A 57,233-nucleotide genomic window follows, 5' to 3' on the forward strand; every position below is an offset into this window, starting at 1 on the left:
TAAGGCGTTGAGCTAACCAGTACTAATGGCTCGTGAGGCTTGACCATATAACGCCCAAGGCGTTTGGATGAATGGTTAAAAACGATTATTGCGATACCGGTTGAACGCTTGTAGCGACAACACAGACAGTCGAAAGAATTTCAGATCCTTTTTGTTACCAGTTTTGCTTGGCGACCATAGAGACGTGGAACCACCTGATCCCATACCGAACTCAGCAGTGAAACGCGTCATCGCCGATGGTAGTGTGGGGCTTCCCCATGTGAGAGTAGGTCATCGCCAAGCACCTAATACTAAAAGAAGGGTCATCCGCAAGGGTGGCCCTTTTTTTACGTCTATCGGTAAGGTCATCGCCATACCCAAGGGGCACATAGAGCACTTAATTAAGTGAAAACCCCGGTCTCGTTGAGGCCGGGGTTTTTGCGTTTTGGGCGGCTAATGTCTAACCGTCAGGGATGGTTTGCGCATGCCACAAACGGTAATATTCGCCTCTATTGTTAAGGCATTGGGATAAACAGATGTATACAGAAGATGATGTACGCCGCCTGACCTGGCAGTGTCGTCGGGGCATGCTCGAGCTGGATGTGCTGCTGGTACCCTTTATGGAAGAGGCATTCAGAGGGCTGGCCGAGGTGGATCAGGAACGCTTTGTTCGCCTGCTTGATTGTGAAGATCAGGACCTGTTTGTCTGGTTCATGCAGCGGGGTGAGCCTGAGGACGCTGACATGAAGCGCATTGTGGACATTATTCTTGAACGCGTTCAGCCCGATCAGGATTGAACTGAACAGCAGCCATGGGCTGCTGTTTTTGTATCTGGTGACCTTTGTGCTGGGAGTGCTGGGGCTGTTCAGGGTTGATCTGAATAGAGAAGCGCTTGCCTTGTCTATCTGTGCCTACACGGTGCTGTTTGCCATCCTTATCTGGCGCGATATTGTCACCCCTTTATCTGAACGTATCAGTATCATCGAGTGGGACGTTGAGCATCGCCAGATGCAGGTGATGACCGGCGAGGGGCGCTGGGTGCAGACAGAGTGCCTCTGTGAGTCTTTTTCGGTGCCCGGGGTCATCCAGATCCTGAGCCTGCAGCGTGAGGATCGTTATGCCAAAACCCGCCTCTTCCTCACGCCGGATCGGTTAAGTCGCGACAGCGCCCGCCGATTACAGGTAGCTCTTAACTGGTCGGCCCCTCTCGAACCGCATCGGGCCAAAGGAAATTGGGAGGCGTCAGAATAGTATCCATACGCTCAGCGGCCTGTGAAGGGTAGTCGAGCGTGTAGTGCAGGCCTCTGCTCTCCTTGCGGTTGATCGCGCTGCGGATGATCAGCGCCGCGACCGTGGCCAGGTTCCTCAGCTCGATCAGGTCAGAGCTGACACGGTAGTTACTGTAGTATTCAGCGATCTCCTGCAGCAGCAACTCGATACGGTGCTGGGCGCGCTGAAGTCGTTTGGTTGTGCGCACGATGCCAACATAGTCCCACATGAAGCGCCGGAGCTCGTCCCAGTTGTGCGAGATGATCACGTCTTCATCCGAGTCGGTCACCAGTGATTCATCCCAGTTTGGTATCTCCGGCAGTTCCAGCTTTTCCTGATCGTGACAGCGGGTAATCGATTGCGCCGCATTGCACCCCAGTACGATACACTCCAGCAGAGAGTTGGACGCCAGCCGGTTGGCACCGTGCAGGCCGGTGAAAGCCGTTTCGCCAATCGCATAGAGACCTTCCAGGTCTGTGCGACCGTTTTCATCGGAAATTACACCGCCACAGGTGTAGTGGGCTGCCGGTACGACAGGAATAGGGTCCCGTGTCATGTCGATACCCAGCTCCAGACAGCGCTGATAAATGGTCGGGAAGTGTGACTGTATAAAGGCTTCGGACCGATGTGATATATCCAGAAATACCGAGTCGCAGCCAAGTCGCTTCATTTCATGGTCGATTGCGCGGGCGACGATATCACGCGGTGCAAGCTCTTCACGTTCATCAAAACGGTGCATGAAACGGCTGCCATCCGGCAACAGCAGCTTTCCACCTTCCCCTCGTACGGCTTCGCTGATCAAGAACGACTTGGCCTGTGGGTGATAGAGGCAGGTTGGATGGAACTGGTTGAACTCCATATTGGCCACACGACAACCGGCACGCCAGGCCATGGCGATACCGTCACCGGTCGAGCCATCACTGTTACTGGTGTACAGGTAGGCCTTGGCAGCACCGCCGGTTGCCAGTACCACTGACTGGGCGCGAAACACTTCCACATGGCCGGTGTAGTTGTTGAGGACGTAGGCACCCACACACCGATTGTGAGACAGCTTCAGCTTGCGCCGTGTGATCAGGTCTATGGCGATGTGCTGGTCGAACAGGTGAATGTTCTCCCTTGACGTTGCCTGCTCCATAAGGGTTTCGTGAACGGCGCGGCCAGTGGCGTCTGCTGCGTGAATGATGCGCCGGTGTGAGTGGCCGCCCTCCTTGGTGAGGTGGTACTCACCGTTTTCCCGGGTAAAGGGTACGCCCATTTCAATCAGCCAGCGGATGCTGTCAGGGCCGGACTGGATGATCTGGCGCACCGCTTCAGGACGGCTGAGCTTGGCGCCTGCCACGAGGGTATCCTGAATATGCTCGTCCGGTGTATCGGTTTCATCAAGCACGGCCGCAATACCGCCTTGTGCCATCCAGGTTGAACCGCTGGCGTATTCAGCCTTGCTGAGAACGGCAATGCTGAGGTGTGTGGGCAGGTTAAGCGCCAGGCTCAGACCTGCTGCGCCACTTCCTATGACCAGTACATCAAAGTCTGAAGGAGTGCCTTGTGTCATCATATTCAGGTTCCGTGCTGTCAGTCGGGGTATTATGCGTGCTGAAACCGGTCAGGAAAACCAAAAAGCCGGGAACTTCATCCACCATTAAGGTTCATACCTTGTGCAAGCCTGCTCAGGACACGAGGTTGAAATGCATTAGGGTGGCAATACATACTGCATCGGGTTTAAGTGCGTCCTACAGATGTGGACGCAGGTCGCAGCGACTTATTAAGGATACCGAGTGTCTAGCGAAAGTCAGGCAGCTATCGACAAACGATTGGTTCAACGCGTTCAGGCAGGTGACAAGCAGGCATTTGATCTGCTGGTGAAGCAGTACCAGCACAAGATCATCGGCCTGATCGGTCGCTATGTATACGATTCGCACGAGGCCATGGACATTGCACAGGAAGCATTTATCAAGGCCTACCGAGCACTGCCGGGGTTTCGTGGCGAAAGTGCCTTCTATACGTGGCTTTACAGGATAGCGATCAATACTGCCAAGAACCACCTTGTCTCACGCGGAAGGCGTCCCCCTGATGTGGACGTGGATGTGAACGATGCGCAGTACATCGGAGCCGATTCCCAGTTGCGGGATCTGGACACGCCCGAGAATGCGCTGTATCGCGAAGAACTTGAGCGGGTCGTGCGTGAGACGCTCGATCGTTTGCCCGAAGAGTTACGTGTTGCACTCACACTGCGTGAGTTCGAAGGCATGAGTTATGAAGATATTGCCAACGTAATGGATTGCCCTGTAGGGACAGTGCGATCCCGGATTTTCCGGGCACGAGAAGCGATTGATAAAGAGATCGCACCCTTGCTGGAAAAGTAGATAAAGACTGCATGAGCAGATACCTGGGGATGAGATATGCATAAGGCCAAAGAATCACTCTCGGCACTGGTTGATGGTGAAGTCAGTGACTTTGAGTTGCGCCGTGCGCTCGAAACGACGTGTGAATCTTCGGAGCTACAGCAGCAGTGGCGGCGGTATCACGTTGCGCGTACATGCCTGAAGAGTGAACACCAGGCAGGGCTGGATGTTGATTTGAGCAGCCGGGTCATGGCGGCACTGGAGTCCGAACCCGCGCATGAAGCAGGTATCGAGCCTGCGCAGGGGGAGACCGGCAAGCCTGCCTCGCGCCGTTCTGCCAGCAAGGCTGGCTGGTGGCGCTCACTGACCAGCATGGCCGTCGCTGCTTCCGTAACCGCTGCGGTTATTCTGGGCGCCGGCAATTTCGAGGAGAGCGGCGGGCAGTCCCCCCAGTTCTATCTGCCGGGGCAGTCTGCGACCTCCGACCTGATGCGCACCCGTCTGGGTGGCAGTGTTACCAACCCGTCTTACGAGCCCCAGGATGTCATTCGACTGTCCGATGGCCTGAAGAAATACATCGATCAGCACCAGCACCTGCTTGATCGCCAGAGTGCCCCCCAGTGGACGACCCGCTGGCTGCCCAAGGGGTATTCGATCATTCGGCATGAACTGCTGCCACATGGTGAAGTCATGGTATTTGCCAATGGTCGTGATGCCTTTTCCGTCAGCGTGGAAGAGCTGGGGCATCAGAGTCTGCCGGAAGGGGTTGCTCAGGCCGATGGCTATATTGCCGTTGGCAAGCGCCGGGGGGACCACTTCGTCACCGTTGTGGGTGATGTGCCCCTGATGATCGCCGACCGTATTGCCAGTGCAGTTCAGCCCGAGCGCAAGCGGTGATTGAAGAGATCGTTACTGTCGTGGGCGTAGAGCCCTCCCGGGTGCGTGTTGCGGCTGCACGCAACAGTGCCTGTGCGCAGTGCTCAAGTCGCTCGAACTGTTCTCAAGGTGTGTTGTCCCAGTGGCAGAAGGACAAGGTGGTGGAAGTGGATGTGCTGAACCCGTCCAATCTGTCTGTTGCCGTGGGCGAGCGAGTTGTTATCGGACTGCCTGAAGGCAGTCTGATGCGCGCATCCTTCCTCCTCTATTGCCTTCCCTTGCTCTGCCTGGTGCTGGTGGCTGTTACCGCCCGCCAGCTGGGTATGGGGGAGATCGAGCAAGTGCTGCTGTCCGTTATGGCGCTGCTGGCCGGCTTTTGGGGGGTCAGACGTTATACCCGTCGCCATGAAGTGCAACCGCACTACCAACCTGTATTGCTGAAAATTCTGGAAACTTGAGGGTTTAAGCCAATGAAAAGCATCAAGTTCAGTCTGGGGTTACTGTTTGTACTTATGCTGTCCCCTTTGGTGAATGCGGCAAATCTGCCGGATTTTACCCGCCTCGTTGAAAGGGCGTCGCCGGGGGTTGTGAACATCAGCACGGTTCAGAAAGTTGATACGGATGAGCGTTCATCGCCTTTCGACCAGTTCCATGGCCCCAATGGGGAACAGATTCCGGAAATCTTTCGACACTTCTTCAGGGAAATGCCCCAGTTCAGGGAGCGCCGACGTGAAGCGCCGCAGTCCCTGGGGTCAGGCTTTATTATCTCCGAGGACGGCTACATTCTGACCAACCACCATGTGGTCAAGGATGCGGATCAGGTGATGGTCCGACTGAATGATCGCCGCGAACTGGAAGCGGATATCATCGGGTCAGACGAGCGCACCGATGTGGCGCTGCTCAAAATTGAGGCCGATGACCTGCCGGTGCTGGATCTGGGGCGTTCTGCCGATCTCAAGGTGGGTGAGTGGGTACTTGCTATTGGCTCGCCCTTTGGCTTTGACCACAGTGTGACGGCCGGTATTGTCAGTGCCACCGAGCGTGCTCTGGCCAATGAGACCTATGTCCCGTTTATTCAGACCGACGTGGCGATCAATCCGGGTAACTCCGGCGGTCCGCTGTTCAATCTCGACGGCGAAGTGGTGGGCATCAACTCTCAGATCTACACCCGCTCCGGCGGCTTCATGGGGCTCTCTTTCGCGATTCCCATCGATGTTGCCATGGATGTGGCCGAGCAGCTTAAAGGGCGCGGTTTTGTGGAACGTGGCTGGCTGGGTGTCGTCATTCAGGAAGTGAACCGGGACCTGGCGGAGTCCTTCGGCCTGTCGAAACCGGCCGGTGCGCTGGTGGCCAAGGTGTTGGCCGACAGCCCCGCGCGTGCTTCCGGCTTGCGTGAAGGCGATGTGATTCTTTCTTTCAATGACCATGACGTGGAACTGTCGTCCGATCTGCCTCCACTGGTGGGGCGCGTGAAGCCGGGTGAAAGCGCCGAAGTGGACATCATGCGTGACGGTCGACGCCAGACGCTGGATGTCACCATTGGTCGCCTGCCGGATGAAGAGGCTCAGGAAGCGGACGTTCAGCGGCAGCCGGCTGACAGCAACCGCCTGGGACTCACGGTTGCGCCGCTGCCACAGGAGTTGAGCGACAAGTGGCAGGTGCGCTCGGGTGTCATTGTCGAGCAGGTGCGTGAAGGTGCCGGTGCACGAGCCGGACTGGTCCGAGGCGATGTGATCACCATGCTCAATGGCAAGCAGGTGGAAACCATCGACCAGTTCAATCGTCTGGTGGATGAGCTGCCCGAGGGCCGTTCCGTCCCCATGCGGATCGTGCGCAGAGGCAGTCCGCTGTTCATTGCCTTGAAGATGAAATAACGATGAATAAAGGGGGCCAAGGCCCCCTTGTTCAATTTCTGAGCGCATGGGTCTAATGACCTGACAGGGGTCTTAGGGTACACTGCGCACTTTTCAGAAACCCTAATTGACTGGAGTCGGGTAACCCTATCGTGAGTAACCTGGATCATATTCGTAACTTCTCGATCATCGCCCACATCGACCACGGCAAGTCCACCCTGTCTGATCGCATCATTCAGATCTGTGGCGGCTTGACCGATCGTGAAATGGCACAGCAGGTGCTGGACTCCATGGACCTTGAGCGTGAGCGTGGCATCACGATCAAGGCTCAGAGCGTTACTCTGGATTATCACGCGCGCGACGGCAAAACCTATCAGCTCAACTTTATCGACACGCCCGGACACGTGGACTTCTCCTATGAAGTCTCGCGCTCGCTCTATGCCTGTGAGGGTGCGCTGCTGGTTGTGGATGCGGCTCAGGGGGTTGAAGCCCAGTCGGTTGCCAACTGCTACACCGCCATCGAGCAGGAGCTGGAAGTCCTGCCGGTCCTGAACAAAATGGACCTGCCTCAGGCTGACCCGGACCGCGTGCGCCAGGAAATCGAAGAAGTGATCGGTATTGATGCCAGTGATGCCATCGCCTGCTCCGCCAAGACCGGCAACGGCGTGGACGACGTGCTGGAAGCTCTGGTACGTGTTATTCCGCCGCCCGAGGGGGATGTGGATGCTCCGCTGCAGGCGCTGATCATCGACTCCTGGTTCGACAACTACCTGGGCGTCGTGTCTCTGGTGCGCGTCAAACAGGGAACTCTGAACAAGAAAGACAAAATCCTGATCAAGTCCACCGGACAGACTCACCAGGTAGACTCGGTAGGGATCTTCACACCCAAGCGCAAGGAAACCGGCGTGCTTCGGGCCGGCGAAGTGGGCTTTGTCGTAGCAGGCATCAAGGATATTCATGGTGCGCCCGTGGGCGATACGCTGGTGCCGGCCAAACACCCGGAAGTCGATAGCCTGCCCGGGTTCCAGAAGGTTCAGCCTCAGGTATACGCAGGCCTTTTCCCGACCAGCGCGGATGACTATGAAGACTTTCGTGATGCACTCGAGAAGCTGACGCTTAACGACGCATCCCTGTTTTACGAGCCGGAAAGCTCTGATGCACTCGGCTTTGGTTTCCGCTGTGGCTTCCTGGGAATGCTGCACATGGAGATCATCCAGGAGCGCCTTGAGCGTGAATACGATCTTGACCTGGTGACCACTGCGCCCACCGTTGTCTACGAGATCGAGCTTAACAACGGCGACGTGGTGTACATCGACAGCCCGTCCAAGCTGCCGGACCCGGGCAGTATCCGCGAAATGCGTGAGCCGATTGTGCTGGCCAATATCCTGGTACCGGAAGAGCATCTGGGTCAGGTTATCGGGCTGTGCGTTGAAAAACGCGGCGTGCAGAAAAACATGCACTTCGTGGGCAAGCAGGTCCAGGTGACCTATGAGTTGCCGATGGCCGAAGTGGTGCTGGATTTCTTTGACCGCCTCAAGTCAGTCAGCCGCGGTTACGCTTCACTGGAGTATAACTTCCAGCGCTTTGAAGCGGCCAGGCTGGTGCGCATGGACATTCTGATCAACGGTGAGCGTGTGGATGCTCTGGCCGTGATTCTGCACCGGGATAATGCCGAGTACCGTGGCCGTCAGCTGTGTGAGAAGATGAAGGAGCTGATTCCGCGCCAGATGTTCGACGTGGCAATTCAGGCGGCGCTGGGGGGCAAGGTGATTGCCCGTACCACCGTCAAGGCACTGCGCAAGAATGTAACCGCCAAGTGTTACGGTGGTGACGTGAGCCGCAAGAAGAAGCTTCTGGCAAAACAGAAGGAAGGTAAAAAGCGCATGAAGCAGGTTGGGCGTGTTGAGATTCCTCAGGATGCTTTCCTGGCCGTGCTCAAGGTGGACAGCTAAGGCGGATAGATGAACTTCGATTTTTCTTTGGTGCTGGTGCTTGTCACCGCACTGGCCGGCGTGCTCTGGCTGCTGGATCGGCTGATGCTGGCGCCGAAGCGTCAACAGGCCGTAAAGGATGCTGAAGCGACTGCAGGTCGCTCACTGGATGAGCGCGAGCGTCATGCGCTGCTGCGTCAGCCCGGATGGGCCGATACCGCGCGTTCCATGTTCCCGGTTCTGCTGGTCGTTCTGGTGGTGCGCTCATTCTTGTATGAGCCGTTCCAGATCCCATCCGGATCCATGCTGCCCACACTGAAGATCGGTGACTTCATCCTGGTCAACAAGTATGACTACGGTCTGAGGCTTCCGGTTACGAACACGCGGATACTGGCAAACAATGATCCAGAGCGTGGCGATGTAATTGTATTCCGCTATCCTGAAGACACCAGCATCAACTACATCAAGCGTGTAGTCGGGGTGCCGGGCGATGTCATCACCTATCAGGACAAGGTACTCTACATCAACGGTCAGCCTCAGCCTCAGACGCTGCTGGCCAAGTTGCCGCCATCTCGACCGGAGCAGTTGCTGCTGGATGAAAAGCTGGATGGCGAGGCGCACAGGATTTTCCGTGATGTGTACCGACCGGTTATCAATGGCACCTGGCGGGTGCCGGAAGGTCAGTATTTTGTTCTGGGTGATAACCGGGACAACAGCAAGGACAGCCGCTACTGGGGATTCGTACCGGAGGAGCTTCTGGTCGGCAAGGCGGCGGCGGTCTGGATGCATTGGAAAGACTTCTTCAGTCTCCCCGATTTCAGTGAAGTGCGACAGATCAACTAGAGGATGATTGCAATGAACACAGGTGTGGTTCCATTTCAGCGCGGAGCGTCTTTACTCTCAACCCTGCTTGTCCTGATCGTTGCCGGTGTTTTCTTCAGCGTTGGGTTCAAGCTGTTCACGCCGTACAAGGATCACGCCACCATCAATTCAATCATGACCAATATGGTGTCTGACCCGGAAGAGTTGACGGTCAGCATCCGGGAAATGCGCAGTAACCTGGACAAGCGTTTCCTCATTAACCAGGTGAAACTGCCCAACCGTGAGGCGCTCGATATCCGTTTGGAAGAGGGCGTGCTCTACTTTGATCTGAAATACGAAGTGCGTGTTCCGATGTTTTACAACGTGGATGCGCTGGTAACCTTTGAAGAACACTACGAAGCTGTAAAACCTTGATTAAACCTGCTGCTGAACTGGCCCGGAAACTGGGCAACCCCTGTACCGACGAAACCCTGTTTGAGCTGGCGCTTACCCACCGCAGTTGTGGCAAGCGCAACAATGAGCGTCTGGAGTTTCTTGGTGATGCCATCCTGAGCTTTGTTGTTGCGGATGCGCTGTATCAGCGCTTCCCCGATGCGCGTGAGGGGCAAATGAGCCGCCTTCGCTCCCGTGTCGTGAAAGGTGAAACCCTGGCCAAGATCGCACGCGAGATGTCACTGGGTGACTACCTGCGCTTGGGCAGTGGTGAACTCAAGAGCGGGGGCTATCGCCGTGACTCCATTCTTGCTGACAGTGTCGAGGCCATCATCGGCGCGGTATACCTCGATCAGGGTGTGGAAGCGGCACGTGCCTTCATACTGCACTGGTTTGGCAAGCACCTGCAGCAGCTTGACCTGAAGGTCTCGCTGAAAGACTCCAAAACGCGCCTGCAGGAGTACCTGCAATCCCGTCGTACTGCGTTGCCGCAATATGAGCTGATCTCGGTGGAAGGTGACCCGCATGACCAGACCTTTCATATACGCTGTCATGTGGCGTTACTGGACGAGGCAACCGAAGGTCGAGGCAGCAGCCGTCGCCAGGCCGAACAACAGGCGGCCTCTTCGGCCTTGACGGCACTGGGGCAGGAGAGTGGAGCATGAGTGAATCAGCAATGCGTTGTGGATATGTGGCCATTGTCGGGCGTCCCAACGTGGGCAAGTCGACACTGCTGAACCGTATTCTGGGTCAGAAGCTCAGTATCACTTCGCGCAAGCCGCAAACAACCCGTCACCAGATACTGGGCATCCATACGGAAGATGACCTCCAGGTGGTGTACGTGGATACTCCGGGGCTGCACAAGGACGACAAGGGCAAGGCGTTGAACCGCTTCATGAACCAGACGGCATCCGAGGCGCTTCGCCATGTGGATCTGGTCGTATTCATCGTTGATCGTACCGCCTGGACCGAAGAGGATCAGATCGTTCTGGACAAGCTGGAACACGTGCGCTGTCCGGTTATTCTGGCGGTTAACAAGGTCGATCAGCTCAAGGACAAGGATGCGCTGTTGCCGCAGCTGGACCTGCTGGCGGGCAAGCGACACTTTGACGCCATCGTGCCCATTTCGGCACAAAAGGGCCACAACGTGGAACGCCTTCAGCGTGAAGTTGAAACGCGTATTCCCGAGGGTGTACATCTGTTTCCGGAAGACCAGATTACCGATCGCAGCTCCCGTTTCGTTGCCGCAGAGCTGGTGCGTGAAAAGCTGATGCGCAACCTGGGGGATGAGGTGCCCTATGGTACCACCGTCGAGATCGAGGAATTCAGTCACGACGGTCGGGTTCTGACCATCAGTGCTTTGATTCTGGTCGAGCGAGAAGGCCAGAAACGTATCGTGATCGGTGACAAGGGCAGTGTTATCAAAACCATCGGTCGCGATGCGCGCCTGGATATGGAGCGCATGTTTGATACCAAGGTGATGCTGAACCTCTGGGTCAAGGTCAAGCGCGGCTGGTCCGACAATGAGCGAGCCCTCCAGAGCCTGGGGTACAGGCACGAGTAATGGAGTCTCGGGTCGATGCGGCGGCGGCCTATGTCCTGCACACGCGCCCTTATCGTGAAACCAGCCTGCTGGTTGATCTCTTTACGCTTGAACATGGCCTGGTCAGTGTGGTCGCACGCGGGGCGCGCAAGCCGGGCTCTCGCCTGAGAGCACTGCTGCAGCCCTTTCAGTCACTGCAAGTAGGCTGGTATGGGCGCTCGGAATTGAAGAACCTGCGGGCTGCCGAAGCCAGTGAAACGGCCTGCATGCTGCAGGGCCGTGCGCTGCTCTGCGGCCTTTACCTGAATGAGCTGCTTCAGCGCCTGCTGCGCCCTCACGACCCCCACCCGCGCCTGTTTGTCTATTTCCGCTATGCGCTGAACGAACTGAGACTGAACCAGGATATTGAAGGTGCCCTGCGTACATTCGAGCATCAACTGCTGGAGCAGCTGGGCTTCGGGCTTAACCTGGACAGTCTTGAGCCTGAGCGGCTGTATGTCTGGTGTCCCGAGGCCGGGCTAAAACCGGCCGCGTCCGGCAAGCCGGGCTGGGCCGGTGCGCATCTTCGGGCAATTGCGCAGGACCATTACGATGATCCAGCCGTAAAACGCTGTGCAAAACAATTCATGCGGGCCCGTCTGGCGCCACTGCTGGGGGAAAAGCCCCTGCGCAGCCGGGACCTGTTTCTAAAACGCAAAGGAGCGAAGGATGACTGATCCTGATCGTCTGCTGTTGGGCATAAACATCGACCACATTGCGACCCTGCGGCAGGCCCGTGGTACCCGCTACCCTGATCCGGTGCAGGCGGCTGCCCTGGCGGAAGAGGCCGGTGCAGATGGCATTACCGTCCACTTGCGTGAAGACCGTCGGCATATTCAGGACCGCGATATTGAAGTGTTGGCACAGACACTCCAGACACGCATGAACCTGGAAATGGCCGTGACCGAGGAGATGCTTGCACTGGCCGAACGTATTCAGCCGGCCCACGTGTGCCTCGTACCGGAAAAGCGTGAGGAGCTGACCACTGAAGGTGGGCTGGACGTGGTGGGTCAGGAAGCGGCTATCCGCACGGCCTGCGAGCGTCTGGCCAATGCCGGTTGTGAAGTGTCGCTGTTCATTGATCCGGAACCGGCTCAGATCGATGCGGCGGTGCGCTGCGGTGCGCCGGTGATCGAGCTGCACACGGGCAACTTTGCCGACGCCGAGACGCCGGTCGCGCGCAGTGAGGAACTGAACCGCCTCAAGCTGGCCTCGCGGCATGCCTGGCAGCAGGGGCTGGTCGTGAATGCCGGCCATGGTCTGCATTACCACAACGTGGAGCCGGTGGCCGAAATTCCTGAGATCAACGAACTGAACATCGGTCACGGCATCATCGCACGGGCGGTCATGGTGGGGCTGAAGCAGGCTGTCAGTGAAATGCGAGATCTGCTGTTTGCGGTTCAGCAGCGTGTGCAGGCACGCCGGGACGAGATTCGCTCGTGATCATCGGCATCGGTACCGACCTGCTGGAGATCGCACGCGTTGAAGCCGCTCTGACCCGTACTCCCAGGCTCAGTGAGCGCATACTGACGCCGAAGGAGTGGCAGGCGTTCGCGACTGCCACTCAGCCGGCTCGCTTTCTGGCGAAACGCTTTGCGGCCAAGGAAGCGGCCGCCAAAGCGCTGGGGACGGGGATCGGTCGAGGCGTCAGTTGGCAACACATGGAAGTGGGGCATGATGACAGCGGCAGACCCTTGATGACACTGTCTGGCGGGGCGCTGGAGGTTGCAACGGCGCTGGGCGTGCAGCAGCTCCACCTGAGTTACAGTGACGAGCGCGAGTACGTCAGTGCCTTTGTCATTGCCGAGCAGCGTTGAAATTGTCTGGCGGTCGCTGCGCTGGTATTATTCCGACTATATTTATCGGGAATAAATAACCGTTTTTTTATTTCTTGCAGTACAGTGCCATGCCGGAGTTGCCATGCCCATAAATTATCCCACCATTGCTGATTATGTCGGTCACACGCCGTTGGTACGCCTGCAGCGTATTCCTGTGCCCAACGGCAACACGGTTTTGTGCAAGCTCGAGGGAAATAACCCGGCCGGGTCGGTGAAGGACCGTCCGGCACTGAGCATGATCAACCTGGCCGAGTCTCGCGGAGACATTGAGCCGGGGGACTGCCTGATTGAAGCGACCTCGGGCAATACCGGTATCGCGCTGGCGATGGCGGCAGCCATTAAAGGCTACCGGATGAAGCTGATCATGCCTGATAACATGAGTGCCGAGCGCAAGGCGGCCATGACAGCCTACGGCGCCGAGCTGATCACCGTGACTCAGGCTGAAGGCATGGAACGGGCACGCGACCTGGCGCTGGAGATGCAGGCCGCCGGCGAAGGCAAGGTACTGGATCAGTTCTCCAACCTCGATAACCCCGAAGCGCACTATACTGGAACAGGCCCGGAGATCTGGCAGCAAACGCAGGGCACGATCACCCATTTCGTGAGTTCCATGGGCACAACGGGCACGATTATGGGTGTCTCCCGCTACCTCAAGGAGCAAAATCCCGAGATACAGATCGTGGGTCTGCAGCCATGTGAGGGGTCACAGATTCCGGGTATTCGTCGTTGGCCCGAGGCCTATCTGCCCAGGATTTTTGACCGCTCGCGCGTTGATCAGGTGATTGACATTGAGCAATCGGAAGCCGAAGACACCATGCGTGCACTGGCTCGTGAAGAGGGTATTTTCTGCGGTGTTTCGTCGGGGGGCTCTGTCGCAGGTGCGCTGCGGCTGGCCGCAGAGGTCGAGAATGCCACGATTGTGTGCATCATCTGTGACCGCGGAGATCGTTATCTCTCGACAGGTGTGTTCGACAACTGACAGGCCGCAGGCATGGCCAGCCCTCGCACTTGAAGGCTCAAGCGACTAGAATGTGTGCCCATCCCGAAACTGCGGGCCTGCGGTATGCAGTCCAGGTTCGTGGTGACGCCCATCGTCGCCGGAGATTTGACAGGAGTGGCTTGGCGCCATGGTGAAGGTTCGAGAAGACCATCCAATTCGAGAAGATGGCAGTGTGGATCTCGATCTCTGGCTGCTGCGTTTGCAGCAGCAGGTTGAGGTTTCCGATATCAACCAGTTGCGTGAAGCATGTGAGCTGGCCAGGGAGGCCAGGGCGGCTGTTGCCGAATGTGATGACAACTGGGCACAGAATACCATTGGCAGTTTTCGCACCGGGCTGGAAATGGCCCAGATCCTGGCGGAGCTTCAGCAGGATCAGGAAACACTGGTAGCAGCGGTGCTCTACCGGTCTGTGCGCGAAAGCAAGCTTTCTCTGCAACAGGTCCGTGAGCGCTTTGGCACCACAATCGCGGATCTGATTGATGGTGTGCTCCAGATGGCGGCCATCGGCAGCCGTAAAAATCCCCGCAGTGAAGAAAGTGTTCTGGGGACCAACTCTGCGCAGATCGATAACGTGCGCAAGATGCTGGTCGCCATGATCGATGACGTGCGTGTGGCACTGATCAAAATTGCCGAGCGCACCTGTGCCATTCGAGGCGTCAAGAACAGTGACCGCAAGAAGCGTTACCTTGTTTCGCGGGAAGTGTTCGATATCTACGCGCCGCTGGCACACCGTCTCGGTATCGGTCACATCAAGTGGGAGCTGGAGGATCTTTCCTTCCGTTACCTCAAGCCGAATGACTACAAGCATATCGCGCGCCTGCTGGATGAAAAGCGGCTGGACCGTCAGTTGTTCATCAATGAGGTCGTTGAACTGCTGCGCAGTCGCCTGGCCGATGCCCATATCGACGGCGAGGTGATGGGCCGCGCCAAGCATATCTACAGCATCTGGCGCAAAATGCAGCGCAAGAACATCGACTTCAACCAGGTATATGACGTCCGTGCTGTCCGTATTCTGGTGCCGGAGATTCGAGACTGCTATACGGTGCTGGGGATCGTGCATGGGCTCTGGCGCAATATTCCGCACGAGTTTGACGACTACATCGCTTCCCCCAAGCCCAATGGCTACCGCTCCCTGCACACGGCCGTATTCGGTCCTGAAGGCAAGGTGCTGGAGGTCCAGATTCGTACCTTCGACATGCATGAAGAAGCGGAGCTGGGCGTTTGTGCGCACCACCTCTACAAGGGGACTGACACACGCTCCCGTGCCGACGGCTACGAAGAAAAAATTGCCTGGCTGCGGCAGGTACTGGAATGGCATGACGATCTTGGTGATACCGAAGCGCTGGGCGACATGCTGCGCGGTGATGTGGTGCAGGACCGTGTCTATGTCTTTACCCCGGACGGCCATGTGATCGACCTGCCTCAGGGCGCAACGGCGGTGGATTTTGCCTACCGCGTGCATACCGAAGTGGGGCATCGATGCCGTGGCGCCAAGGTTAACGGTCGCATCATCCCGTTGAACCGTCCGCTGCAAACCGGTGATCAGGTCGAGATTCTGACCTCCAGAGAAGAAGCGCCGCGGCGCGACTGGCTGAACACCAACTACGGATTTGTGACCACCTCCCGCGCACGGGCGAAGGTCGCGCACTGGTTCAAGCAGCAGGCCAAGGATCAGAACGCCGAAGCAGGGCGTGACATTATCCTGCGCGAATTCCGGCGCCTGGCACTGGACCCCCAGCTGATTGACCTTGAGCGGATTGCACAGGATATCAACTACCGGACAGCTGAAGATGCCTGCGCTGCGCTGGGGGCCGGCGATGTGCGCCTGTCACAGATCATCCATGCGGCTCAGGCACAGATTGAGCCGGAACGTTCCAAGCCGCAGATGGACCTGGCGCTGCCGACGCAGCCCGCCGCCAGCAAGGAGCCGCGCAGCGGTGGCAGCGGGATCAATATTCAGGGGGTGGGCAACCTGATGACCACTCTGGCAACCTGCTGCAAACCGGTACCCGGCGATCCGATCATGGGGTATATCACCCAGGGACGCGGCATTTCGATTCACCATGAAGACTGCCTCAACCTCATGAACCTGCGGGAAACCGAACCTGACCGGGTGATCAGCGTGGATTGGGGTGATGAAGACGAGCAGACCTATCCGGTGGATATGATCGTCGAGGCGTTCGACCGTCCAGGGCTGCTGCGTGATGTCATGCTGGTGCTGAGTAACGAGAAGCTCAACATCCTGGCAGCCAATACGCTTACGGACCGAAAGAACAATATGGCACGCCTGACACTGACCGTGGAAATACCGCGCCTTGAGCGTCTGGGTCGCCTGATGGACAAGATCAATCAGGTGCCCAACGTACTGGATGTCCACCGCGAACGCAGCTCGGGGGCCTGATGTACACACTCGAAGACCTCATTCGGTTGATGAATGCGTTGCGCGACCCGGAGGGCGGTTGCCCCTGGGATCGCAAACAGACCTTTGCCAGTATCGTGCCTCATACGCTGGAGGAAGCCTATGAAGTGGCTGACTGTATCGAGCGTGAGGATTGGGAGCATCTGAAAGGCGAGCTGGGAGACCTGCTGTTTCAGATCGTCTTCTATGCCCGCCTGGCGGATGAACAGGGCTGGTTTGATCTGAAAGCGGTGATTGATCAACTGGTCGACAAGCTGCTGCGTCGGCATCCCCATGTATTTCCTGACGGCACGCTTGATGGTGCTGGCACCCAGGCAGTAGACGTGGCATCGGTGAGTGCCAGCTGGGAAGCGATAAAGGAACAGGAGCGTCACGAGAAGGCTCAGAAAGGGGTGCTGGATGATGTGCCGCTCAACCTGCCCGGCTTGAGCCGTGCGGCCAAGCTGCAGCGCCGAGCAGCCCGTGTCGGCTTTGACTGGCCGGACGTCAGGGGTGTGCTGGACAAGATTGAAGAAGAGATTGGCGAGCTGCGTGAAGCCCTGGAGCAGGGCAATGAAGCGCATGCGCGGGAAGAGCTGGGTGACCTCCTGTTTGCCCAGGTCAATCTGGCCCGGCACCTGAATGCCGACCCAGAGCAGGCGTTGCGCCAGACCAACGCCAAGTTTGAACGCCGCTTCCGGCATGTGGAAAGCCGCGTGCAGGCCAGCGGTGAAGACTGGGAACAGCTCAGCCTGGATACACTCGACCAGTGGTGGGACGAGGCCAAGCAGCGCGGTCTCTGAACTGTCACGGGTGCAACGCAGAATCATACCAATGACTCTATATGCCGGGTGCCCGAATCGGTTAGCATCAGGGTATGAACTCTAATGGAGGAGATGGCATGAGCGATCTGCACGAAGCACTGCGTGATGATGTTCGCGTTCTCGGGGAAAGCCTGGGGCGCACCATGGAAGCGCATCTGGGCGCGCCCTTTCTGGAGCGTGTCGAGTCTATTCGGCACCGTGCCAAGGCGGCTCGCTTGACCGAAAATGCCAGCCAGGACTCGTTGCGCCAGGCACTGGATGACTTGAGTGAAGATGAAGTCCTCCCGATGGCGCGCGCATTTACACAGTTCCTGAACCTCGCCAATATTGCGGAAGAACATCACCGCGTGCGCCGTTTTCTGGAAGCCGAAGGCGACGAAGATGCGGAGCTGATTGATCAGGTTTTTGCCGAGCTGAGCGAGGGTGAGCACTCTGGTGATGCGATTCTGGCATGCCTGAAGCAGATGCAGATCGACCTGGTGCTGACCGCGCACCCCACGGAAGTCAATCGCCGCACGTTGATCCAGAAATATGATGCCATCGCGGAAACGCTGAAGCAGCGCGACCGGGGTGAGCCGGTGCAGGATCAACTGGACCAGCTGATCAGCCAGATCTGGCACACCAACGAAATTCGCCAGAACCGGCCCACGCCCGTGGAAGAGGCCAAGTGGGGCTTCGCGGTGATCGAAAACTCGCTCTGGACCGCCGTACCCCGTTTCCTCAGGCTCCTGGATAGCCAACTGCATCAGGCGCTGGGCGTCTCCTTGCCCCTCGATGTCAGCCCCATCCGCTTTTCGTCCTGGATGGGCGGGGATCGTGACGGCAACCCCAATGTGACTGCCGGGGTTACCTCGGAAGTCCTCCTGCTGGCGCGCTGGATGGCCGCAGATCTCTATGCTCGAGACGTGGACCAGCTCCGGGCCGAGCTGTCGATGCACGCTGCCAATGCCGAGTTGCGTCACCTGACCGACAACCACCCCGAGCCCTACCGCGAGCTGCTGGGTCGCCTGCGCGCACGGCTGCTGGAAACGCGCCGGGGCATCGAAGCCTATTTGAAGGGAGAGTCGTCCGATCCGGATGCCTGGATCAGTGACTTGAATGAGTTGTTGGAGCCGCTGCAGATCTGTCATCGGTCGCTGACTGAGTGTGGCATGTCCTGCATCGCGTCAGGTGCGCTGGAAGACCTGCTGCGCCGCATTGCCTGCTTCGGCCTGACACTGGTGAAGCTGGATGTACGCCAGAACGCCGAACGCCACAACGAAGTCTTTGATGCCCTGACCGAGTTTTATGAGCTGGGGCGTTACTCCGACTGGAGCGAAGCGGAAAAACAGCAGTTCCTGTTACGCGAACTGCGCTCACGGCGGCCCTTGCTGCCTCGCCGCTGGCAGCCCTCGGATGACGTCAAGGAAGTGCTCAACACCTGTCGAGTAATCGCGGCCAATCCGGAGTACAGCCTGGGATCCTATGTGATCTCCATGGCCGGCCAGCCCTCGGATGTATTGGCCGTGACATTGTTGCTGCAGGAGGTCGGTGTCGAGCACAACATGCGCGTGGTGCCTCTGTTTGAGACCCTGGATGACCTTGATAACGCGCCGGGCTGTATCGCTGACCTGCTGGCCATCGACTGGTATCGGGACTATATCGATGGGCATCAGGAGGTGATGATCGGTTACTCCGACTCTTCCAAGGATGCAGGTCAGCTGGCGGCGGCCTGGGGGCAGTACCGTGCTCAGGAAGCGCTGACTGGACTCTGTCGCCGCGAAGGTATCCGATTGACGCTGTTCCATGGTCGTGGTGGTACGGTGGGCCGAGGCGGTGGTCCGAGCCATACAGCCATTTTGGCACAGCCGCCGGGTTCGGTGGGTGGCAGCCTGCGCGTGACCGAGCAGGGGGAAATGATCCGGTTCAAGTTCGGTATTCCCGAGATCGCCGTGCGCAACCTGACGCTTTACACGGCTGCTGTCCTGAAGGCGACTCTGAGCCCGGGGCCTGCGCCCCGTGCCGAGTGGCGCGAGGTGATGGATGCCATGGCGCACTGTGGCATGAAGATCTATCGCTCGCTGGTGCGTGAGGAGCCACAGTTCGTGCCTTACTTCCGGGCGCTGACCCCCGAACAGGAGCTGGCCAAGCTGCCATTGGGATCTCGGCCGGCCAAGCGCCGTGTGGACGGAGGCGTCGAGAGCCTCAGGGCGATCCCCTGGATTTTTGCCTGGACACAGACGCGCCTGATGCTGCCGGCATGGCTCGGTTCCGGGGCGGCCTTGAAGATGGCACAGGAAGAAGGCCGGCTGTCGGTCCTGCACCAGATGTACAGTGACTGGCCGTTCTTCCAGTCCTGGATCGACATGCTGGAAATGGTACTGGCCAAGAGTGATGTCAACATATCGGCGTATTATGAGCAGCGGCTGGTGTCCCCGGAGTTGCATGCGCTGGGCTCCAGTCTGCGGGCCAGGTTGCAGCAGGCGGTTGAGCAGGTTTGCCTGATCAAGCAGGAACAGAAACTGCTGGTCGGCAACCCGGTGATTCGTCAGTCGATCGATGTCCGAAACCCTTATATTGATCCCTTGCACGTGCTTCAGGCTGAACTGCTGTTCCGTGACCGCAACCACCCTGATCAGCGGCTGGAGCAGGCATTGATGATTACCATGGCGGGTGTTTCGGCCGGGATGCGCAACACCGGTTAAAGGCGGCATCCCGAGGCTGGGGGTTGAATAGGCCTCGGGGTTTGCGTAATCTCGATGACTTTGTCGACAGTCTGACCAATATAGGCGGCTGTTCAAGGACCGAATCAGGCGCTCGAGAGCCTCTTCGACAACCCTGTTAGGGCTAATGTCGAATTGCGGTTCAGGGGGGCGGCCCTATAGCCTGCGGTATCATAGAGAACAGAATTTTGCTGCCCAGCCGTGCGCTGGGCGGCCCACTTTAGCGATTACAACAAACTTCGGGAGATATACATGCGCATTATTCTGCTTGGAGCACCCGGCGCGGGTAAGGGCACTCAGGCCCAGTACATTACGGAAAAATACAGCATTCCCCAGATTTCCACTGGCGACATGCTGCGTGCCGCCGTGAAAGCCGGCACTCCGCTGGGTAAGCAGGCCAAGGAAGTGATGGATGCCGGCGGTCTGGTATCCGACGATATCATCATCGGCCTGGTGAAAGAGCGTATCGCTGAATCAGATTGTGCCAACGGTTTCCTGTTCGATGGCTTCCCGCGCACTATTCCGCAGGCGGATGCCCTCAAGGAAGCAGGCGTTGATATCGATGCCGTTGTTGAGATCGATGTGGCTGATGAAGAGATCATCAAGCGCATGAGCGGTCGTCGTGTACACCCGGCTTCCGGTCGTACCTACCATGTTGTCTTCAACCCGCCGAAGGAAGAGGGCAAGGACGATGTGACCGGAGAAGAACTGGTACAGCGTGAAGACGACCAGGAAGACACCGTACGTCAGCGCCTCAAGGTGTATCACGACCAGACAGCCCCGCTGATCGACTACTACCGTGGCTGGAACGAGCGTGGCGAAGCCAAGGCACCCAAATACGTATATGTTGAAGGTGTGGGCAGCGTGAACGACATCCGCGACAAGGTCTTTGCCGGTCTGGAAGGCTAAGCCTCCCGAATGATGTTTTTTAAAGCCGCCTTCGGGCGGCTTTTTTAATGCGTTTGTCGCATAATAGCCCCCATCGATAATGTTCTATTTGCGGGAGTTTCATGAGCCACACTGACATTTTTGGCTTGCATGCCGTCAACAGTCTGCTCAAGCGTAATCCGGGACGTGTTCGCGCCCTGCTGGTGCAGCAGGGTCGGCAGGATGATCGGTTGCAGGAGGTGTTGTCGCAGGCCGAAGCTCAACAGGTCCGGGTACATGAGGTGCCGCGTGCGCAACTGGATCAGCGTGCCGGAGGTGGTCGCCACCAGGGCGTGATCGCTGAATGCGAGCCGCTCAAGGCCTTGAACGAGAAGGCGCTGGGTGCATTGCTGGATCTGGCAGGCCCCGCTCCACTGGTACTGGTACTGGATGGCGTAACAGATCCGCATAATCTGGGTGCCTGCCTGAGGACGGCCGATGCGGCGGGTGTCACGGTGGTGATTGCGCCCAAGGACAAGTCAGCACCCTTGAATGCGACCGTCGCCAAGGTGGCCTGTGGTGCCGCTGAGGTGGTGCCCTACGTTCAGGTGACCAATCTTGCTCGTACACTGCAGTCACTGCAGTCCCGTGGTATCTGGGTTACCGGTACGGCCGGTGAGGCAGATGGCAGCCTGTACCAGACAGACCTGACCGGTCCTCAGGCGCTGGTGATGGGAGCAGAAGGAAAAGGGATGCGTCGGCTGACACGGGAGAACTGTGACCAGCTGATCAGTATTCCCATGGCCGGCGAAGTGAGCAGCCTGAACGTATCGGTTGCCACTGGCGTGTGCCTGTTCGAAATGGTCCGTCAGCGGCAGCAATCCCGCTAAGCGCTGCTCGAAGGACGAGCTGCTGCGTCAGTGCAGCAGCTCGTCCACATGGGTTGCGATCATCAGCTCTTCATTGGTGGGCATCACGCGCACGGTAACAGCTGAATCCGGGGTGCTGATGATGCCCGCATTGCGCTGATTGGCCTCTTCGTCCAGCTGGATGCCCAGCCATTCGCAACGCGCCAGTGCCCGGGCACGGACATCCGCGTCGTTTTCACCCACACCACCCGAGAATACGATCTGCTGAACCCCCTCCAGCGCGGCAGCCAAACGGCCCATTTCCAGCGCTACGCGGTAGCAGAACATGTCGATCGCTTCTTCGGCTCTGGGGTCGTCGGACTGGTGCAGGGTCTTCATGTCCGAGCTGATGGTGGAGATCCCCAGCCAGCCACTTTCCTTGTAAATCAGCCGCTCGAGCTGATCCACATCCATGTTTTCCTCACGCATCAGATACAGCAGGACACCCGGGTCCAGGTTCCCGGTCCGGCTGCCCATGGGCAGACCTTCAACGGCGGTAAAGCCCATGCTGGACGCAACGGACTGACCCTTCTTGATGGCACACATGCTGGCGCCGGCACCCAGGTGGCAGGCGATGGTATTCAGGCTCCCGGCACCGGCCAGATTGAGCTGGCGCTGGATGAACTCGTAGGACAGGCCATGGAAACCGTAGCGGTGCACGCCCTTTTCAACCAGATGACGGGGCAGGGCATAGAGGCGCTCCAGGCGAGGCTGGTTGGCGTGGAACATGGTATCGAAGCAGGCCACGATCGGCAGCTCGGGCGCCAGTGCCTGGCAGGCACGGATCAGCTTGAGGTTGTAAGGCTGATGCAGTGGCGCCAGAGGAATATAGTGTTCAAGCTGGTGCAGGGTGTTTTGATCCAGCAGCAGGGGGCGGATAAACTGGTCACCGCCATGCACGACACGATGGCCGGTGGCCACCAGCCGGGATTCGGGCAGGTGCTCCTGTACCCAGTCCAGCACCTCTTTCAACGCATATTGGTGGCGCTCATCCTGGGGGACACCGCTGCAGGCCAGCTCGTGCGCATCCAGTACCTGGTTCTGCTCATCTCGCACCTTGAACAGGGTCGTATCGCCCAGCAGGTTTTCCACTTTGAGGTGAAACAGGCAGTGGAGCTCTGACGCTTTCAGTGCGTAGAGACCGCATTTCAGGCTCGATGAGCCGCCGTTGACGGTCAGGATGGTATCCATCAGCTGACTCCCTTGCTGTGTTTGACCATGTGGGACGCCAGTGCGCAGGAGGCCAGGCGGCCCAGAGTGCCTTCGGCACGGCTGGTCAGTATGATCGGCACGCGGGCACCGACCGCAATGCCGGCTGATTTGGCATCTGCCAGATAGATCAGCTGCTTGGCGATCATGTTGGCAGCTTCAAGGTCAGGTGCCAGCAGGATATCGGCATCGCCGGATACCGGTGACTTGATGTGCTTATCGAGGGCTGCCTGCAGCGAAATGGCATTATCGAATGCCAGCGGACCATCCAGAATTCCGCCCTTGATCTGCTCCCGGTCGGCCATCTTGCACAGAGCGGCGGCATCCAGGGTACTTTGCATGGTGGGCTTCACTTTTTCCACTGCTGCCAGGATGGCAACCTTGGGTTGAGCGTTGCCCAGCGACTGACAGAAGTCGATGGCGTTCTGCACGATATCACGCTTCACCATAAGGTCGGGGACCACGTTGATGGCGGCATCCGTGATGACCAGTGGCTTGTGGTAGTTGGGTACGTCAAACACGAACACATGACTGAGGCGTCGCTCCGTCCGGATCCCCTTGGTCTTGTGCACCACGGCGCTGAGCAGCTCGGACGTGCCCAGGCTCCCCTTCATCAATGCATCGGCTTCGGCCTGTCGAATCAGGTCGCAGGCACGCTCGGCAGCCATGTGGCTGTGTTCGGTACTGATGATCTGGTACGGCGTCAGGTCAATGTTTTCGACCTCGGCTGCGGCACGTATCTTGTGCTCGGGGCCGACCAGCAGAGGTTCAATCAAACCCTGTTCGGCGGCTTCAATCGCCCCCATCAGGCTGTTGTGATCGACCGGGTGTACGACCGCGGTACGAATCGGGCCTGCCTTGCGTGCCTGCTCGATAAAAAACTCAAGCTGATCGTGCATGGGCGGTGTTTCGACGTTGACCGTTGAGGTCTGCAAGTCGGTTGTCATGGGCATGAGCGGTCCCTCCACAAGTCTGATTGACAACACTACCCTGACATAATGAACACATTATGACGCAGTGCAACATAAATTCAGCCCGGCGATTGGCATTTTTGACAGGTGACAAGCTTTGCGAACCGGCTCGCGAGGAGCCGGGTGCCGCTTCAGTCGTTGACGGGGGTTTTCAGTGTGTCCTGATAGGGCGGCCAGCCCATCGGCTTGCCACCGAGCAGGTGAAGGTGGATGTGGTAAACCGTCTGTCCACCGTGCGTGTTGCAGTTGAAGACGGTGCGGTAGCCGCTTTCATCAAAGCCTTCAGCCTTGGCAATTTTACCGGCTGTCTGGATCATGTGGCCGACCAGCGCCTGGTCTTCGTCGGCAATATCGTTCAGGGTCGAGATATGTTTGCGCGGAATAATCAGGCAGTGGAAAGGTGCCTGGGGATTGATATCCCGAAAGGCCAGCACCTGATCGTCTTCATACACCACCTCGGCCGGAATTTCCTTGTTGAGAATTTTGCAGAACAGGCAATCCATAATGTGTACTCATCTCCTCGGTTGATTCCGGCCAGTATAGCCACGGCCTTCAGGCGACCTCAACAGCCTGTTTGGGGGGACAGTCATATCGCTTGGTCACCTCGCCATCAGGACGCACGGATTCCAGGTGGACATCAAAGCCCCAGAGTCGGTGCAGGTGCTTGAGCACTTCTTCGCAACTGTCGGCCGCCAGTGGCTGATCGTTGTGCATGAAATGGCGCAACGTCAGTGAGCGGTCACCCCGCACATTGACGTTGTATACCTGAATGTTGGGTTCTCGGTTCCCCAGGTTGTACTGGGCTGACAGTGACTCGCGCAGCTGGCGATAACCCCGCTCATTGTGAATGGCATCCACTTTCAGAGTCGGGCGGCTGCTGTCATCGGTAATGGAAAAGAGTTTCAGCTCGCGCATCATCCGAGGTGACAGGTACTGGAGGATGAAACTTTCGTCCTTGAAGTTGCGCATGGCATGGTCCAGGGTTTCGAGCCAGTTGCTGCCGGCAATATCCGGGAACCACTCCCGGTCTTCATCCGTGGGGTGCTCACAGATCCGGCGAATGTCCTGCATCATGTTGTAGCCCAGCGTATACGGGTTGATCCCGCTGAAATAGGGGCTGTCGAAGGGCGGTTGGTAGATCACGCTGGAGTGGGAGTGCAGAAACTCCATCATGAACCCATCCGTGACCAGTCCTTCGTCATAGAGTTGATGCAGCAGGGTGTAGTGCCAGAAGCAGGCCCAGCCCTCGTTCATGACCTGGGTCTGTTTCTGTGGATAGAAATACTGGGCAACCTTGCGCACAATTCGGATGACTTCGCGTTGCCAGGACTCCAGCAAGGGAGCGTTTTTCTCGATGAAGTAGAGAATGTTTTCTTCCGGATCCTTCGGGAAGCGCTGTGCTCGCTGGTCATCGTTGTCTTCCTTGCGCGGCACGGTGGTGTTCCAGAGGTCATTCAGGTGCCGCTGGATATATTCTTCTCGTGACCGCTGGCGCTCGCGCTCTTCGGCGGCAGTCAGTGGACGAGGGCGCTTGTAGCGGTTGACCCCGTAGTTCATGAGCGCATGGCAGGAATCAAGCAGTTTTTCGACTTCTTCTACGCCGTGCTTCTCTTCACATTCGCGAATGTAGTTTTTGGCGAACAGCAGGTAATCGATGATCGCGCTGGCGTCGGTCCAGGTCCGAAACAGATAGTTGCCCTTGAAGAATGAGTTGTGGCCATAGCAGGCGTGTGCGATCACGAGGGCCTGCATGGTGATGGTGTTTTCCTCCATCAGGTAGGCGATACAGGGGTTGGAGTTGATGACGATCTCGTATGCCAGCCCCATGCGACCGCGCGAATAGTTCTGCTCCGTTTCCACGAACTGCTTGCCGAACGACCAGTGGTTGTAGTTCAGCGGCATGCCCACGGAGGAGTAGGCATCCATCATCTGTTCGGAGGTGATCACCTCGATCTGGTTGGGATAGGTATCAAGGCCGAAGTCAGCCGCGACCCGTCCGATTTCCCGGTCATAGGCTTCGATCAGAGGAAAGGTCCAGTCCGAACCGGTTGAAATGGGTTCACGCTTTTTACGAGGACTCATGGGCACCCTCCGTTCGCTTCTCAAACAGACGTCGGAACACGGGATATATTTCACCGGCGTCCGTTATCTGCTGCATGGCGAAACGCTCGTTGAACGCTTCCTGCACCTGCTCATATTCATGCCACAGGTTTTGATGTGGCCCTGTGGTGATTTCCACATAGGCGTAATACTGAGTCTTGGGCAAAATGCGCTCTGTCAGCAGCTTGCTGCAGGTGCTGGAATCGCCATCCCAGTTGTCACCGTCTGATGCCTGCGCAATATAGATATTCCAGTCCTGAGGTGGATAACGGGCATCGATGATATCGGCCGTCAGAGCCAGAGCACTGGACACGATGGTTCCCCCGGTTTCACGCGAGTAGAAAAACTCCTGCTCGTCGACCTCCTTCGCATGGGTGTGGTGGCGCACAAACACCACTTCAATCTGTTTGTAGTTCCGGTTCAGAAACAGGTACAGCAAAATGAAGAAGCGCTTGGCCATGTCCTTGATGCTTTGTGTCATGGAGCCGGAGACGTCCATGACACAGAACATGACCGCCTTGCTGGACGGCATGGGGACTCGCACCAGATTGGTGTAGCGCAGATCAAAGTCGTCCAGAAAGGGCAGCTTGCGCGAGCTTTTTTCCAGCGCCAGGATCTGCTCCCTCAGCTGGTTAAGCTTGTCATTGCGTTCAGGGGAGGGCGGCATGTCTTCCAGCGCCCAAAGCTCCTTGCGCAGCGCCCGAATCTGGTGGCGTGTCTCCTTGTCGGTGAGGGCGATTCGGCGTGCATGCGCCGCTCTCAATGAGCGCACGATATGCAGTTTTTCCGGCGAGCCACTGCTGGTAAAGCCAGCGCGTCGGGTTTCAAAGGTAGTCGCGTCCTTGAGCTGCTTGCGCACCATCCAGGGCAGCTCCAGATCTTCAAACATGAAATCCAGAAACTCGTCCTGACTGATGGTGAAGGTAAATTCGTCCTCGCCTTCACCCTGATTGCTGGCCTTGCCCTGACCACTGCCTCCGCCACCGCCACTTTCCGGTCGACGAAACTCATCCCCTTCCATGAACTCCTTGTTGCCGGGGAAGATTTTTCGTTTCAGGCCGCCCTCACCGTGATGGAAGACGGGCTCGGAAATATCGCGCTTGGGAATGGTTACCTGGCCACCCTGATCCACGTCCGTGATGGAGCGATCATGTATGGCATCTTCTACCGCGCGCTTGATGTGCTGCTTGTAGCGGCGCAGAAAACGTTGGCGGTTAACCGTGCTTTTTTTCTTCGCGTTTTCCCGGCGGTCGATAATATAACTCATATATCGGCTCCCAGAGCGGCAGCCGGAGTATCAGCGTGGCTGCCGCGATTCAGTTCCCTCGGGTTACAGCTCCCTGCAAGGCGGGTTATTGAGACTTGCGGACGCGGATATACCACTCGGACAACAGGCGAACCTGTTTCTCGGTGTAGCCGCGTTCGATCATCCGCTTAACAAACTCGCCATGTTTCTTCTGGTCATCAGAAGAGGCTTTCGGGTTGAAGGAGATAACCGGAAGCAGATCTTCGGTGTTGGCGAACATCTTCTTCTCGATCACGGAGCGCATTTTCTCGTAGCTGTTCCAGGCCGGATTCTTGCCGTTGTTGCTGGCGCGGGCGCGCAGCACAAAGTTGACGATTTCGTGGCGGAAATCCTTCGGGTTGCTGATGCCCGCCGGTTTCTCGATTTTTTCCAGCTCTTCGCTGATCGCCTGACGGTCCAGAATGTCGCCGGTTTCAGGGTCACGGTATTCCTGATCCTGAATCCAGAAGTCGGCATAGGTGACGTAACGGTCGAAAATGTTCTGACCGTACTCGGAGTAGGATTCCAGGTAAGCGGTCTGAATCTCCTTGCCGAGGAAGTCGATGTATTTGGGAACGATATATTCCTTGAGGTGGCCCAGGTAGCGTTCCTGAATTTCGTTCGGGAATTGCTGCTGGCTGATCTCACGCTCCAGTACATACATCAGGTGAACCGGGTTGGCCGCCACCTCGGTCGGATCGAAGTTGAACACCTTGGACAGGATCTTGAAGGCGAAACGGGTCGACAGACCGTCCATACCCTCGTTTACGCCCGCCGCATCCTTGTACTCCTGCAGTGACTTGGCGCGGGGGTCGGTATCTTTCAGGTTTTCACCGTCGTAGATGCGCATCTTGGAGTAGATACTGGAGTTTTCCGGCTCTTTCAGGCGCGAGAGCACGGTAAACTGGGCCAGCATGTGCAGTGTATCCGGTGCACAGGGCGCTTCGTTGAGTGAGCTGTTCTCCAGCAGCTTCTCATAGATATCCACCTCTTCGGTGATCCGGGTGCAGTAGGGCACCTTGACGATATACACACGGTCGATGAAGGCTTCATTGGTCTTGTTGTTCTTGAAGGTCTGCCACTCCGACTCGTTTGAGTGGGCCAGCAGGATGCCGTCATAGGGGATGGCGCCCATGCCCTCGGTACTGTTGTAGTTACCCTCCTGAGTGGCGGTGAGCAGCGGGTGAAGCACCTTGATCGGCGCCTTGAACATCTCCACGAACTCCATCAGGCCCTGGTTGGCACGGCAGAGTGCGCCGGAGAAGCTGTAGGCATCCGGGTCGTGCTGCGGGTACTCTTCCAGTTTACGGATGTCGACCTTACCCACCAGGCTGGAGATATCCTGGTTGTTTTCATCGCCGGGTTCGGTCTTGGCGATACCGACCTGGTCCAGAATGGACGGATAGAGTTTGACCACCCGGAACTGAGTGATGTCGCCGCCGTATTCGTGCAGGCGTTTTACCGCCCAGGGTGACATGATGCCGCGCAGGTATCGGCGGGGGATGCCATATTCCTGTTCCAGAATTTCGGCGTCTTCTTCCGGTTTGAACAGCCCGAGCGGGGATTCAAACACCGGAGAGCCCTTGATCGCATAGAAGGGGATACGCTCCATCAGGTGCTTGAGGCGTTCGGCCAGTGAGGACTTGCCGCCGCCGACCGGACCCAGCAGATAGAGAATCTGTTTCTTCTCTTCCAGTCCCTGAGCGGCGTGGCGGAAATAGGACACGATGTTTTCAATCGCTTCTTCCATGCCATAGAACTCATCGAAGGCCGGATAGCGCTTGATGACCTTGTTGGAAAAGATGCGACTCAAGCGTGGGTCCAGAGCCGTATCTACTACCTCGGGCTCGCCGATAGCGTCGAGCATGCGTTCTGCCGCATTGGCGTATACTTTGGGGTCCTCCTTGCACAGATTAAGGTACTCCTGCAGGCTCATCTCCTCCTGCTGGATCGCTGAATAACGTGCCTTGTAGTGATCAAAGATACTCATGCTCACCTTCCTGCTCATTGCGCTAGCCACTGAAATTTCAAACGCTTATAAGCCAGTGGCTGGCGTTATCGGGTAATTTCAGTGTAGTCCAGATTGGCGGTAGTCAAGGGTGTGGGGAGCGGGAAAAAGGCTATTTTTTCTCGCCCCCTCTAAAGCTATGACTCTTTTCTCAGGATACGTTCAATGGCCGTGACTGGCTCATTCCGAGAGTGCGTCAATCAGGGCGCGCATGAAACGGGCGGCTTCGCCACCGGTTGCCGCGCGGTGATCAAAGGTGAGGGAGAGTGGCATGACACGATGAACCTCGACCCGGCCTGCCACGGCAACCGGTTGGGGGCGAATCACGCCGGCCCCCACGATGGCGACCTGTGGCGGGACAATGATCGGGCTGGCGTAACGCCCGGCCAGGGTACCGAAATTGCTTAGTGTCAGGGTGGCACCCTGCATTTCAGAGGGCGGGATCGAGCGGGCTTTGACATCGGCACGCAGGTTGTTCAGCCCCTGGCGCAGGTCATCCAGGCTGCGGTTGCCGATATCACGCAGTACCGGTACAAAGAGGCCCTGCTCGGTGTCCACGGCCACGCCCAGATCGATACGGTCGTGAATGCGTCGGGCAAGACGCTGGCCATCAAACCAGGCGTTCAGGTCAGGTACCGCCTTGCAGGCACTGGCCACAGCCTGTACCAGCCGCATGGTGATATCGGTGCCTTCGGGCCAGTGGTCGATATCCGCGTCCTCACAGAGCGTAACGGGCACCACTTCTGCGTGCGACTGCGCCATGGTGCGTGCCATCTGCTTGCGAACCCCTTTCAGGGGTTCCGGAGCGCCAAACGAGCGATCCATACTGGCTGCACGCTCCACGTCTTCGGCGGTGACACGGCCCTGAGGCCCCGAGCCGCCGAGGGTGTCCAGGTTGACGCCCAGCCGACGGGCCAGTGCCTGCACGGCCGGGCTGCCGGAGGCGGCCTGACGGCTGCTGGGGGCGGCTCCGATGATGAACTCTTCACGCTGGCTGCCTGATTCCGACTGCTGCTTGAGTTCTCCCACCACGGTGCCGCTGTCGTCATCTTCAGCGGTCTCAAACTCGACCAGCGGCTCGCCCGTGTGAATGGTATCCCCGGCAGCACCGAACAGATGTGCAATGGTACCCGCCTGTGGCGAGGGCACTTCAACAATGGCCTTGGCAGTCTCGACCGAAACCAGGATCTGATCGGTATCAACCGTATCCCCTTCCTTCACATGCCATTCGACAATTTCAGCTTCAGGCAGGCCTTCGCCCAGGTCGGGCAGTTTGAAATATTTCATCCGGCATACTCCATTAGCTCGTGGACGGCAGCGACAATATCGTCGGTATCAGGCAGGTACAGCAGCTCGTTGCGGTAGTAGGGCATGATGGTGTCATGGCCCGTGACGCGCTTCGGCGGAGCCTTGAGCTCTCCGGCGGCCTGTTCGGCCAGAGAGGCGGCGATTTCGGCGCCCAGCCCGCCATGACGCGGCGCTTCATGAATGATGACGCAGCGGCCGGTCTTTGCGACCGAGGCCAGCAGAGTGGCGTGATCGATCGGGTTCAGGGTTGCCACGTCGATCACTTCACAGCTGATGCCTGCATCGGCCAGCCGGTCTGCTGCGGACAGGGTTTCACTGACCATGGCGCCCCAGCTGACCAGTGTCACGTCATGCCCTTCACGCAGGGTGAAGCAGGTATCCAGCGGCAGAGCTCTGCCATCGTCCTCGACCAGCGTCTTGGTGGCGCGGTAGATCCGCTTGGGCTCCAGAAATACCACCGGGTCATCGCTGCGGATGGCACCGAGCAACAGGCCGTAGGCGCGTGCGGGCGAAGAGGGCACTACCACCTTCAGGCCCGGAATATGGGCCAGCAGCGCTTCGGTGCTCTCCGAGTGGTGCTCGGGGGCATGTATGCCGCCGCCGAAGGGTGCACGCAGGACCAGCGGGCAGGTCAGCCGGCTGCGGGTGCGGTGTCGCATGCGGGCGGCGTGAGCGACCAGATGTTCAAAGGCGGGAAAGATAAACCCCATGAACTGAATTTCGGCCACCGGTCGCAGCCCCTGTGTGGCCATGCCCACACTGAGACCGGCAATCATGGTTTCTGCCAATGGCGTATCAATGACACGGCGCTCCCCAAAGCGCTCCTGCAGCCCGGCCGTGGCGCGAAAGACACCGCCGTTGGTGCCGATATCTTCACCCAGCAGCAAGACATCCGCATCTTCTTCCAGCGCACGGGCAAGTGCGAGGTTCACTGCTTCCAGTAAGGTAATGGCCGTATCACTCATGATCCTGTCCTCCCTGCTGGCGCGCCTGTTTGTGACGCGCCTGCTCGCGCTGCTCGGCCAGTGCCGGCGGGCACTCGGCATAGAGGTGGTCATACAGATCGTCTACCGGTTGCGGTTCTGCCGCCAGATACTGCTCGACAGCCGTGTCGATCATGCGCTTGGCTTCGGCCTGCCAGGCGTTTTCACGTTCTTCGTCCCACCACGAGCACCGGTGCAACCAGTTGCGCAGGCGCGCAACCGGCTCGCGCTGCCAGGCGTCCTTGAGTTCTTCCGAGGGGCGATAGCGGGTGGCATCATCGGCAGTAGTGTGATCCGACAGGCGATAACTCAGTGCTTCGATCAGGGTCGGGCCCTTGCCGGCACGGGCGCGTTCCAGCGCCTGGCCGACCACCTCATGCAGGGCCAGGGCATCATTGCCGTCCACCTGCTCGCCGCGTATGCCGGCGCCCAGTGCTTTCTGCGCCAGTGTCGGTGCGATGCACTGCTTGCTGCGCGGGACCGAAATGGCCCACTGGTTGTTGTTGATGATAAAGACCACGGGCAGTTGCCAGGCACCGGCGACATTGAGTGCTTCCATGAAATCGCCCTTGGAGGTTCCTCCGTCACCGATCATGGTCAGAACGGCCTGTGCCTGCCCCCGGTATTTCAGTGCGGTGGCGACGCCGCAGGCGTGCAGGCACTGGGTCGCAATCGGCACGGCATTGGGCAGATCCTTACCCATCTCGGCTGCGGCGCTGCCACGTTCATCGCCGCCCCAGTAGAGCAGTATCTGATCGATGGGAACGCCACGAATCATCTGCATCGCGTGGTTACGGTAGTAGGGCACCAGCACGTCCTCGGCCTGCATCAGACGCGCGCAGACCACATCAATGGCTTCAGCGCCCAGCAATGAGGCATAGGTGCCCAGTTGTCCGGTCCGCTGCAGGCTGATCGCCTTGGTATCCAGCTGGCGGGCCAGCACCATCTGCTGGTAATAGTCGACCCAGGGCTGTGCTTGATGAGCCCAATCCGGCAGCTCACCCAATGGCGTACCGTCCTTGTCCAGATAGCGCGTGAACCGTATTTCGCCGTGATAGCGTACTTCATGCATGATCGGGTTCCTCTGCGTGGCTGAATGGGTGACCTGCCTGGGCCAACAGGGTTTCGGCGTGTCGATCGGCCACATGATGTACTGACAGCCCGCTGCGATCGGCTTCGGCAAACAGGTGAGCCAGTGTGGCGCCAATGGCGCGAATTTTTTCGTCACGTGCCTCGGCTGTTGCGCCAGCCTGATGCATGGCGACATGGATCAGGCCCCCGGCGTTGATCACATAGTCCGGTGCATACAGGATGTTGTGCGCGATCAGACGGTCGCCATCGGCATCGGTGGCCAGCTGGTTGTTGGCACTGCCGGCCACGATGGCGCAGCGCAACTGTGGAATGGTGGTTTCGTTGAGGGTTGCACCCAGCCCGCAGGGGCTGAATACATCGGCTTCTACGGAGTAGATGGCATCGGGGGCGACCGGTTCGGCATTGAACTCGCGCACGCAGCGCTGAACCCGCTCAGGGTCGATGTCCGCCACCAGCAGGCGCATACCGGCCCGGTGCAGATGCTCGGCCAGCGCATGTCCCACATGGCCCAGCCCCTGTATTGCAACCGTCAGTCCCTGCAGGCTTTCACGCTGCAAACGGTGACGTACGGCGGCATGGATACCGGCAAAAAGACCCAGTGCGGTATGGGGGGCCGGGTCACCACAGGCGGTGGTGCAGCCCACAAATTCGGTGGTGGTGGCAATGCTGTCCATGTCACTCACCTCGGTACCGCTGTCCATGGCCGTGATGTAGCGGCCGCCCAGCTGATTCACGAAGCGTCCAAAGGCCTGCATCAGCGCATGGCGATCAAACTCGCCCTCGGGGCGAATCAGGACGGCCTTGCCACCCCCATGCGGCAGCCCGGCCAGTGCGGCCTTGTAGCTCATGCCGCGCGCCAGTCTCAGCGCGTCGGTAATGGCATCCTGTTCACGGGCATAATGGATGAAGCGACACCCTCCAATGGCGTTGCCACGGGCGGTGGAGTGAATGGCAATAATGGCTCTCATACCGCTGGCCGGGTCCAGACCCAGGTGCAGGTCAGTCATTCCGGCGTTTTCCATCTGCTTCAACATGACGGGGTCCTCCGTGCTTGAGCAATGGGAAACTGCTTGTCAGGGAGCATCCTTGTGGTCTTGTGAACCGGATGCCGATATTAATTGGAATAGCACAGGGCTGGGCAAAGTACAGCTTGAGGATCAAAGATTTAGCGGAGTTCAGCAAAGGGTGTGCAGCTGCAAAAGATGGGGCAACTGCAGATAATCAGGTGTGTGTGGCGAGGGGTGCTAATCCATGCTGCGCTGCAGTGATGGACGGGAAATGCTGTTCATGACGCGAGGCCAGAGAGGGGCGTTCAAGCGGGGCAGGAGTGCGGGTTCTTCGGAACGGGGCTGGAGCTCGGGTGGAATGGGTTTGCCTTCAAGTATCAGGCGCCGGCGAGCCAGCCAGCGCTTGATGTCAGCCAGCAGCGTCATGAGCTCCTCATCGGAAATACGCTCGCCGGGCGCCAGAGGGTCGCGTACTTGCTGGATACTCAAAGGCGGGGCACTGCAGTCAAATGCCTGTGATTCACCGCTGCGCAGGCAGAAAGCGCCGGCAGAAGGCTGTTCCGGTTCAGGCTCGGTCGGCTGCATGCTGCAGCCTGCAAGCAGAGCGCCCAGGCTGAGCAGCATGATCCGGTGTTGAACGGTCCGTGTCTTCATTCACAGTGCCTAGAGGGTGGCGGCAGACAGCACCATGGCTGCTGCAATGAGCGCCGTGCCGGCCAGACGCTGCTGCCACAGCATGGCGACCGGATCGGCAAAGCGGTGCCTCAGTGTTGCCGCGAGACCACTGTAGCCGGTCATGACAAACGCTTCGGCTGCCAGGAGTGTAGCACCGATCACCACCAGCTGAGGCAGCTGGGGCTTGCTGGGGTCCATGAACTGGGGAATCAGGGCCAGCAGAAACACCAGACCCTTGGGGTTGGTGATATTGACCAGCAGAGCCTGCAGGAAGCGGGTGTGGCGGGGGGCAAAAGCCAGTGATTCGACTTCACCGCTGGCGCGCTGGCGCCAGAAGCGCAGCCCCAGCCAGACCAGATAGACAACACCGATCCACTTGATGATGGCAAACAGCTCGGGGGATGAGGTGATCAAACTGCTCAACCCCAGTGCAACCACCAGAATCTGAATACCGTACCCACTGACCAGGCCGAGCGTGCTCCAGCAGGCACCGCGTGCGCCATAGGTCAGGCCGGCGCCCATTGACGTGGCTGCGCTGGCACCGGGCGAGAGGCTGATCAACAGGGCTGTCCCCAGCAATGCAATCCAGATCTCAGTTGTCATGGTGTTTGGACCTCTGCAACGCAAACAGCCGCCCGAAGGCGGCTGTTCAGTCATTGGATCAAATATCAGTCATTTTCACGTGCAATGGCACGGTAGGCGATATCGGTGCGGAAGTAGGCATCCTTCCAGCTGACCTCTTGCAGCAGTGCGTAGGCGCGCTGCTGGGCTTCGGTCACGCTGTCACCCAGTGCGGTGACGCAGAGCACGCGGCCACCGGCAGTGACCACATTGCCGTCTTCATCCAGCTTGGTGCCGGCATGGAAGATCTTGCTGCCTTCCGGACAGCTTTGCGGCAGGGTGATCACGTCGCCCTTGGCATAATCGCCCGGGTAACCGCCGGCCGCCATCACCACGCCGACAGACTTGCGCTCATCCCATTCGGCCGTGGTCTGATCCAGTTTCTTGTCCAGTGCTGCCCGACACAGCTGCACCAGAGAGGACTTCAGACGCAGCATGATCGGCTGGGTTTCGGGATCACCGAAGCGGCAGTTGTACTCGATCACTTTCGGCGTACCGTCGGCCATGATCATCAGACCGGCATACAGGAAGCCGGTGTACTCGTTGCCCTCCGCTTTCATGCCGTTCACGGTCGGCATGATCACTTCGTCCATCACGCGCTGGTCGATTTCGGGTGTGACCACCGGTGCCGGTGAGTAGGCACCCATGCCACCGGTGTTCAGACCGGTGTCGCCGTTGCCGACGCGCTTGTGATCCTGGCTGGTGGCCATCGGCAGCACGTTGTCACCGTCAACCATGACGATATAGGAGGCTTCCTCACCATCCAGAAATTCCTCGATGACCACGCGGCTGCCCGCATCTCCGAAGGCATTGCCGGCCAGCATGTCGCGGATCGCCGCTTCGGCTTCTTCCAGCGTCATGGCCACGATAACGCCCTTGCCAGCGGCCAGACCATCGGCCTTGACCACGATCGGCGCGCCTTTTTCGCGCACGTACGCGAGCGCGGGCTCAATCTCGGTGAAGTTCTGATACTCAGCCGTGGGGATCTGCTGGCGGTCCAGAAAGTCCTTGGTGAAAGCCTTGGAGCCTTCCAGCTGAGCGGCAGCGGCCGTGGGGCCGAAGATCGGGAGGCCGGCGTCACGGAAGCGGTCGACCACGCCCGCCACCAGAGGTGCTTCAGGGCCGACAATGGTCAGAGCCACGCGGTTGTCGCGCGCAAAGGCGACCAGGGCATCCAGATCCATCACGTCGATGGCGACGTTTTCCAGCTTGGGCTCAGTGGCAGTACCGGCATTGCCCGGTGCCACGTAAACGCGCTCAACCGCCGCGTCCTGAGCGGCAGCCCACGCCAGGGCATGCTCACGACCGCCTGAACCGATAACGAGAATATTCATACTCAGAGTCCTTCTTTGTGCTGCGGTCTTAGTGACGGAAGTGGCGCATGCCGGTGAAGACCATGGCAAGACCATGTTCATCAGCCGCGTCGATCACTTCCTGATCGCGCATGGAACCACCCGGCTGGATGACGGCAGTGATGCCGGCTTCAGCGGCGGCGTCGATGCCGTCACGGAACGGGAAGAAGGCGTCGGATGCCATCACGGAGCCCGGTACTTCCAGCCCTTCGTCTGCGGCCTTGATGCCGGCGATCTTGGCGGAGTACACACGGCTCATCTGGCCGGCGCCAATACCGATGGTCTGGCCGTCTTTGGCGTAAACAATGGCGTTGGACTTGACGTACTTGGCCACCTCCCAGCAGAACAGCAGGTCACGGATCTCCTGTTCGGTCGGCTGGCGCTGGGTGACGATCTTGAGCTGGGAGGCATCGATCATGCCCAGATCCTGATCCTGTACCAGCAGGCCGCCGTTGACACGCTTGTAGTCGAAGCTGTGCTTGCGTTCCCTGTTCCACTCGCCGCAGGCCAGCAGGCGTACATTCGGCTTGGCGGCGACGATGTCGGAGGCTTCCTGAGACACGGTCGGGGCGATGATCACTTCCACGAACTGGCGCTCAACGATCGCCTGTGCGGTCTTGGCATCCAGCTCGCGGTTGAAGGCGATGATGCCGCCAAACGCAGAGGTCGGATCGGTCTGGAACGCACGGTTGTAGGCTTCCAGAATGTCATTGCCAACAGCGACGCCACAGGGGTTGGCGTGCTTGACGATGACACAGGCCGGCTCCTGGAACGGCTTGACGCACTCCAGCGCGGCATCGGTATCGGCCACGTTGTTGTAGGACAGGGCTTTGCCCTGCAGCTGGCGTGCGGTTGAAACGCTGGCTTCGCCGGGGTTTGCCTCAACGTAAAAAGCGGCGCGCTGGTGCGGGTTCTCGCCGTAGCGCATGTCCTGCGCCTTGACGAACTGGGTGTTGAAGGTGCGCGGGAAAGCGGCCGGCATCTCTTCATCACCTTCCACAATGGCGCCCAGGTAGTTGGCGATCATGCCGTCATAGGCAGCCGTGTGTTCAAACGCCTTAACGGCCAGATCGAAGCGGGTCTTATAGCCCAGGCCGCCATTGCTTTTCAGTTCGGCAATAATGCTGTCGTAGTCGGATGCATTGACGACGATGGCAACATCCTTGTGGTTCTTGGCTGCAGAACGCACCATGGTCGGGCCACCGATATCGATGTTTTCGATCGCCATCGGCAGGTCGCAATCCGGGCGAGCGATGGTTTCGGCGAACGGGTACAGGTTGACGACAACCATGTCGATCGGCTGGATGCCGTGTTCGTTCATGATGGCGTCATCGGTGCCGCGACGGCCCAGAATGCCGCCGTGTACCTTGGGGTGCAGGGTTTTGACACGGCCATCCATCATTTCCGGAAAGCCGGTGTAATCGGAGACCTCGACCGCCGGTACATCGTTGTCGCACAGCAGCTTGTACGTGCCGCCGGTGGAGAGAATCTCGACACCTTCGGCATGCAGCGCCTGAGCGAATTCGACAATGCCGGTCTTGTCCGACACGCTGATCAGCGCGCGACGGACGGGAGAGGTGTTCTGTTCAGACATGGTTTTGCGTTCCCGTTCCAAATGAATTCAGTTACAGCAGGCCATACTGCTTCAGTTTCTTGCGCAGTGTGCCGCGGTTCAGGCCCAATACTTCAGACGCCTTGGTCTGGTTGTCCTTGGTGTAGGCCATCACGCTTTCAAACAGCGGGGCCTCGATTTCGGACAGAACCATCTGATAGACATCGGTAACAGGCTGACCGTCCAGCTGCTTGAAATAGCTGGTCAGTGACTGATGCACGGTATCGCGCAGGGTCTGCTGCGGAATCTGTGCCGGTGCGCTGTCGTTCGTCTGTTTTACGTCTTTGGTATCCACTGTACTTCTGTACCCAATCCAGGGATCAGGCTGCGTCACGTCGTTGAGCGAAAAAACGGTCAACGGCGGCGAGCTGATCTGATGCTGTTTCAAGTTGATTAAAGCTTTGCCGAAAGTCCCGGTCATTGCCGCAGCTTTGCAGGTACCAGCCCAGATGTTTGCGGGCAATACGCACGCCCAGATACTCACCATAGAACTGATGCAGTGCCTCAAGATGACGGCGCAGGATGCCGTGTTGCTCAACCCTGTCAGGGTCGGGCAGCTGCTCGCCGGTCTTGAGGAAATGATCGATCTGACCCAGCAGCCAGGGACGTCCCTGGGCCGCTCGGCCAATCATCACGGCATCTGCGCCGGTGTAGTCAAGCACTCGGGCTGCCTTCTCGGGGGAGTCGATATCGCCGTTGGCAAACAGGGGAATATCGATTGATTGGCGAATGCGCGCAATGGTGTCGTACTCGGCTTCGCCCTGATAGCGGTCGGCACGGGTACGCCCGTGTACGGCCAAGGCGGCAATACCGGACGCTTCGGCCATACGTGCAATGCGCACACCGTTACGGGTTTCAGGGCACCAGCCGGTGCGGATCTTGAGTGTGACAGGCACCTCGACGGCGCCAACCACAGCCTGAAGAATGGCCTCAACGAGACCTTCATCACGCAGCAGCGCCGAGCCGGCCGCCTTGTTGCACACTTTCTTGGCAGGACAGCCCATATTGATGTCGATGATCTGGGCACCATTTTCCACGTTGACCCGGGCAGCGTCAGCCAGCATCTCCGGATCGCCACCGGCAATCTGGATGGAGCGGGGTTCGGCTTCACCCTGATGATCAAGGCGGAAACTGGACTTGCGGGTATGCCAAAGGCGCTTGTCAGCGGTCACCATTTCGGAAACCACCAGCCCTGCCCCCATCTCCCGACAAAGCTGTCGGAAAGGGCGGTCGGTTACCCCGGCCATGGGGGCCAGAATCACCCGACTGTCAATGTTGTAAGGGCCGATCCTGAACATGCCGCATCCTGTCAGAAAGGTAAAAGAAACACGTATTCGTTACATCGCTGCAACAAATCAGGGTTAACTTTCGGAAGGCGGCCAATGATACTCTTTCGATCCCCGGTGGCCAACCGTTTCTGATGAAAAATTAACCGATTGGCTTACCCGGGAGGGGCGAGTTCAAGTTCGTAACTGGTCCCGCGACGCCCGGGAGATGCCAGTTCCAGGTTGATCTGCACCGGGCGTCCTGAGGGCATCTGGCGCGGGTTGAGGCTGTCGGTGTCCAGGTATTCATCCGGCTGGAAGGTCCGCTGGGCGACCGGTCGGCCCTTGAGGTCGGAAAAGCGCAGGTCCAGTGCGGGCCAAGGCTGTTCAAAGGGCGCCTGATTCTCCAGCACGATCGTCACGCGCAATGCATCGCGAAACTGCGGATGGGGCTGCAGGTGCAGCTCCCGGTTTTGGATCAGGCTCAGTGCGGGCTGCTGCAGCGTGCAGTCAAACTGGTCACAGAGCAGCGCATACAGACTGCGTAGCTGTGGATAAGTGGCCAGTTGAGCCCGTTCAAACCAGAGTGCCTGTCCGGCCAGCCCCAGCAGGGCCAGCAGGCAGAGCAGCAGCCAGCCGCTGGTTTTCACAGGGTTTGGCTCGGCGCTGGCTGGCGTGTTCAGCTGCAGCGCCTCGGCACGAAAGCCATTGAGCGGGTTCGCCTTTTCGTCAGCCGCACCGGTATTCGCCGGAGGCGTCGCCTCGGGCGGTAGTGTTTCGGGTAGTACCGTCTCGGTTGGTACTGTCTCGGGTGGTGCCGGTGCATCAGGCTCGGGAGAGCGGGGTGGTGCTTCTGGCACGGGTTCAGACGACGCCGCCGTGGCGGGCGGTGTTTGCGTTGAAGCCCTGGGGCGAGCGGCGTCTGGATGGGCCGGCGCTGGCGCCGGATGAGCTGGCTGTTGAGTGGCAGGAGGTGGTTCTGGTGATCGCTGCGGGGATGGCTGCCGAGGCGTAAGGCGGTGCTGCAGGGCATCAAATACCAGCAAGCAGGCACCGCAGCGCACCTGTCCGGCGGCCAGCTTGAGCTGGCCGTCGCTGACACGAAAACGGGCGTGGCAGTTGGGGCAGCGGGTGACGACCAAGACGTCAGTCCTCCTGTCGACGGACCCCGCTCAGGCGAATCCAGCCCTCGCGCTCGCCGGGCGGGTCCATGTCAAACCAGCGAGAGTATACCGATATTAGCTCATCCGCCTGTTGGGACAAGAGGCCCGACAGCAGGATCTTGCCGCCCGGCTTGACCCGTTCGGCCAGAGTGGGGGCCAGTTCGGCCAGCGGCCCGGCCAAAATGTTGGCGACCAGTACGTCGGCCTTGACCATGGGAGCCTGCAGGGGCAGCCAGGTATCAAGCTGATCCGGGCTGAGTCCGTTGCGCTCCAGGTTGTCGCGCGTTGCCGTGAGGGCCTGAGGGTCGATATCGACCGCCTGCACGTGACGCGCGCCCAGCAGCAGGGCGGCAATGCCGAGTATGCCACTGCCGCAACCGTAATCCACCACCTGCAGCTCCTCCAGCGGCTGACCATCCAGCCACTCCAGGCACAGGGCCGTGGTCGGGTGGGTGCCGGTGCCAAATGCCAGACCGGGGTCCAGCATCAGGTTGACGGCGTCGGGCTCGGGGACATCGCGCCAGCTTGGGCAGACCCAGAGGCGTTTGCCGAATTGCATGGGATGGTAGTGATCCATCCACTCACGCTCCCAGTCCTTGTCTTCAAGGATCTCGGCCTTGAATTCCGGTCGAGGCGTATCGGCCGTCGTGTCCATCTGCTGTTGAGCCGCCTGCAGCAGTTGCAGGGTTTCCTGAATATCGTGTTCGGCAGCAAAGAGGCCGGTGACCACGGTGGTGTTCCACAGTGGTGTTGTGCCCAGGTCAGGCTCGAATATAGGCTGGTCGGCTGCATCCTGATAGGTGACGGCAGCACAGCCAGCGGCGAGCAGCAGGTCTTCATAGGTCTCGGCCTGCTCGGGTTGAATGGATACTTTGATCTGCAGCCAGGGCATGGCGTCACTCCTGTTGTACGATGCTGTCATTATGTCCTAAAAGCGCGACGGGTAAACCCCGGGCAGGGAGACACCCGGTAACAGCCTGTGGATGAGGGTCGAGTATGGAGAATCGGCAGCCCGAGATACGGGCTGCCGGAGTGGGTCAGAGGCCCAGCTTCTTTTCCAGGTAGTGGATGTTGACGCCACCCTGGGCAAAGTTGGTATCGCGCACGATATCCTGATGCAGCGGAATGTTGGTCTTGATCCCTTCGATCAGGGTCTCGTCCAGAGCACTCTGCATGCGTGCCAGAGCGGTTTCACGATCATCGGCGAAGGTGATCAGCTTGGCGATCAGAGAGTCGTAGTGCGGCGGAACGCTGTAGCCGCTGTACAGGTGTGAGTCGACACGCACACCGTTGCCGCCAGCCGCGTGGAAGTGAGTCACCTTGCCGGGGCTGGGCATGAAGGTCTTCGGATCTTCGGCATTGAGACGACACTCGATGGAGTGGCCGCGCAGCTTGATATCGTCCTGTGTATACGAGAGCGGCAGGCCGGAGGCGATGCGCAGTTGCTCCTTGACGATATCTACACCGGTCACCATCTCGGTGACAGGGTGCTCAACCTGAACACGGGTGTTCATCTCGATAAAGAAGAACTGGCCGTTTTCGTACAGGAATTCGAAGGTGCCGGCACCGCGGTAGCCGATTTCGATACAGGCATCCACACAGGCCTTGAGTACATTGGCGCGTGCGGCTTCGTCGATCATGGGCGCGGGGGCTTCCTCGACCACCTTCTGGTGACGACGCTGCATGGAGCAGTCGCGGTCGTACAGGTGGATGGCGTTACCCTGGCCGTCAGCCAGTACCTGGACTTCCACGTGACGCGGTTTTTCCAGGAACTTCTCCATGTACACGGTCGCATCACCGAAGGCTGCCTTGGCTTCGGATTTGGTCACCTGTACCGCGTTGGAGAGGTGCGCTTCGGTGTGTACCACGCGCATGCCGCGACCACCGCCACCGGCAGCGGCCTTGATGATCACCGGATAGCCGATGCGACGTGCAATCTTGTGCATGGCTTCCACGTCGTCCGGCAGCGGGCCATCGGAGCCCGGTACGGTGGGAACGCCGGCCTTCTTCATCGCCTCGATGGCCGATACCTTGTCACCCATCAGGCGGATGGTTTCAGCGCGCGGACCGATGAAGGTGAAGCCGGAGCGCTCAACCTGCTCGGCGAAGTCGGCATTCTCGGCCAGGAAACCGTAGCCCGGGTGGATACCCACGGAGTCGGTGACTTCAGCGGCACTGATGATGGCCGGGATATTGAGGTAGCTCTGCGGAGAGGGAGCCGGGCCGATGCAGACCGCCTGATCGGCCAGGCGGACATGCATCAGGTCGCGGTCGGCAGCAGAGTGCACGGCCACGGTCTTGATGCCCAGCTCCTTGCATGCACGGAGGATTCGCAGCGCGATTTCGCCCCGGTTTGCAATCAGCACTTTGTCCAGCATAGTGATTGTCCTTGGTCTGCTATCAGGCGATGGTGATCAGCGGCTGGTCAAACTCGACCGGCTGGCCGTCTTCGGCCAGGATGCTTTCGATCACGCCGGACTTGTCCGCTTCGATCTGGTTCATCATCTTCATGGCTTCGACGATGCAGATAACGTCACCGGCTTTCACGCTCTGGCCGACTTCTACGAAGGGTGCAGAAGTGGGAGAGGGTGCACGGTAGAAAGTGCCGACCATCGGGGAGCAGACCGCGTGACCTGCCGGTGCAGCCGGCTCGGCCGGTGCTTCCGCAGCGGGTGCAGGCGCAGCCGCCGGTGCGGGTGCTGCTGCCGGCGCAACAGCCTGAACCTGTGCCGGTGCAGCAGCAACGGCGGTACCGCCTCGGCTGATGCGGACAGACTCTTCGCCTTCCTTGATCTCGATTTCGTTGATGTTGGATTCTTCCAGCAGCTCGATCAGCTTTTTAACTTTGCGAATATCCATACTAAGACGGCTTCTCTGATTCAGATGGTTGTGGGGTGTACTGTAGAATGTCAGGCACTGGCTGCAAGCTGCTGATCGGCAGCATCCAGCGCAAACCGATAGCCGGCCGGGCCCAGTCCGCAGATGACACCGACCGCCTTGTCCGACAGATAGGAATGCTGACGGAAGGGCTCGCGTGCATGAACATTCGACAGGTGAACTTCGATAAAGGGTATGCCAACCCCCAGCAGGGCATCACGGATGGCCACGCTGGTGTGGGTGAAGGCAGCCGGGTTGATAATGATGAACGCTGTATCGTTGGCAGGCGCCTGGTGGATGCGCTCAATCAGCTCAAACTCGGCGTTGCTCTGGAAGCACTCCACGGAGTGCCCCAGTTCCCTGGCGTGTGAGTCGATCTGTGCCTCGATCTGGGCCAGTGTCATGGCGCCGTAGATGCCGGGCTCACGGGTTCCGAGCAGGTTCAGGTTGGGACCATTCAATACCAGTATGTGAGCCATGCCGGTGCTCCGCAAAATCGTGACAGCCAGGGGTTTAAACTAAGGTCGACTAGTGTGCATGAAACTTGAAACCCTGTCTACGCTGTTGCGCGAACAAACGACCGTTAGCGGCGAGTTTGACGAAGTTAGCTATAAATTAGCCGGCTGTAGTCGTCATTCGTGGACACTCGACCCCTTGTGCAGATTGACCCCGGTGCGGATTTTCGCCATAGTGCAATGCAACATTCAGGCCCTGTAATCACCTGTCAGGCCCGATCAAGTCAAGGAGTGCACACGTGGAGCGTTTGGAGCGTATCTGGCTCAGTATCTGGGATCGTTGCTGTACCGCCAAAAAACTGCAGTTTGTGGTGGCAGCTATCCTGCTTTGGCTGCTGATAGCACTGGGGCTGGGCATTTACTGGAGCCAGGCCCCGGATGGTTTTGATGTGCGTACGCAGGCCGAACTGCAGACCGGCGGAAAGCCGGTCGTGGGCACCCATACGGTGGGTACGCTGATTCACATGACCGAGACGCTGCTGGACAAGCCGGGCGGCTATATCAGCAACGACGTGTTTCCGCCGGGGCTCTGGCTGGACAACATGCCCTCCTGGGAGTTTGGCGTTCTGGTGCAGATGCGGGACATGAGCCGGGCCATGCGCAAGAGCTTCAGCCGCTCCCAGTCTCAGTCAACGGAAGATCCGGCACTGGCCAAGGCGGAGCCTCTGCTGCATTTCAACAACCGCAACTGGATTCTTCCGTCCTCCGAGCGCGAGTATGGCAAGGCACTCAAGCTGCTGCGCGATTACCGTGACCGCTTGAGTGACACCTCCCAGCCCAATGCCCAGTTCTATGCTCGTGCCGATAATCTGCGCGACTGGCTGGGGGATGTTTCGACGCGTCTTGGAAGCCTGTCGCAACGCTTGAGTGCCAGTGTCGGCCAGCGCCGCATCAATACGGATCTGGCCGGTGACAGTGCAGGTCGGCAATCCACGGCGGCTGCCGGTGAGATGGAAGTCAAAACGCCCTGGCTGGAAATTGATAATGTATTTTATGAAGCCCGCGGCACCGCCTGGGCACTGATTCACCTGCTCGAGGCAGTGGAACAGGACTTTGGCGAAGCGCTGGAGAAGAAGAATGCCCGCGCCAGCCTCAGGCAGATCATTCGGGAGCTGGAAGCGACGCAATCCGGCATCTGGAGCCCGATGATTCTCAATGGCAGCGAGTTTGGCTTTCTGGCGAATCATTCACTGGTGATGGCGTCCTATATTTCCCGCGCCAACGCAGCCATTATTGACCTCAGGGACCTGTTGTCTCAGGGATAAGTGCGGAGATCCGTAACATGCGCAGAGTGGTATTCAACCAGAAGGGCGGGGTTGGCAAATCCAGCATTGCGGTCAATCTGGCTGCCATAGAGGCCAGTCGTGGCAAGCGTACGCTGGTCATTGATCTGGACCCCCAGTGTAATTCGACCCACTATTTGCTGGGGGATGAAGCCAATACGCCCGAGTCGGATGCCTATGGCTTTTTCGAGCAGGCGCTGAGCTTTCAGCTCAAGCCCCACCCGCCGGCGGCTTTTGTTCACGAGACGGTGTTCGACAACCTTTCCATTTTACCCTCACACCCCGACCTGGGTGATCTGCAGTCAAAGCTGGAAAGCAAGCACAAGATCTACAAGTTGCGCGATGCGGTGCTGGAGCTGGGCGAGGCATTTGATGCCATCTACATTGATACGCCGCCTGCGTTCAATTTCTTTACCCTGTCAGCGCTGGTAGCGGCCGAGCGCTGCCTGATCCCGTTCGACTGTGACGAGTTTGCGCGTCAGGCCCTGTACAGTCTGCTGAATAATGTCGGTGAGACACGAGAGGATCACAACAGCGAGCTGGAAATCGAAGGGATCGTGGTGAACCAGTATCAGCCACGTGCCTCGTTGCCGCAGAAAATCGTGGCGGGTCTGGAGGCGGAAAATCTGCCGGTGCTGGCAACGCGCCTGCCGGTCTCCGTGAAAATGAAAGAGTCACACAATGAGGCCCGGCCGCTTATCCACATGGCGCCCCAGCACAAGCTGACCCAGGCGTTTGTGGCGTTATACGAGGAGCTGAGCGGTAAAGGCTGACGCTGGGTCGTGAATGGCAGATACAAAAAAACGGAGCCTTGAGCTCCGTTTTTGTTCGCCGTCGGTCAACGCCGTTCACACACGTTTGTGATCCGGGGCAATTATCCGACCATCACTCATAAATACGCAGTCGCGTTGAGCGGCACTGTCCCGTGCGGCGAGCGATTTGCGTCTCAGGCGCAGCAGCCAGAGCCCAAGGGCCGAGGCGCAGAGCGCGAGAATGACAAGTTCCGTCATGCAAACCCTGTTATCTTGTTGGTCACCTGCATTGTAACCATACAGAGTGTGATGACAACAGCTTTTGTTACATTCCCTTGACGGCAAAAATGCCCGGCGCGTTACGCCAGTAACCCTTGTAGTCCATGCCGTAGCCAAAGATGTAACGGTCTTCGATTTCGATACCGACGAAGTCCGCCTTCAGGTCCGGGCGAGCCTTGCGATCATGGTGCTTGTCAACCAATACCGCACACTGTACCGATGCAGCACCTTCCGCTTTCAGGTAATCCATCACTTCCGCCAGGGTATGGCCTTCATCCAGAATGTCGTCCACCACCAGGACCGGTCGATCCTTGAAGTCGACCATGGGCGGCACCTTCCACTCAAGTTCATGACCGGAGGTGGTGTTGCGGTACCGCGTGGCATGCAGGTAGCTCGCGGTCAGCGGGAAGTTCAGGCGTGTCAGCAGTTGACCTGCGATGACCAGCCCGCCGTTCATGATGGCAAAGATCACCGGGTCATGTTCTTCCAGCTGTTCAGTGATTTCAGCCGCCATACGGCTGATCGCCGCGTCCACTTCAGCCTGGCTGTGCAGCAGGTCAGCTTCGATATAGACACGTTTAATCTCATCAGAATCGATGGTGCTCATGGCTCCGGCTCCGCAATGGCATTTTGCGACCGCTGGCAGGTTGCGATCGACTGTAAAAAAAGTGAGCAAGGTTACTCAGGTTTGGCCTTTGGGGCAATAACCTGACCGACATTGATGACAGATCGACGCACTTTCGTTAGTCTTGCAGCAATTTTGTCAAGCCTGACGAAAGTCATATCCTTTTAGTACCACGAGGTTGCCCTGCGATGAGCGTTTACGAGATTAAACACCCCCTTGTACAGCACAAACTGGGCCTGATGCGTTCCAGTGACAAGAGCACCCGCAGTTTCAGGCAGCTGGCAGCAGAGGTGGGCTGTTTACTGACGTACGAAGCGACCAAGGATCTGGAGCTGGAAGACTACACCGTGGATGGCTGGTGTGGCGATATCAAGGCCCAGCGGATCAAGGGCAAGAAGATCACGGCTGTTCCCATCCTGCGCGCAGGTCTGGGGATGCTCGATGGCGTACTGGAACTGGTACCCAGTGCGAAAATCTCTGTTGTAGGCCTGTACCGCGATGAAGAAACACTGGAGCCGGTGACCTACTTTGAAAAGCTGGCCAGTGATATCGAATCGCGCATGGCGTTGGTGGTGGACCCGATGCTGGCGACCGGTGGTTCCATGATTGCGACCATCGACCTGCTGAAGCGCTCGGGCTGTACCAGCATTCGTGCGCTGGTGCTGGTGGCAGCACCTGAAGGCATCGAGAAGGTACAGGCGGCTCATCCGGATGTGGATATCTTCACCGCGTCCGTTGATGAGGGGCTGAACGAGCAGGGGTATATCATGCCGGGTCTGGGCGACGCCGGTGACAAGATCTTCGGGACAAAATAAGGGGGCTCTCCATGCCTACTCCACAGACAGGTACCTTCCACTGGCGTACCATTCTGGCTGGCTCTCAGATGCTGTTTGTTGCCTTTGGCGCACTGGTGCTGATGCCGCTGCTGACCGGGCTGGATCCCAGCGTGGCACTGTTTACGGCGGGGATCGGTACCCTGCTGTTCCACCTGGTGACGGGTCTGAGGGTGCCGATTTTTCTGGCGTCCTCTTTTGTCTTCATTGCGCCCATCACCTACTCGGTGCAGAACTGGGGCGTGGCGGCGACCATGGGCGGGCTCATGGCCGCCGGTGCGGTGTACATGCTGCTGGCGCTGGCGGTCAAGATCAAGGGTGTGGGCTTCCTGCATCGCATCATGCCGCCGGTGGTGACGGGGCCGGTGATCATGATCATTGGTCTGGGACTGGCGCCTATCGCCGTGAATATGGCGATGGGGAAAACCGGCGATGGCTCGGCCGAGCTCTTTCCCTATGATCAGGCGATGCTGGTGTCCATGAGTGCACTGGTCACCACCCTGATCGTTGCCGTCTTTGCGCACGGCATTTTCCGTCTGCTGCCGATTCTGTCCGGGGTTGTCGTGGGCTACATTGCGGCCCAGTTGACCGGCATGGTGGACTATACGCCGATTCAGGAAGCGAGCTGGGTCGCAATCCCCAACTTCGTGATGCCGGAGTTCAACTGGCAGGCGGTGCTGTTCATGGTGCCGGTTGCGCTGGCACCTGCCATTGAGCACGTGGGGGACATGCTCGCCATCTCCAATGTGACCGGCAAGGATTATGTGCGCAAGCCCGGCCTGCACAGAACCCTCTTTGGTGACGGTCTGGCTACCTCGGCAGCGGCCCTGTTTGGTGGCCCGCCCAACACGACCTATTCAGAGGTTACCGGTGCGGTGATGCTGACCAAGACGTTCAACCCGGTGGTAATGGTGTGGGCCGCGGTTGTCGCCATTGCACTGGCATTCGTGGCCAAGTTCGGCATGGCGCTGCAGACCATTCCGGCGCCGGTCATGGGCGGCATCCTGATTCTGCTGTTCGGCTCCATTGCCGCCGTTGGCATGAACACCCTGATCAAGGCGCATGTGGACCTGGCGCATCAGCGCAATCTGGTGATCGTGGCCACCACGCTGGTGTTTGGTATCGGGGGCATGGCCCTGGGGTCAGGCGACCTGAGCCTGCAGGGCGTCAGCCTCTGTGGTGCTGTTGCGATCGTGCTGAACCTGATCCTGCCGCAGCCGCGTGAAGAAGAGGCGGACCTGCATGAAGAGCAGGAAGTGGTTGAAGATCTGGTGGATCACAGCCGCTGAGCATGAAAGACCTGCCTGTCACGCTGTCGTTCAGCGTGACAGGTACCTGATCCCTTCCTCAATGCCTTCCAGCGTCAGCGGATACATATGGTTATCCAGTTGCTGGCGAATCATCTGAGTACTGTGGGTATAGTCCCAGTAGCGCTCCGAAGACGGGTTCAGCCAGATGACCTTCTCCCAGGTATCCAGAATGCGCTGCAGCCAGAGCTGTCCCGGCTCTTCGTTCATGTGTTCCACGCTGCCGTACCGGTCGATCAGCTCATAGGGTGACATGGCGGCATCGCCGACAAAGATCACGCGATAATCCCGGCCATAGGTGTGCAGTACGTCCAGCGTGGGAATCGCCTCATCGTAACGGCGGCGATTGTCGCGCCAGACCTTCTCGTACACGCAGTTGTGGAAGTAGAAATATTCCAGATGCTTGAACTCGCTGCGTGCAGCGGAAAAGAGTTCTTCACAGGTCCGAATGAACGGGTCCATGGAACCGCCCACGTCGAGAAACAGCAGTACCTTGGCGGCGTTATGGCGCTCGGGGACCATCTTCAGGTCCAGCAGGCCCGCGTTACGGGCGGTGGAGCGGATGGTGTCGTCCAGATCCAGCTGGTCGGCGGCGCCGGTGCGGGCAAACTTGCGCAGCTTTCGCAGCGCCACCTTGATGTTGCGGGTACCAAGCTCCACGCTGTCATCCAGATTGCGGAACTGGCGCTTTTCCCACACCTTGACGGCGCGCTTGTGCTTGCTTTGCCCGCCAATGCGAATGCCTTCCGGGTTATAGCCGCTGTGGCCGAAAGGTGAGGTGCCGCCGGTACCGACCCACTTGTTGCCGCCGGAATGACGTTCCTGCTGTTCGTCCAGCCGTTTCTTGAGGGTATCCAGCAGCTTGTCCAGGCCTCCAAGCGCCTCGATCTGGGCCTTTTCCTCTTCACTGAGCTGCTTCAGGAAGTCGCTTTCGAGCCAGTGTGAGGGGATGAGGGCATCGGTGATATCCCCTTGTGCCTGCAGCCCGGCAAAATACTGACCAAAGGCGCGGTCGAAGCGATCATAGTACTTCTCGTCCTTGACCATGCAGGCACGGGCCAGCAGGTAGAAGTCATTTACGTCAAGGCTGGCGACGCGCTGCTCCAGTGCTCCGACCAGATCAAGCAGCTCGCGGACCGAAACGGGCACCTGGCCCTGGCGGAGATGGCTGAACAGATCGATCAGCATCAGCGCGCTCCACGACGGGTCATGAAGGCCAGCCGCTGCAGCATGTGGACATCCTGCTCGTTCTTCAGCAGGGCACCATAGAGTGGCGGCATGGCACTGGCGGGGTCCTGCTCGGCCAGCACGTCTGACGGAATGCGGTCAGCCAGCAACAGCTTGAGCCAGTCAATCAGTTCAGAGGTAGAGGGCTTTTTCTTCAGTCCCGGTACCTCGCGCAGGCGGAAGAAAATTTCCAGTGCCTCCCGGACCAGCTTCTGTTCAATTTCAGGAAAGTGGACGTCCACGATGGACTCCAGCGTTTCCTTGTCCGGAAAGGCGATGTAGTGGAAAAAGCAGCGGCGCAGAAAGGCGTCCGGCAGCTCCTTTTCATTGTTGCTGGTGATGATGACGATGGGGCGCTGTTTGGCGACGATGCGCTCCCCGGTTTCGTATACATCAAACTCCATTTTATCGAGCTCGGTCAGCAGGTCGTTGGGGAACTCGATATCTGCCTTGTCGACTTCGTCAATCAGCAGAACGACCTGTTCGTCAGCTTCAAAAGCCTGCCAGAGCATCCCCTTGCGGATGTAGTTGGCGATGTCATGCACCCGGTCGTCGCCCAGCTGGGAGTCACGCAGACGGGATACGGCATCATATTCATACAGACCCTGCTGGGCCTTGGTGGTGGATTTGACGTGCCAGCGCAGCAGCGGTTTGTCCAGCGCGGCGGCCAGCTCTTCGGCCAGCATGGTCTTGCCGGTACCGGGTTCGCCCTTGACCAGCAAGGGGCGTTGCAGGGTGATGGCGGCATTGACGGCCATCTGCAAGTCATCGGTGGCGACGTAACGATCTGTACCTGAAAACTTCATCGGCTTCTCTGTCGGTTATTATTTGGACAGAGGGCAGTGTATCAGAACGGAGAACGTGAAAAAGGGCGGGATGGGGGTTGAAAGCAGGGGGGGCATCAGAGTGCACCCCCTGTGGTGAAGCCTTACTTGTCGGCTTCGTATGCAGCAGCAGACTTTTCGATCTCGGCGCGTGCAGCGGCCGCGTCGGCCCAGCCTTCGACCTTGACCCACTTGCCTTTTTCGAGCTTCTTGTAGTTCTCGAAGAAGTGCGCGATCTGGTCCTTGGTCAGCTGCGGGATGTCGTCAACGTCCTGGATGTCGTTGTACGCCTGGCTCAGCTTTTCATGCGGAACCGCGACCAGCTTGGCGTCACCGCCGGCTTCGTCGGTCATGTTCAGGATGCCAACCGGGCGGCAGCGGATCACGGAGCCGGTCATCACCGGATGCGGGGTCAGAACCAGCACGTCCAGGGGATCGCCATCGTCTGCCAGGGTGTTGTTGATGTAGCCGTAGTTGGCCGGGTAGAACATCGGTGCAGCCATGAAGCGGTCAACGAAGATCGCGTCAGCGTCTTTGTCGATTTCGTACTTGACCGGGGAGCTTTCCGCCGGGATTTCAATGATCACGTAGATGTCATTCGGCAGTTCTTTGCCGGCAGGGACTTTCTCAAAGCTCATGAGCTGTTTTCCTGTTATCGGTTACAAGGACAGATCGGATAGCGGGCCGCAGTATAAACCGCACAGCAACCCGCTGGAATACGACTTACCGGTGAAACGTTATTCGCAGTGATAGCCGTGCAGGGCTTCCACTTCCTCTTTGGAGCCCAGTGCCACGGACACGCGCTGGTGAATATGCTCCGGCTGAACATCCAGAATATCGCTGTAGCAGGTGCTGGAGATGCCACCGGCCTGTTCGATCAGCAGGCTCATCGGGTTGCCTTCGTACATCAGGCGCAGTTTGCCCGGCTTGGACGGGTCGCGCGAATCCCAGGGGTAGGTGAAGATGCCGCCGCGGGTCAGCACGCGATGCACTTCTGCCACCATGGATGCAATCCAGCGCATGTTGTAGTTCTTGCCGCGTGGGCCATCGACGCCCTTGAGCAGATCGTCGATGTAGTTGCGCATCGACGGTTCCCAGAAACGGTGGTTCGACATGTTGATGGCGAACTCCCTGGTCTGGGTCGGGATCTGAACGTTTTCACGCGTGAGCAGGAAGTCACCGGTGTGCGCCAGCGTGAACATGTTCACGCCATGACCGGTGGTCAGGGTCAGTACGGCTGAAGGGCCGTAGAGCACATAACCGGATGCGACCTGTTTGCGGCCCGGCTGCAGGAACATGTCAACGGAGTCTTCGGTTGCTCCTTCGGGCACTTCCAGAATGGAGAAGATGGTGCCGACGGATACGTTGATGTCGATGTTGGACGAGCCGTCCAGCGGGTCAAAGGTGACCAGGTAACGGCCATTCGGGTTGCCGAAGACGGGATCATCTTCTTCTTCCGACGCCAGACCGCGTACCAGAGGGTTGTCCAGCAGAACTTTCTTCAGGACGTCGTTGGCAATAATGTCGAGCTTTTTCTGTGTCTCGCCCTGCACGTTGGTCTCTTCACTGGTGCCCAGCACGCCGGCCAGTGCGCCTTCGCGCAGCTGCAGGGCGATCTCCTTGCAGGCGATCATCAGGGTGTCGATCAGTTCAACGAGTTCGAGGTCGGTGTCGTGGTGTTTCAGGTAGTTGCTGAGCAGCTGCATCTGTGGTTTCGGCCTTTGTTTGATCCGATGGAAAAGACCTGGGTAATTGTACGCGAACGCTGGCCTTTTTGCATGGCCGACGATGCGGTTTTCAGCGGTATGACCTGTTATGATGAAGCCCATACCCATACAGAAAGGAGTACCGGGGTGCATATCCATATTCTCGGAATCTGTGGAACCTTCATGGGCTCGCTGGCGGTGCTGGCCAAGCAGCTGGGTCACCGGGTGACCGGCTCGGATGCCAATGTCTATCCACCGATGAGTACCCAGCTTGAACAGCAGGGCATCGAACTGATTGAGGGCTATGACCCCGCTCAGCTTGAACCCCACCCTGATCTGGTTGTGGTCGGGAACGCCATGTCACGGGGCAACCCCTGTGTCGAATATGTATTACGGCAGAACCTGCGCTACACCTCCGGGCCCCAGTGGTTGCACGACCATCTGCTGGCGGACCGCTGGGTGCTGGCGGTGGCGGGTACCCACGGCAAAACCACCACGGCTACCATGCTGGCCTGGATTCTGGAGCGGGCCGGTATGGCGCCCGGATTTCTGATCGGTGGCATTCCGCTGGGGTTCAACGCCTCGGCGCGGCTGGGCGAAACCTCCTTTTTCGTCATAGAAGCGGATGAGTACGACACCGCTTTTTTCGACAAGCGTTCCAAGTTCGTGCACTACAACCCGCGTACGCTGGTGCTGAACAATCTCGAGTTTGACCATGCCGATATTTTTCCCGATCTGAGCGCCATTCAACGCCAGTTTCATCATCTGGTCCGCCTGGTGCCGGACAGCGGGCAGATCATCATGCCGGCAGATGCCGCAGCTCTGGACGAGGTGATCGAAATGGGGTGCTGGAGTGAGCAGGTACTGACCGGTTTTGATCGACGTGCCGCCTGGTCGGCGCAGCTGTTGAGCGAAGATGGCAGTCACTTTGCCGTTCAGCATCAGGGCGAAACCCTGGGTGAAGTCTGTTGGTCGCTGACCGGGCTGCACAACGTCAGTAATGCGATCAATGCACTGGTGGCGGCCCGCCACGTTGGTGTTCAGCCGGAACATGCAATCGATGCCCTGAGTGCCTTTCAGGGCGTGAAGCGCCGTATGGAGCGACTGGGCGAGGTGGCCGGCATTACGGTCTATGACGACTTTGCACATCACCCGACCGCGATCCAGACCACACTGGAGGGGATCAAGGCACGCGTATCCGGGCAGCAGCCTGTGATCGCCGTCATTGAACCACGCTCCAACACCATGCGGCTGGGGGCACACAAGGCTGCACTGGCCGAGTCGACCGCCGCTGCGGATGAGGTGTACTGGTTCCAGCCCGAGGATATGGACTGGTCACTGGAGGAGGTGGTCGAGCAGAGTCCGGTGCCTGCCCATCTGGCCACACGCATTGATCATCTTGTAACACGCCTGGTGGCGGAGTTGCCCGAAGGGGCGCAGGTGGTCGTAATGAGTAACGGTGGCTTTGGCGGCCTGCATCAGCGGCTGCTGAAGGCACTGGAGCAGCGGGAGTCGATTCATGTCCTCTGAGCAGCCTTATACTCGCCGCGTTACGCTGGCCATTACCGGTGCCTCCGGCGTCCAGTACGGGCTGCGCCTGCTGCAGTGCCTGGTCGAGCAGGAGGCTCAGGTACTGCTGATGGTCTCCAAGGCGGCACAGGTGGTGATTGCGACCGAAACGGACCTTAAACTGCCCGGTGCACCGGATGCGATGGAGGCTTTCCTGCTGGAGCACTTTGCTGCTGCGCCTGATCAGATCAAGGTCTATGGGCGAGAGCAGTGGATGGCGCCCGTGGCATCAGGGTCGGGGGCCCCAAGCGCCATGGTTGTATGCCCCTGCAGTACCGGGACGTTGTCGGCCATTGCCTGCGGTGCCAGCAACAACCTGATTGAGCGGGCCGCCGACGTGGCCCTGAAAGAGCGACGCCAGTTGCTGCTGGTGCCACGCGAGGCGCCCTATTCCGAAGTCCACCTTGAGCACATGCTGAAACTGACCCGGATGGGGGCGGTGATCGTTCCGGCCAGCCCCGGCTTCTATCAGCGGCCCAAGACGGTGGAAGATATGGTTGATTTTATTGTTGCGCGTCTGCTGTCGCAACTCGGTTTCGAGCAGGCCCTGTTGCCCCGCTGGGGCGAGTCCATGCTGTAGTGCTTACGGGCCGGATGCATTGTCCGGGCCCTGAGATTACAATACCCGCGTTAACCTGCTAGCTGAGAACACCATGTCAAAGATCCTTGCCCTGGATACGTCTACCGATGCCTGCTCTGCTGCGCTGCTGCTGGACGGAAAGGTGCTGAAACGTTTCGAAGTTGCGCCGCGTCGCCATACGCACCTGTTACTCCCTATGGTTGAAGCGCTCCTGCAGGAGTCCGGCGTGTCGCTCAAGGCACTGGACGCCATCGCATTCGGGCGTGGTCCCGGCTCCTTCGCCGGTATTCGCATTGCGACCGGTGCTGCACAGGGGCTGGCGCTGGCAGCAGACCTGCCGGTGGTACCGGTTTCAACGTTGGAGTGCATGGCAACCGAATATCTGCTCACCAGTGAACTGCCCGCGTCCCGGATTCTGACTGCGCTGGATGCGCGCATGGATGAAGTGTACTGGTGTGCCTGGGACGTGACTGATGGCAAACTCGGCTATCGTGTGCCTGAACAGGTGAGCGCACCTTCCGAGGTTAAAGTGGAAGGGCTGGAAAAGGGGTTTGCAGCTCTGGGCAGTGGCTGGTGTTATGCCGAGAGTATGGATGCCGAGCTGGTCGCTCTGGCACAGCCACCACGTCTGGATATCTACCCCAATGCCGAGTATATGCTCAGCATTGCCGAACAGGCGCTTGCACGGGGTGAAACCCGGCGGCCTGATGACGTTGAGCCGGTCTACCTGCGCAATCAGGTGGCGTGGAAGAAAAAGGACCAGCAGTGAGCCCCAGCGACTGGATTCACACCGTTCTGTTGGCGGTGCTTCAGGGATTGACCGAATTTCTGCCGATTTCCAGTTCGGCACATCTGATTCTGCCATCGCAGCTCTTCGGCTGGCAGGATCAGGGACTGGCGTTCGATGTGGGCGTCCACGTGGGGACACTGGCAGCCGTGGTGTACTACTTCCGGCGTGAAGTCACCCAATTGTCCGGTGCCTGGCTGTGCAGCTGCCGCGGCAGCCGTTCGGCTGAGGGAGATCTGGCCTGGCTGGTGCTGTTTGCAACCCTGCCGGCCATTCTGGCCGGTTTCATGCTGAACGGTCTGGTGGATCAGTTTGGCCGCTCCATTCTGGTCATTGCAGCGACGACGCTGGTTTTCGGTGTGTTGCTGGGCTGGGCCGACTCGCACCGTACAGAGCGTCTGAGTACGTCCAGCCTGGGGTTGAAAGACGCGCTGTTGATCGGCGTTGCTCAGGCAGTGGCTCTGATTCCGGGAACCTCGCGCTCAGGCGCCACCATCACGGCGGCCCTGATGCTGGGCTATGATCGTCAGACGGCCGCACGCTTTTCCTTTTTGCTCTCCATCCCCGTCATCCTCGGGGCCGGTACCCTCAAGGGCCTTGAGCTCTACCAGGCCGGTGATGATGCCCACTGGCTTGCCATCGCGCTGGGCACGCTGGTGGCGGGGCTGAGCGCCCTGGCGTGCATTCACCTGTTTCTGAAATGGCTGGACCGGATCGGGATGCGACCGTTCGTGATCTACCGACTGGTGCTGGGCGTGCTGCTGCTGGCGGTGTACTTCATCTGGCCTGAGGGCGTGGCATGAGCCTGGCGGTAGGCTGGCAGGCTGAGGCGGATCGAGAGCGGGCCGAACAACTGGCCAACGCGCTCGAGCTGCCGCTGCTGGAGCAACCCGATCTGGACTGCGACACCCTATGGCAGCAGGTGCTGTATGTGGCTGATGGCCGCCTGAGTCTTTGCGCAACCGGGCGCAAGCGACCGGGCCCGATCCGGGCCGACTTTGTCAGTGGTGCCGTTGCCCACAGGCGCCAGTTTGGCGGCGGGACCGGGCAGTTGATTGCCAAGGCCTGCGGTGTTCGCAAAGGGGGCAGGCCCCGGGTGCTGGACGCAACGGCCGGGTTGGGGCGCGATGCCTTTGTACTGGCTTCGCTGGGGTGTGAGGTCAGTATGATTGAACGCTCGCCAGTGGTGCATGCGCTGCTGCAGGATGGCCTGGCGGAAGCCCGCGCGGCAGGAGGGCTGGACGATATTCTGGACCGCATGCATCTGCTGCAGGGGGATGCGATCAGTCTGCTGTCCAGTCTGGAGGTGACGCCAGACGTAATCTACCTCGACCCCATGTACCCGCATTCGGATAAAAAAGCGCAGGTCAAAAAGGAGATGCTGGCGTTTCGTGCGCTGGTCGGGCAGGACCAGGATGATGCCCAGCTGCTGGCGGCCGCGCTGGCTGCCAACCCCTGCCGCGTCGTGGTCAAGCGCCCACGCAAGGCGGTCGCGATTGAAGGGCCTGCCCCCAGTCATGTGATCAGCGGCAAGTCCAGCCGTTACGACCTGTACACGCTGAGGGCACTGCCGAGCGCCTGAGCCCCTGCTTAATAATGGGGCGGGGGCGCGTCTGCTTCGGGCGCTGCATCCGCAGAGCCCATGTCCTTCATCTGAGTGTGCAGGATTTTGACCATGCGGGTCAGGCGCTCAATATCCATCTCCTGACGTGCCACGACTTCACTCAGCTTGTCGATGGCGTCCTCCTGAAATGCGATACGTGACTCCAGCTCGGCCAGGTTTTCGGGATTGGAC

At 58.9% G+C, this 57,233-nt stretch carries 57 protein-coding genes, 1 rRNA gene and 1 pseudogene (1 of these 59 running past the window's edge); 30 read left to right on the forward strand and 29 right to left on the reverse strand.

Features of this window, described 5'->3' with window-relative positions:
* The first annotated feature begins 166 nt into the window (after positions 1–166).
* The 3 genes from rrf to H9C73_RS06465 all read left to right on the forward strand — a co-directional run bounded on the left by rrf (position 167) and on the right by H9C73_RS06465 (position 1,230).
* Positions 167–282, forward strand: a 5S ribosomal RNA gene (gene rrf / locus H9C73_RS06455).
* Positions 283–515: 233 nt separating this feature from the next.
* Positions 516–776 carry an FAD assembly factor SdhE gene (locus H9C73_RS06460; RefSeq protein ID WP_209286992.1) on the forward strand — a complete coding sequence of 87 codons (261 nt, stop codon included), beginning with the start codon at positions 516–518 and terminating at the stop codon, positions 774–776.
* Positions 748–1,230: a hypothetical protein gene (locus H9C73_RS06465; protein ID WP_209286993.1), complete on the forward strand. Its 483-nt coding sequence runs from the start codon at positions 748–750 to the stop codon at positions 1,228–1,230. The genes H9C73_RS06460 and H9C73_RS06465 overlap by 29 nt, the downstream gene beginning before the upstream one ends.
* On the opposite strand, the gene nadB is transcribed toward H9C73_RS06465, so the two are convergent.
* Positions 1,169–2,803 (reverse strand): L-aspartate oxidase, encoded by a 1,635-nt coding sequence (gene nadB, locus H9C73_RS06470; protein WP_209286994.1) that lies wholly within the window; start codon positions 2,801–2,803, stop codon positions 1,169–1,171. The genes H9C73_RS06465 and nadB overlap by 62 nt on opposite strands.
* A 220-nt stretch (positions 2,804–3,023) precedes the next feature.
* Here nadB and rpoE point away from each other — a divergent pair, with 220 nt between their 5' ends.
* From rpoE to rlmB, 18 genes are all read left to right on the forward strand, one after another.
* Positions 3,024–3,611 (forward strand): RNA polymerase sigma factor RpoE, encoded by a 588-nt coding sequence (gene rpoE / locus H9C73_RS06475; RefSeq protein WP_209286995.1) that lies wholly within the window; start codon positions 3,024–3,026, stop codon positions 3,609–3,611.
* A 36-nt stretch (positions 3,612–3,647) separates the two neighbouring features.
* Positions 3,648–4,487, forward strand: coding sequence for a MucB/RseB C-terminal domain-containing protein (locus H9C73_RS06480; RefSeq protein ID WP_209286996.1), 840 nt, complete (start codon positions 3,648–3,650; stop codon positions 4,485–4,487).
* Positions 4,484–4,924, forward strand: a complete 441-nt coding sequence (locus H9C73_RS06485; protein WP_209286997.1) for a SoxR reducing system RseC family protein — start codon at positions 4,484–4,486, stop codon at positions 4,922–4,924. The genes H9C73_RS06480 and H9C73_RS06485 overlap by 4 nt, the downstream gene beginning before the upstream one ends.
* A gap of 12 nt (positions 4,925–4,936) precedes the next feature.
* A complete protein-coding gene (locus H9C73_RS06490) occupies positions 4,937–6,340 on the forward strand; it encodes a DegQ family serine endoprotease (protein ID WP_209286998.1) in 1,404 nt (467 codons plus the stop codon).
* A gap of 131 nt (positions 6,341–6,471) precedes the next feature.
* Positions 6,472–8,271 (forward strand): translation elongation factor 4, encoded by a 1,800-nt coding sequence (gene lepA / locus H9C73_RS06495; protein WP_209286999.1) that lies wholly within the window; start codon positions 6,472–6,474, stop codon positions 8,269–8,271.
* 9 nt (positions 8,272–8,280) lie between these two features.
* On the forward strand, positions 8,281–9,093 hold the full coding sequence (gene lepB, locus H9C73_RS06500; RefSeq protein ID WP_209287000.1) for a signal peptidase I: 813 nt from the start codon (positions 8,281–8,283) through the stop codon (positions 9,091–9,093).
* 12 nt (positions 9,094–9,105) lie between these two features.
* Complete coding sequence (locus H9C73_RS06505; RefSeq protein ID WP_209287001.1) at positions 9,106–9,486, forward strand: DUF4845 domain-containing protein; 381 nt, start codon at positions 9,106–9,108, stop codon at positions 9,484–9,486.
* Positions 9,483–10,169, forward strand: a complete 687-nt coding sequence (gene rnc / locus H9C73_RS06510) for a ribonuclease III (protein WP_209287002.1) — start codon at positions 9,483–9,485, stop codon at positions 10,167–10,169. The genes H9C73_RS06505 and rnc overlap by 4 nt, the downstream gene beginning before the upstream one ends.
* On the forward strand, positions 10,166–11,068 hold the full coding sequence (gene era / locus H9C73_RS06515; RefSeq protein ID WP_209287003.1) for a GTPase Era: 903 nt from the start codon (positions 10,166–10,168) through the stop codon (positions 11,066–11,068). The genes rnc and era overlap by 4 nt, the downstream gene beginning before the upstream one ends.
* Positions 11,068–11,763: a DNA repair protein RecO gene (gene recO, locus H9C73_RS06520; protein ID WP_209287004.1), complete on the forward strand. Its 696-nt coding sequence runs from the start codon at positions 11,068–11,070 to the stop codon at positions 11,761–11,763. Before era ends, recO begins: the two co-directional genes overlap by 1 nt.
* Positions 11,756–12,529: a pyridoxine 5'-phosphate synthase gene (pdxJ, locus tag H9C73_RS06525; RefSeq protein WP_209287005.1), complete on the forward strand. Its 774-nt coding sequence runs from the start codon at positions 11,756–11,758 to the stop codon at positions 12,527–12,529. The genes recO and pdxJ overlap by 8 nt, the downstream gene beginning before the upstream one ends.
* Entirely contained in the window at positions 12,526–12,903 is a 378-nt protein-coding gene (gene acpS, locus H9C73_RS06530) for a holo-ACP synthase (RefSeq protein WP_209287006.1), read from the forward strand. Before pdxJ ends, acpS begins: the two co-directional genes overlap by 4 nt.
* Before the next feature lie 103 nt (positions 12,904–13,006).
* A complete protein-coding gene (cysM, locus tag H9C73_RS06535) occupies positions 13,007–13,903 on the forward strand; it encodes a cysteine synthase CysM (protein WP_209287007.1) in 897 nt (298 codons plus the stop codon).
* Positions 13,904–14,051: 148 nt separating this feature from the next.
* Positions 14,052–16,325 (forward strand): GTP diphosphokinase, encoded by a 2,274-nt coding sequence (gene relA / locus H9C73_RS06540; protein ID WP_209287008.1) that lies wholly within the window; start codon positions 14,052–14,054, stop codon positions 16,323–16,325.
* Positions 16,325–17,125 carry a nucleoside triphosphate pyrophosphohydrolase gene (gene mazG / locus H9C73_RS06545; RefSeq protein ID WP_209287009.1) on the forward strand — a complete coding sequence of 267 codons (801 nt, stop codon included), beginning with the start codon at positions 16,325–16,327 and terminating at the stop codon, positions 17,123–17,125. The genes relA and mazG overlap by 1 nt, the downstream gene beginning before the upstream one ends.
* A gap of 98 nt (positions 17,126–17,223) precedes the next feature.
* A complete protein-coding gene (ppc, locus tag H9C73_RS06550; protein WP_209287010.1) occupies positions 17,224–19,830 on the forward strand; it encodes a phosphoenolpyruvate carboxylase in 2,607 nt (868 codons plus the stop codon).
* A 270-nt stretch (positions 19,831–20,100) separates the two neighbouring features.
* Positions 20,101–20,757 carry an adenylate kinase gene (gene adk, locus H9C73_RS06555; protein ID WP_209287011.1) on the forward strand — a complete coding sequence of 219 codons (657 nt, stop codon included), beginning with the start codon at positions 20,101–20,103 and terminating at the stop codon, positions 20,755–20,757.
* Between the two features lie 101 nt (positions 20,758–20,858).
* Positions 20,859–21,605: a 23S rRNA (guanosine(2251)-2'-O)-methyltransferase RlmB gene (gene rlmB / locus H9C73_RS06560; protein WP_209287012.1), complete on the forward strand. Its 747-nt coding sequence runs from the start codon at positions 20,859–20,861 to the stop codon at positions 21,603–21,605.
* A gap of 27 nt (positions 21,606–21,632) precedes the next feature.
* Here the strand turns inward: rlmB and H9C73_RS06565 are convergent, their stop codons facing one another.
* From H9C73_RS06565 to aroQ, 22 genes and pseudogenes are all read right to left on the reverse strand, one after another.
* Entirely contained in the window at positions 21,633–22,814 is a 1,182-nt protein-coding gene (locus H9C73_RS06565) for an acetate/propionate family kinase (RefSeq protein WP_209287013.1), read from the reverse strand.
* Entirely contained in the window at positions 22,814–23,785 is a 972-nt protein-coding gene (locus H9C73_RS06570) for a bifunctional enoyl-CoA hydratase/phosphate acetyltransferase (protein WP_236014125.1), read from the reverse strand. Before H9C73_RS06570 ends, H9C73_RS06565 begins: the two co-directional genes overlap by 1 nt.
* 149 nt (positions 23,786–23,934) lie before the next feature.
* Positions 23,935–24,306 carry a histidine triad nucleotide-binding protein gene (locus tag H9C73_RS06575; protein WP_209287014.1) on the reverse strand — a complete coding sequence of 124 codons (372 nt, stop codon included), beginning with the start codon at positions 24,304–24,306 and terminating at the stop codon, positions 23,935–23,937.
* A gap of 49 nt (positions 24,307–24,355) precedes the next feature.
* Positions 24,356–25,885 (reverse strand): SpoVR family protein, encoded by a 1,530-nt coding sequence (locus H9C73_RS06580; protein WP_209287015.1) that lies wholly within the window; start codon positions 25,883–25,885, stop codon positions 24,356–24,358.
* On the reverse strand, positions 25,872–27,170 hold the full coding sequence (locus H9C73_RS06585; RefSeq protein WP_209287016.1) for a YeaH/YhbH family protein: 1,299 nt from the start codon (positions 27,168–27,170) through the stop codon (positions 25,872–25,874). Before H9C73_RS06585 ends, H9C73_RS06580 begins: the two co-directional genes overlap by 14 nt.
* Before the next feature lie 85 nt (positions 27,171–27,255).
* Complete coding sequence (locus H9C73_RS06590; RefSeq protein WP_209287017.1) at positions 27,256–29,178, reverse strand: PrkA family serine protein kinase; 1,923 nt, start codon at positions 29,176–29,178, stop codon at positions 27,256–27,258.
* A gap of 198 nt (positions 29,179–29,376) precedes the next feature.
* Positions 29,377–30,483, reverse strand: coding sequence for a dihydrolipoamide acetyltransferase family protein (locus tag H9C73_RS06595; RefSeq protein WP_209287018.1), 1,107 nt, complete (start codon positions 30,481–30,483; stop codon positions 29,377–29,379).
* The gene (locus H9C73_RS06600; RefSeq protein ID WP_209287019.1) at positions 30,480–31,469 is read right to left on the reverse strand and encodes an alpha-ketoacid dehydrogenase subunit beta; all 990 of its coding nucleotides are present in this window, start codon (positions 31,467–31,469) and stop codon (positions 30,480–30,482) included. Before H9C73_RS06600 ends, H9C73_RS06595 begins: the two co-directional genes overlap by 4 nt.
* Entirely contained in the window at positions 31,462–32,559 is a 1,098-nt protein-coding gene (gene pdhA / locus H9C73_RS06605) for a pyruvate dehydrogenase (acetyl-transferring) E1 component subunit alpha (RefSeq protein ID WP_209287020.1), read from the reverse strand. The genes H9C73_RS06600 and pdhA overlap by 8 nt, the downstream gene beginning before the upstream one ends.
* Complete coding sequence (locus H9C73_RS06610; protein ID WP_209287021.1) at positions 32,552–33,613, reverse strand: Leu/Phe/Val dehydrogenase; 1,062 nt, start codon at positions 33,611–33,613, stop codon at positions 32,552–32,554. The genes pdhA and H9C73_RS06610 overlap by 8 nt, the downstream gene beginning before the upstream one ends.
* Before the next feature lie 210 nt (positions 33,614–33,823).
* Complete coding sequence (locus H9C73_RS06615; protein ID WP_209287022.1) at positions 33,824–34,240, reverse strand: hypothetical protein; 417 nt, start codon at positions 34,238–34,240, stop codon at positions 33,824–33,826.
* Positions 34,241–34,249: 9 nt separating this feature from the next.
* The gene (locus H9C73_RS06620; RefSeq protein WP_209287023.1) at positions 34,250–34,864 is read right to left on the reverse strand and encodes a LysE family transporter; all 615 of its coding nucleotides are present in this window, start codon (positions 34,862–34,864) and stop codon (positions 34,250–34,252) included.
* A gap of 65 nt (positions 34,865–34,929) precedes the next feature.
* Positions 34,930–36,216 carry a phosphoribosylamine--glycine ligase gene (gene purD / locus H9C73_RS06625; protein WP_209287024.1) on the reverse strand — a complete coding sequence of 429 codons (1,287 nt, stop codon included), beginning with the start codon at positions 36,214–36,216 and terminating at the stop codon, positions 34,930–34,932.
* 28 nt (positions 36,217–36,244) lie between these two features.
* A complete protein-coding gene (gene purH, locus H9C73_RS06630) occupies positions 36,245–37,828 on the reverse strand; it encodes a bifunctional phosphoribosylaminoimidazolecarboxamide formyltransferase/IMP cyclohydrolase (RefSeq protein ID WP_209287025.1) in 1,584 nt (527 codons plus the stop codon).
* A 31-nt stretch (positions 37,829–37,859) separates the two neighbouring features.
* Complete coding sequence (fis, locus tag H9C73_RS06635; RefSeq protein ID WP_209287026.1) at positions 37,860–38,141, reverse strand: DNA-binding transcriptional regulator Fis; 282 nt, start codon at positions 38,139–38,141, stop codon at positions 37,860–37,862.
* A gap of 25 nt (positions 38,142–38,166) precedes the next feature.
* Positions 38,167–39,144: a tRNA dihydrouridine synthase DusB gene (gene dusB, locus H9C73_RS06640; RefSeq protein ID WP_209287027.1), complete on the reverse strand. Its 978-nt coding sequence runs from the start codon at positions 39,142–39,144 to the stop codon at positions 38,167–38,169.
* Positions 39,145–39,287: 143 nt separating this feature from the next.
* Positions 39,288–39,971: a DUF3426 domain-containing protein gene (locus H9C73_RS16050; RefSeq protein ID WP_328797947.1), complete on the reverse strand. Its 684-nt coding sequence runs from the start codon at positions 39,969–39,971 to the stop codon at positions 39,288–39,290.
* Between the two features lie 180 nt (positions 39,972–40,151).
* Positions 40,152–40,253 (reverse strand): annotated as a pseudogene (locus tag H9C73_RS16435) (MJ0042-type zinc finger domain-containing protein); the annotation flags it as partial.
* A 4-nt stretch (positions 40,254–40,257) separates the two neighbouring features.
* Positions 40,258–41,166: a 50S ribosomal protein L11 methyltransferase gene (prmA, locus tag H9C73_RS06650; RefSeq protein WP_209287029.1), complete on the reverse strand. Its 909-nt coding sequence runs from the start codon at positions 41,164–41,166 to the stop codon at positions 40,258–40,260.
* 145 nt (positions 41,167–41,311) lie between these two features.
* The gene (gene accC / locus H9C73_RS06655) at positions 41,312–42,652 is read right to left on the reverse strand and encodes an acetyl-CoA carboxylase biotin carboxylase subunit (RefSeq protein ID WP_209287030.1); all 1,341 of its coding nucleotides are present in this window, start codon (positions 42,650–42,652) and stop codon (positions 41,312–41,314) included.
* A gap of 22 nt (positions 42,653–42,674) precedes the next feature.
* Entirely contained in the window at positions 42,675–43,133 is a 459-nt protein-coding gene (accB, locus tag H9C73_RS06660; RefSeq protein WP_209287031.1) for an acetyl-CoA carboxylase biotin carboxyl carrier protein, read from the reverse strand.
* Between the two features lie 50 nt (positions 43,134–43,183).
* Complete coding sequence (gene aroQ / locus H9C73_RS06665) at positions 43,184–43,630, reverse strand: type II 3-dehydroquinate dehydratase (protein WP_209287032.1); 447 nt, start codon at positions 43,628–43,630, stop codon at positions 43,184–43,186.
* 275 nt (positions 43,631–43,905) lie between these two features.
* Here aroQ and H9C73_RS06670 point away from each other — a divergent pair, with 275 nt between their 5' ends.
* Complete coding sequence (locus H9C73_RS06670; protein ID WP_209287033.1) at positions 43,906–44,931, forward strand: DUF2333 family protein; 1,026 nt, start codon at positions 43,906–43,908, stop codon at positions 44,929–44,931.
* A 17-nt stretch (positions 44,932–44,948) separates the two neighbouring features.
* Positions 44,949–45,722, forward strand: coding sequence for a ParA family protein (locus H9C73_RS06675; protein ID WP_209287034.1), 774 nt, complete (start codon positions 44,949–44,951; stop codon positions 45,720–45,722).
* A 304-nt stretch (positions 45,723–46,026) separates the two neighbouring features.
* Here the strand turns inward: H9C73_RS06675 and H9C73_RS06680 are convergent, their stop codons facing one another.
* Positions 46,027–46,587 (reverse strand): hypoxanthine-guanine phosphoribosyltransferase, encoded by a 561-nt coding sequence (locus H9C73_RS06680; RefSeq protein ID WP_209287035.1) that lies wholly within the window; start codon positions 46,585–46,587, stop codon positions 46,027–46,029.
* A 206-nt stretch (positions 46,588–46,793) separates the two neighbouring features.
* On the opposite strand from H9C73_RS06680, the gene upp reads away from it, so the two are divergent.
* A complete protein-coding gene (gene upp, locus H9C73_RS06685; protein ID WP_209287036.1) occupies positions 46,794–47,420 on the forward strand; it encodes a uracil phosphoribosyltransferase in 627 nt (208 codons plus the stop codon).
* Between the two features lie 11 nt (positions 47,421–47,431).
* Complete coding sequence (locus H9C73_RS06690) at positions 47,432–48,727, forward strand: uracil-xanthine permease family protein (protein ID WP_209287037.1); 1,296 nt, start codon at positions 47,432–47,434, stop codon at positions 48,725–48,727.
* Positions 48,728–48,757: 30 nt separating this feature from the next.
* Here the strand turns inward: H9C73_RS06690 and H9C73_RS06695 are convergent, their stop codons facing one another.
* The 4 genes from H9C73_RS06695 to H9C73_RS06710 form a co-directional block, all read right to left on the reverse strand.
* A complete protein-coding gene (locus tag H9C73_RS06695) occupies positions 48,758–49,933 on the reverse strand; it encodes a vWA domain-containing protein (protein WP_209287038.1) in 1,176 nt (391 codons plus the stop codon).
* On the reverse strand, positions 49,933–50,778 hold the full coding sequence (locus H9C73_RS06700; protein WP_209287039.1) for an AAA family ATPase: 846 nt from the start codon (positions 50,776–50,778) through the stop codon (positions 49,933–49,935). Before H9C73_RS06700 ends, H9C73_RS06695 begins: the two co-directional genes overlap by 1 nt.
* Positions 50,779–50,900: 122 nt before the next feature.
* Entirely contained in the window at positions 50,901–51,434 is a 534-nt protein-coding gene (ppa, locus tag H9C73_RS06705; RefSeq protein WP_209287040.1) for an inorganic diphosphatase, read from the reverse strand.
* A 99-nt stretch (positions 51,435–51,533) separates the two neighbouring features.
* Positions 51,534–52,502: a class 1 fructose-bisphosphatase gene (locus H9C73_RS06710; protein WP_209287041.1), complete on the reverse strand. Its 969-nt coding sequence runs from the start codon at positions 52,500–52,502 to the stop codon at positions 51,534–51,536.
* Between the two features lie 147 nt (positions 52,503–52,649).
* Here H9C73_RS06710 and mpl point away from each other — a divergent pair, with 147 nt between their 5' ends.
* The 5 genes from mpl (at position 52,650) to H9C73_RS06735 (ending at position 57,020) form a co-directional block, all read left to right on the forward strand.
* Positions 52,650–54,032 carry a UDP-N-acetylmuramate:L-alanyl-gamma-D-glutamyl-meso-diaminopimelate ligase gene (gene mpl, locus H9C73_RS06715; protein ID WP_209287118.1) on the forward strand — a complete coding sequence of 461 codons (1,383 nt, stop codon included), beginning with the start codon at positions 52,650–52,652 and terminating at the stop codon, positions 54,030–54,032.
* Positions 54,022–54,651 (forward strand): flavin prenyltransferase UbiX, encoded by a 630-nt coding sequence (locus tag H9C73_RS06720; RefSeq protein WP_209287042.1) that lies wholly within the window; start codon positions 54,022–54,024, stop codon positions 54,649–54,651. The genes mpl and H9C73_RS06720 overlap by 11 nt, the downstream gene beginning before the upstream one ends.
* 73 nt (positions 54,652–54,724) lie before the next feature.
* Positions 54,725–55,420, forward strand: coding sequence for a tRNA (adenosine(37)-N6)-threonylcarbamoyltransferase complex dimerization subunit type 1 TsaB (gene tsaB, locus H9C73_RS06725; RefSeq protein WP_209287043.1), 696 nt, complete (start codon positions 54,725–54,727; stop codon positions 55,418–55,420).
* Positions 55,417–56,241, forward strand: coding sequence for an undecaprenyl-diphosphate phosphatase (locus tag H9C73_RS06730; RefSeq protein ID WP_209287044.1), 825 nt, complete (start codon positions 55,417–55,419; stop codon positions 56,239–56,241). Before tsaB ends, H9C73_RS06730 begins: the two co-directional genes overlap by 4 nt.
* Positions 56,238–57,020, forward strand: coding sequence for a class I SAM-dependent methyltransferase (locus H9C73_RS06735; RefSeq protein WP_209287045.1), 783 nt, complete (start codon positions 56,238–56,240; stop codon positions 57,018–57,020). Before H9C73_RS06730 ends, H9C73_RS06735 begins: the two co-directional genes overlap by 4 nt.
* An 8-nt stretch (positions 57,021–57,028) precedes the next feature.
* On the opposite strand, the gene H9C73_RS06740 is transcribed toward H9C73_RS06735, so the two are convergent.
* Positions 57,029–57,233: the 3' portion of a SlyX family protein gene (locus H9C73_RS06740; protein ID WP_209287046.1), read on the reverse strand. 2 nt of this gene lie beyond the right edge of the window; the window shows 205 of its 207 coding nt (coding positions 3–207); its start codon straddles the right edge of the window (only 1 of its three bases is visible, at position 57,233); it ends in the stop codon at positions 57,029–57,031.

The organism is Marinobacterium alkalitolerans, from assembly GCF_017776525.1.
In the GTDB taxonomy this organism is placed as follows: domain Bacteria; phylum Pseudomonadota; class Gammaproteobacteria; order Pseudomonadales; family Balneatricaceae; genus Marinobacterium; species Marinobacterium alkalitolerans.

Coding starts and splice junctions, on each gene's coding strand:
- H9C73_RS06460 (WP_209286992.1), top strand. CDS start 516: ATGTATACAGAAGATGATGTACGCCGCCTGACCTGGCAGTGTCGTCGG.
- nadB (WP_209286994.1), bottom strand. CDS start 2,803: ATGATGACACAAGGCACTCCTTCAGACTTTGATGTACTGGTCATAGGA.
- H9C73_RS06480 (WP_209286996.1), top strand. CDS start 3,648: ATGCATAAGGCCAAAGAATCACTCTCGGCACTGGTTGATGGTGAAGTC.
- H9C73_RS06490 (WP_209286998.1), top strand. CDS start 4,937: ATGAAAAGCATCAAGTTCAGTCTGGGGTTACTGTTTGTACTTATGCTG.
- lepB (WP_209287000.1), top strand. CDS start 8,281: ATGAACTTCGATTTTTCTTTGGTGCTGGTGCTTGTCACCGCACTGGCC.
- H9C73_RS06505 (WP_209287001.1), top strand. CDS start 9,106: ATGAACACAGGTGTGGTTCCATTTCAGCGCGGAGCGTCTTTACTCTCA.
- era (WP_209287003.1), top strand. CDS start 10,166: ATGAGTGAATCAGCAATGCGTTGTGGATATGTGGCCATTGTCGGGCGT.
- recO (WP_209287004.1), top strand. CDS start 11,068: ATGGAGTCTCGGGTCGATGCGGCGGCGGCCTATGTCCTGCACACGCGC.
- pdxJ (WP_209287005.1), top strand. CDS start 11,756: ATGACTGATCCTGATCGTCTGCTGTTGGGCATAAACATCGACCACATT.
- cysM (WP_209287007.1), top strand. CDS start 13,007: ATGCCCATAAATTATCCCACCATTGCTGATTATGTCGGTCACACGCCG.
- relA (WP_209287008.1), top strand. CDS start 14,052: ATGGTGAAGGTTCGAGAAGACCATCCAATTCGAGAAGATGGCAGTGTG.
- mazG (WP_209287009.1), top strand. CDS start 16,325: ATGTACACACTCGAAGACCTCATTCGGTTGATGAATGCGTTGCGCGAC.
- ppc (WP_209287010.1), top strand. CDS start 17,224: ATGAGCGATCTGCACGAAGCACTGCGTGATGATGTTCGCGTTCTCGGG.
- adk (WP_209287011.1), top strand. CDS start 20,101: ATGCGCATTATTCTGCTTGGAGCACCCGGCGCGGGTAAGGGCACTCAG.
- rlmB (WP_209287012.1), top strand. CDS start 20,859: ATGAGCCACACTGACATTTTTGGCTTGCATGCCGTCAACAGTCTGCTC.
- H9C73_RS06565 (WP_209287013.1), bottom strand. CDS start 22,814: ATGGATACCATCCTGACCGTCAACGGCGGCTCATCGAGCCTGAAATGC.
- H9C73_RS06570 (WP_236014125.1), bottom strand. CDS start 23,785: ATGCCCATGACAACCGACTTGCAGACCTCAACGGTCAACGTCGAAACA.
- H9C73_RS06575 (WP_209287014.1), bottom strand. CDS start 24,306: ATGGATTGCCTGTTCTGCAAAATTCTCAACAAGGAAATTCCGGCCGAG.
- H9C73_RS06580 (WP_209287015.1), bottom strand. CDS start 25,885: ATGAGTCCTCGTAAAAAGCGTGAACCCATTTCAACCGGTTCGGACTGG.
- H9C73_RS06585 (WP_209287016.1), bottom strand. CDS start 27,170: ATGAGTTATATTATCGACCGCCGGGAAAACGCGAAGAAAAAAAGCACG.
- H9C73_RS06590 (WP_209287017.1), bottom strand. CDS start 29,178: ATGAGTATCTTTGATCACTACAAGGCACGTTATTCAGCGATCCAGCAG.
- H9C73_RS06595 (WP_209287018.1), bottom strand. CDS start 30,483: ATGAAATATTTCAAACTGCCCGACCTGGGCGAAGGCCTGCCTGAAGCT.
- H9C73_RS06600 (WP_209287019.1), bottom strand. CDS start 31,469: ATGAGTGATACGGCCATTACCTTACTGGAAGCAGTGAACCTCGCACTT.
- pdhA (WP_209287020.1), bottom strand. CDS start 32,559: ATGCATGAAGTACGCTATCACGGCGAAATACGGTTCACGCGCTATCTG.
- H9C73_RS06610 (WP_209287021.1), bottom strand. CDS start 33,613: ATGTTGAAGCAGATGGAAAACGCCGGAATGACTGACCTGCACCTGGGT.
- H9C73_RS06615 (WP_209287022.1), bottom strand. CDS start 34,240: ATGAAGACACGGACCGTTCAACACCGGATCATGCTGCTCAGCCTGGGC.
- H9C73_RS06620 (WP_209287023.1), bottom strand. CDS start 34,864: ATGACAACTGAGATCTGGATTGCATTGCTGGGGACAGCCCTGTTGATC.
- purD (WP_209287024.1), bottom strand. CDS start 36,216: ATGAATATTCTCGTTATCGGTTCAGGCGGTCGTGAGCATGCCCTGGCG.
- purH (WP_209287025.1), bottom strand. CDS start 37,828: ATGTCTGAACAGAACACCTCTCCCGTCCGTCGCGCGCTGATCAGCGTG.
- dusB (WP_209287027.1), bottom strand. CDS start 39,144: ATGTTCAGGATCGGCCCTTACAACATTGACAGTCGGGTGATTCTGGCC.
- prmA (WP_209287029.1), bottom strand. CDS start 41,166: ATGCCCTGGCTGCAGATCAAAGTATCCATTCAACCCGAGCAGGCCGAG.
- accC (WP_209287030.1), bottom strand. CDS start 42,652: ATGCTGGACAAAGTGCTGATTGCAAACCGGGGCGAAATCGCGCTGCGA.
- accB (WP_209287031.1), bottom strand. CDS start 43,133: ATGGATATTCGCAAAGTTAAAAAGCTGATCGAGCTGCTGGAAGAATCC.
- aroQ (WP_209287032.1), bottom strand. CDS start 43,630: ATGGCTCACATACTGGTATTGAATGGTCCCAACCTGAACCTGCTCGGA.
- H9C73_RS06675 (WP_209287034.1), top strand. CDS start 44,949: ATGCGCAGAGTGGTATTCAACCAGAAGGGCGGGGTTGGCAAATCCAGC.
- H9C73_RS06680 (WP_209287035.1), bottom strand. CDS start 46,587: ATGAGCACCATCGATTCTGATGAGATTAAACGTGTCTATATCGAAGCT.
- upp (WP_209287036.1), top strand. CDS start 46,794: ATGAGCGTTTACGAGATTAAACACCCCCTTGTACAGCACAAACTGGGC.
- H9C73_RS06690 (WP_209287037.1), top strand. CDS start 47,432: ATGCCTACTCCACAGACAGGTACCTTCCACTGGCGTACCATTCTGGCT.
- H9C73_RS06695 (WP_209287038.1), bottom strand. CDS start 49,933: ATGCTGATCGATCTGTTCAGCCATCTCCGCCAGGGCCAGGTGCCCGTT.
- H9C73_RS06700 (WP_209287039.1), bottom strand. CDS start 50,778: ATGAAGTTTTCAGGTACAGATCGTTACGTCGCCACCGATGACTTGCAG.
- ppa (WP_209287040.1), bottom strand. CDS start 51,434: ATGAGCTTTGAGAAAGTCCCTGCCGGCAAAGAACTGCCGAATGACATC.
- H9C73_RS06710 (WP_209287041.1), bottom strand. CDS start 52,502: ATGCAGCTGCTCAGCAACTACCTGAAACACCACGACACCGACCTCGAA.
- H9C73_RS06720 (WP_209287042.1), top strand. CDS start 54,022: ATGTCCTCTGAGCAGCCTTATACTCGCCGCGTTACGCTGGCCATTACC.
- tsaB (WP_209287043.1), top strand. CDS start 54,725: ATGTCAAAGATCCTTGCCCTGGATACGTCTACCGATGCCTGCTCTGCT.
- H9C73_RS06735 (WP_209287045.1), top strand. CDS start 56,238: ATGAGCCTGGCGGTAGGCTGGCAGGCTGAGGCGGATCGAGAGCGGGCC.